This window comes from Vibrio sp. MED222, from assembly GCF_000153005.1.
Lineage (GTDB): Bacteria > Pseudomonadota > Gammaproteobacteria > Enterobacterales > Vibrionaceae > Vibrio > Vibrio tasmaniensis_A.
On record NZ_CH902609.1, the window covers coordinates 535,631 to 577,265 of the forward strand.

At 45.0% G+C, this 41,635-nt stretch carries 37 protein-coding genes, 1 tRNA gene and 2 rRNA genes; 28 read left to right on the plus strand and 12 right to left on the minus strand.

Going from position 1 to position 41,635, the window contains the following annotated elements; translation table 11 throughout:
* Positions 1 to 209: 209 nt before the first annotated feature.
* From MED222_RS04695 to MED222_RS04685, 3 genes are all read left to right on the plus strand, one after another.
* Positions 210 to 3,103, plus strand: a 23S ribosomal RNA gene (locus tag MED222_RS04695).
* Positions 3,104 to 3,235: 132 nt separating this feature from the next.
* Positions 3,236 to 3,351 (plus strand): 5S ribosomal RNA (gene rrf / locus MED222_RS04690).
* Positions 3,352 to 3,394: 43 nt separating this feature from the next.
* Positions 3,395 to 3,471: transfer RNA gene (locus tag MED222_RS04685), tRNA-Asp, on the plus strand.
* 883 nt (positions 3,472 to 4,354) lie between these two features.
* Here the strand turns inward: MED222_RS04685 and MED222_RS04680 are convergent.
* The 4 genes from MED222_RS04680 to hemC are packed head-to-tail and all read right to left on the minus strand — an operon-like array spanning position 4,355 to position 8,450.
* Complete coding sequence (locus tag MED222_RS04680; RefSeq protein ID WP_009848202.1) at positions 4,355 to 5,536, minus strand: heme biosynthesis protein HemY; 1,182 nt, start codon at positions 5,534 to 5,536, stop codon at positions 4,355 to 4,357.
* Positions 5,536 to 6,762: a uroporphyrinogen-III C-methyltransferase gene (locus tag MED222_RS04675; RefSeq protein WP_009848203.1), complete on the minus strand. Its 1,227-nt coding sequence runs from the start codon at positions 6,760 to 6,762 to the stop codon at positions 5,536 to 5,538. The genes MED222_RS04680 and MED222_RS04675 overlap by 1 nt, the downstream gene beginning before the upstream one ends.
* Before the next feature lie 18 nt (positions 6,763 to 6,780).
* Complete coding sequence (locus MED222_RS04670) at positions 6,781 to 7,509, minus strand: uroporphyrinogen-III synthase (RefSeq protein WP_009848204.1); 729 nt, start codon at positions 7,507 to 7,509, stop codon at positions 6,781 to 6,783.
* Between the two features lie 2 nt (positions 7,510 to 7,511).
* Positions 7,512 to 8,450, minus strand: coding sequence for a hydroxymethylbilane synthase (gene hemC, locus MED222_RS04665; RefSeq protein WP_009848205.1), 939 nt, complete (start codon positions 8,448 to 8,450; stop codon positions 7,512 to 7,514).
* A 344-nt stretch (positions 8,451 to 8,794) separates the two neighbouring features.
* Between hemC and MED222_RS04660 the strand changes: the two genes are divergently transcribed.
* The gene (locus tag MED222_RS04660; protein WP_009848206.1) at positions 8,795 to 11,323 is read left to right on the plus strand and encodes a class I adenylate cyclase; all 2,529 of its coding nucleotides are present in this window, start codon (positions 8,795 to 8,797) and stop codon (positions 11,321 to 11,323) included.
* A 71-nt stretch (positions 11,324 to 11,394) separates the two neighbouring features.
* Here the strand turns inward: MED222_RS04660 and cyaY are convergent, their stop codons facing one another.
* Positions 11,395 to 11,709 carry an iron donor protein CyaY gene (gene cyaY / locus MED222_RS04655; protein WP_009848207.1) on the minus strand — a complete coding sequence of 105 codons (315 nt, stop codon included), beginning with the start codon at positions 11,707 to 11,709 and terminating at the stop codon, positions 11,395 to 11,397.
* Positions 11,710 to 11,784: 75 nt separating this feature from the next.
* Between cyaY and lptM the strand changes: the two genes are divergently transcribed.
* The 8 genes from lptM to MED222_RS04615 all read left to right on the plus strand — a co-directional run bounded on the left by lptM (position 11,785) and on the right by MED222_RS04615 (position 21,749).
* Positions 11,785 to 11,901: an LPS translocon maturation chaperone LptM gene (lptM, locus tag MED222_RS22850; protein WP_407829960.1), complete on the plus strand. Its 117-nt coding sequence runs from the start codon at positions 11,785 to 11,787 to the stop codon at positions 11,899 to 11,901.
* Between the two features lie 41 nt (positions 11,902 to 11,942).
* The gene (gene lysA, locus MED222_RS04645; RefSeq protein WP_009848209.1) at positions 11,943 to 13,196 is read left to right on the plus strand and encodes a diaminopimelate decarboxylase; all 1,254 of its coding nucleotides are present in this window, start codon (positions 11,943 to 11,945) and stop codon (positions 13,194 to 13,196) included.
* A gap of 11 nt (positions 13,197 to 13,207) precedes the next feature.
* Positions 13,208 to 14,038, plus strand: coding sequence for a diaminopimelate epimerase (dapF, locus tag MED222_RS04640; RefSeq protein WP_009848210.1), 831 nt, complete (start codon positions 13,208 to 13,210; stop codon positions 14,036 to 14,038).
* Between the two features lie 43 nt (positions 14,039 to 14,081).
* Positions 14,082 to 14,780, plus strand: a complete 699-nt coding sequence (locus MED222_RS04635; RefSeq protein ID WP_009848211.1) for a DUF484 family protein — start codon at positions 14,082 to 14,084, stop codon at positions 14,778 to 14,780.
* Positions 14,749 to 15,681, plus strand: coding sequence for a tyrosine recombinase XerC (gene xerC / locus MED222_RS04630; RefSeq protein ID WP_009848212.1), 933 nt, complete (start codon positions 14,749 to 14,751; stop codon positions 15,679 to 15,681). The genes MED222_RS04635 and xerC overlap by 32 nt, the downstream gene beginning before the upstream one ends.
* A gap of 15 nt (positions 15,682 to 15,696) precedes the next feature.
* Entirely contained in the window at positions 15,697 to 16,413 is a 717-nt protein-coding gene (yigB, locus tag MED222_RS04625) for a 5-amino-6-(5-phospho-D-ribitylamino)uracil phosphatase YigB (RefSeq protein WP_009848213.1), read from the plus strand.
* A 165-nt stretch (positions 16,414 to 16,578) separates the two neighbouring features.
* Entirely contained in the window at positions 16,579 to 19,077 is a 2,499-nt protein-coding gene (locus MED222_RS04620) for a bifunctional diguanylate cyclase/phosphodiesterase (RefSeq protein WP_009848214.1), read from the plus strand.
* Between the two features lie 191 nt (positions 19,078 to 19,268).
* Positions 19,269 to 21,749 carry a bifunctional diguanylate cyclase/phosphodiesterase gene (locus tag MED222_RS04615; RefSeq protein WP_009848215.1) on the plus strand — a complete coding sequence of 827 codons (2,481 nt, stop codon included), beginning with the start codon at positions 19,269 to 19,271 and terminating at the stop codon, positions 21,747 to 21,749.
* A gap of 180 nt (positions 21,750 to 21,929) precedes the next feature.
* On the opposite strand, the gene MED222_RS04610 is transcribed toward MED222_RS04615, so the two are convergent.
* Both MED222_RS04610 and MED222_RS04605 read right to left on the minus strand, forming a co-directional pair.
* Positions 21,930 to 22,526 (minus strand): tRNA-uridine aminocarboxypropyltransferase, encoded by a 597-nt coding sequence (locus tag MED222_RS04610; RefSeq protein WP_009848216.1) that lies wholly within the window; start codon positions 22,524 to 22,526, stop codon positions 21,930 to 21,932.
* 2 nt (positions 22,527 to 22,528) lie between these two features.
* Positions 22,529 to 24,073 carry a COG3650 family protein gene (locus MED222_RS04605; RefSeq protein WP_009848217.1) on the minus strand — a complete coding sequence of 515 codons (1,545 nt, stop codon included), beginning with the start codon at positions 24,071 to 24,073 and terminating at the stop codon, positions 22,529 to 22,531.
* Positions 24,074 to 24,112: 39 nt separating this feature from the next.
* Between MED222_RS04605 and MED222_RS04600 the strand changes: the two genes are divergently transcribed.
* Complete coding sequence (locus tag MED222_RS04600; RefSeq protein ID WP_009848218.1) at positions 24,113 to 24,580, plus strand: EVE domain-containing protein; 468 nt, start codon at positions 24,113 to 24,115, stop codon at positions 24,578 to 24,580.
* Positions 24,581 to 24,668: 88 nt separating this feature from the next.
* On the opposite strand, the gene MED222_RS04595 is transcribed toward MED222_RS04600, so the two are convergent.
* Together MED222_RS04595 and MED222_RS04590 are read right to left on the minus strand one after the other, a co-directional pair.
* A complete protein-coding gene (locus MED222_RS04595; RefSeq protein ID WP_009848219.1) occupies positions 24,669 to 25,496 on the minus strand; it encodes a Cof-type HAD-IIB family hydrolase in 828 nt (275 codons plus the stop codon).
* A gap of 190 nt (positions 25,497 to 25,686) precedes the next feature.
* Positions 25,687 to 26,667 carry an alpha/beta fold hydrolase gene (locus tag MED222_RS04590; protein WP_009848220.1) on the minus strand — a complete coding sequence of 327 codons (981 nt, stop codon included), beginning with the start codon at positions 26,665 to 26,667 and terminating at the stop codon, positions 25,687 to 25,689.
* Positions 26,668 to 26,748: 81 nt separating this feature from the next.
* Here MED222_RS04590 and rhtB point away from each other — a divergent pair, with 81 nt between their 5' ends.
* The 7 genes from rhtB to MED222_RS04555 all read left to right on the plus strand — a co-directional run bounded on the left by rhtB (position 26,749) and on the right by MED222_RS04555 (position 33,321).
* Positions 26,749 to 27,366 (plus strand): homoserine/homoserine lactone efflux protein, encoded by a 618-nt coding sequence (gene rhtB, locus MED222_RS04585; protein WP_009848221.1) that lies wholly within the window; start codon positions 26,749 to 26,751, stop codon positions 27,364 to 27,366.
* Positions 27,367 to 27,411: 45 nt separating this feature from the next.
* Positions 27,412 to 28,632: an EAL and HDOD domain-containing protein gene (locus MED222_RS04580; protein WP_009848222.1), complete on the plus strand. Its 1,221-nt coding sequence runs from the start codon at positions 27,412 to 27,414 to the stop codon at positions 28,630 to 28,632.
* A 98-nt stretch (positions 28,633 to 28,730) separates the two neighbouring features.
* Complete coding sequence (locus MED222_RS04575; RefSeq protein ID WP_009848223.1) at positions 28,731 to 29,072, plus strand: metalloregulator ArsR/SmtB family transcription factor; 342 nt, start codon at positions 28,731 to 28,733, stop codon at positions 29,070 to 29,072.
* Positions 29,073 to 29,173: 101 nt separating this feature from the next.
* Positions 29,174 to 30,175, plus strand: a complete 1,002-nt coding sequence (locus MED222_RS04570) for an ArsJ-associated glyceraldehyde-3-phosphate dehydrogenase (RefSeq protein WP_009848224.1) — start codon at positions 29,174 to 29,176, stop codon at positions 30,173 to 30,175.
* A gap of 26 nt (positions 30,176 to 30,201) precedes the next feature.
* Positions 30,202 to 30,711: a cyclin-dependent kinase inhibitor 3 family protein gene (locus tag MED222_RS04565; protein WP_009848225.1), complete on the plus strand. Its 510-nt coding sequence runs from the start codon at positions 30,202 to 30,204 to the stop codon at positions 30,709 to 30,711.
* 221 nt (positions 30,712 to 30,932) lie between these two features.
* Positions 30,933 to 32,153: an organoarsenical effux MFS transporter ArsJ gene (gene arsJ, locus MED222_RS04560; RefSeq protein WP_009848226.1), complete on the plus strand. Its 1,221-nt coding sequence runs from the start codon at positions 30,933 to 30,935 to the stop codon at positions 32,151 to 32,153.
* 154 nt (positions 32,154 to 32,307) lie between these two features.
* Positions 32,308 to 33,321 carry an acyltransferase gene (locus MED222_RS04555; RefSeq protein ID WP_009848227.1) on the plus strand — a complete coding sequence of 338 codons (1,014 nt, stop codon included), beginning with the start codon at positions 32,308 to 32,310 and terminating at the stop codon, positions 33,319 to 33,321.
* Positions 33,322 to 33,381: 60 nt separating this feature from the next.
* On the opposite strand, the gene MED222_RS04550 is transcribed toward MED222_RS04555, so the two are convergent.
* A complete protein-coding gene (locus tag MED222_RS04550) occupies positions 33,382 to 33,711 on the minus strand; it encodes a DUF2500 domain-containing protein (protein WP_009848228.1) in 330 nt (109 codons plus the stop codon).
* A gap of 244 nt (positions 33,712 to 33,955) precedes the next feature.
* Here MED222_RS04550 and MED222_RS04545 point away from each other — a divergent pair, with 244 nt between their 5' ends.
* The 4 genes from MED222_RS04545 (at position 33,956) to MED222_RS04530 (ending at position 37,003) form a co-directional block, all read left to right on the plus strand.
* The gene (locus MED222_RS04545; protein WP_009848229.1) at positions 33,956 to 34,330 is read left to right on the plus strand and encodes a hypothetical protein; all 375 of its coding nucleotides are present in this window, start codon (positions 33,956 to 33,958) and stop codon (positions 34,328 to 34,330) included.
* Positions 34,331 to 35,258: 928 nt separating this feature from the next.
* Entirely contained in the window at positions 35,259 to 35,879 is a 621-nt protein-coding gene (locus MED222_RS04540; RefSeq protein WP_009848230.1) for a lysoplasmalogenase, read from the plus strand.
* Between the two features lie 90 nt (positions 35,880 to 35,969).
* Positions 35,970 to 36,206: a YecH family metal-binding protein gene (locus MED222_RS04535; RefSeq protein ID WP_009848231.1), complete on the plus strand. Its 237-nt coding sequence runs from the start codon at positions 35,970 to 35,972 to the stop codon at positions 36,204 to 36,206.
* Between the two features lie 212 nt (positions 36,207 to 36,418).
* On the plus strand, positions 36,419 to 37,003 hold the full coding sequence (locus tag MED222_RS04530) for a YhgN family NAAT transporter (protein WP_009848232.1): 585 nt from the start codon (positions 36,419 to 36,421) through the stop codon (positions 37,001 to 37,003).
* 117 nt (positions 37,004 to 37,120) lie between these two features.
* Here MED222_RS04530 and MED222_RS04525 read toward each other — a convergent pair whose 3' ends face one another.
* Positions 37,121 to 37,387, minus strand: coding sequence for a DUF1145 domain-containing protein (locus MED222_RS04525; RefSeq protein ID WP_009848233.1), 267 nt, complete (start codon positions 37,385 to 37,387; stop codon positions 37,121 to 37,123).
* A gap of 10 nt (positions 37,388 to 37,397) precedes the next feature.
* Positions 37,398 to 38,000, minus strand: a complete 603-nt coding sequence (gene rsmD / locus MED222_RS04520) for a 16S rRNA (guanine(966)-N(2))-methyltransferase RsmD (protein ID WP_009848234.1) — start codon at positions 37,998 to 38,000, stop codon at positions 37,398 to 37,400.
* Between the two features lie 230 nt (positions 38,001 to 38,230).
* On the opposite strand from rsmD, the gene ftsY reads away from it, so the two are divergent.
* The 4 genes from ftsY to MED222_RS04500 all read left to right on the plus strand — a co-directional run.
* Positions 38,231 to 39,499, plus strand: a complete 1,269-nt coding sequence (ftsY, locus tag MED222_RS04515) for a signal recognition particle-docking protein FtsY (RefSeq protein WP_009848235.1) — start codon at positions 38,231 to 38,233, stop codon at positions 39,497 to 39,499.
* A gap of 77 nt (positions 39,500 to 39,576) precedes the next feature.
* Positions 39,577 to 40,254: a cell division ATP-binding protein FtsE gene (gene ftsE / locus MED222_RS04510; RefSeq protein ID WP_009848236.1), complete on the plus strand. Its 678-nt coding sequence runs from the start codon at positions 39,577 to 39,579 to the stop codon at positions 40,252 to 40,254.
* Positions 40,241 to 41,209, plus strand: a complete 969-nt coding sequence (gene ftsX / locus MED222_RS04505) for a permease-like cell division protein FtsX (protein ID WP_009848238.1) — start codon at positions 40,241 to 40,243, stop codon at positions 41,207 to 41,209. Before ftsE ends, ftsX begins: the two co-directional genes overlap by 14 nt.
* Before the next feature lie 177 nt (positions 41,210 to 41,386).
* Positions 41,387 to 41,635, plus strand: a 249-nt coding sequence (locus tag MED222_RS04500) for a sigma-70 factor domain-containing protein (protein ID WP_009848239.1), incomplete at its 3' end; no start/stop codon positions are given.

The window sequence follows — 41,635 nt, forward strand, 5'->3', positions numbered from 1 at the left end:
TGTTTATCTTATCATTAGATAAACACAACAAACACATTCAAGTGTCTTGTATTCGAATCAAACTTAGTTTGATTCACAATTGAGTCCGGCAAACAGTTATCAAGAATTAACCCTTCTTGATGACAACCAAAAACCTTGGTTAGTTGCCATACACTTATTTGTCTTCACTTTTTAAAGTGAAAGCAAATAGAAACCCTTTCGGGTTGTATGGTTAAGTGACTAAGCGTACACGGTGGATGCCTTGGCAGTCAGAGGCGATGAAAGGCGTAATAACTTGCGATAAGCCCAGATTAGGTAGTAATAACCTTTTGAGTCTGGGATTCCTGAATGGGGAAACCCACGTGCATAAGCACGTATCCTGTTGTGAATACATAGCAACAGGAGGCAAACCGGGGGAACTGAAACATCTAAGTACCCCGAGGAAGAGAAATCAACCGAGATTCCGAAAGTAGCGGCGAGCGAAATTGGATTAGCCCTTAAGCTTTTAATGAGACAGATGAAGGTTCTGGAAAGTGCCGCAATAAAGGGTGATAGCCCCGTAATCGACATCTCATAATCAGTGAAAACGAGTAGGGCGGGACACGTGATATCCTGTCTGAATATGGGGGGACCATCCTCCAAGGCTAAATACTACTGACTGACCGATAGTGAACCAGTACCGTGAGGGAAAGGCGAAAAGAACCCCTGTGAGGGGAGTGAAATAGAACCTGAAACCGTGTACGTACAAGCAGTAGGAGCACCTTCGTGGTGTGACTGCGTACCTTTTGTATAATGGGTCAGCGACTTAATTTTAGTAGCAAGGTTAACCGTTTAGGGGAGCCGTAGGGAAACCGAGTCTTAACTGGGCGTACAGTTGCTAGGATTAGACCCGAAACCAGGTGATCTAGCCATGGGCAGGTTGAAGGTTGAGTAACATCAACTGGAGGACCGAACCGACTAATGTTGAAAAATTAGCGGATGACTTGTGGCTAGGGGTGAAAGGCCAATCAAACCTGGAGATAGCTGGTTCTCCCCGAAAGCTATTTAGGTAGCGCCTCGGACGAATACTACTGGGGGTAGAGCACTGTTAAGGCTAGGGGGTCATCCCGACTTACCAACCCTTTGCAAACTCCGAATACCAGTAAGTACTATCCGGGAGACACACGGCGGGTGCTAACGTCCGTCGTGGAGAGGGAAACAACCCAGACCGCCAGCTAAGGTCCCAAAGTATAGCTAAGTGGGAAACGATGTGGGAAGGCTCAGACAGCCAGGATGTTGGCTTAGAAGCAGCCATCATTTAAAGAAAGCGTAATAGCTCACTGGTCGAGTCGGCCTGCGCGGAAGATGTAACGGGGCTAAGCTATACACCGAAGCTGCGGCTACGTACCTTAGGGTATGTGGGGTAGGGGAGCGTTCTGTAAGCCGTTGAAGGTGGTCTGTAAGGGCTGCTGGAGGTATCAGAAGTGCGAATGCTGACATGAGTAACGATAAAGGGAGTGAAAAACTCCCTCGCCGGAAGACCAAGGGTTCCTGTCCAACGTTAATCGGGGCAGGGTAAGTCGACTCCTAAGGCGAGGCCGAAAGGCGTAGTCGATGGGAAACGGGTTAATATTCCCGTACTTCTTACAATTGCGATGGGGGGACGGAGAAGGCTAGGTGGGCCTGGCGACGGTTGTCCAGGTTCAAGTACGTAGGCGGAAAGTTTAGGTAAATCCGGACTTTCATTAACGCTGAGATACGATGTCGAGCTACTACGGTAGTGAAGTCATTGATGCCATGCTTCCAGGAAAAGCCTCTAAGCTTCAGATTGTAAGGAATCGTACCCCAAACCGACACAGGTGGTCGGGTAGAGAATACCAAGGCGCTTGAGAGAACTCGGGTGAAGGAACTAGGCAAAATGGTACCGTAACTTCGGGAGAAGGTACGCTCTTATCAGTGAAGTCCCTTGCGGATGGAGCAGACGAGAGTCGCAGATACCAGGTGGCTGCAACTGTTTATTAAAAACACAGCACTGTGCAAAATCGTAAGATGACGTATACGGTGTGACGCCTGCCCGGTGCCGGAAGGTTAATTGATGGGGTTAGACTTCGGTCGAAGCTCTTGATCGAAGCCCCGGTAAACGGCGGCCGTAACTATAACGGTCCTAAGGTAGCGAAATTCCTTGTCGGGTAAGTTCCGACCTGCACGAATGGCGTAATGATGGCCACGCTGTCTCCACCCGAGACTCAGTGAAATTGAAATCGCTGTGAAGATGCAGTGTACCCGCGGCTAGACGGAAAGACCCCGTGAACCTTTACTACAGCTTGGCACTGAACATTGAACCTACATGTGTAGGATAGGTGGGAGACTATGAAATTGCGTCGCTAGATGTGATGGAGTCGTCCTTGAAATACCACCCTTGTAGTTTTGATGTTCTAACGTTGGTCCCTGAATCGGGATTACGGACAGTGCCTGGTGGGTAGTTTGACTGGGGCGGTCTCCTCCCAAAGAGTAACGGAGGAGCACGAAGGTGGGCTAAACACGGTTGGACATCGTGTGGTTAGTGCAATGGCATAAGCCCGCTTGACTGCGAGAATGACAATTCGAGCAGGTGCGAAAGCAGGTCATAGTGATCCGGTGGTTCTGAATGGAAGGGCCATCGCTCAACGGATAAAAGGTACTCCGGGGATAACAGGCTGATACCGCCCAAGAGTTCATATCGACGGCGGTGTTTGGCACCTCGATGTCGGCTCATCACATCCTGGGGCTGAAGTCGGTCCCAAGGGTATGGCTGTTCGCCATTTAAAGTGGTACGCGAGCTGGGTTTAGAACGTCGTGAGACAGTTCGGTCCCTATCTGCCGTGGGCGTTGGAAAATTGAAAGGGGCTGCTCCTAGTACGAGAGGACCGGAGTGGACGAACCTCTGGTGTTCGGGTTGTCATGCCAATGGCATTGCCCGGTAGCTAAGTTCGGAATCGATAACCGCTGAAAGCATCTAAGCGGGAAGCGAGCCTTGAGATGAGTTTTCCCTGACGCTATAAGCGTCCTAAAGGGTTGTCGTAGACTACGACGTTGATAGGCAGGGTGTGTAAGTGCTGCGAGGCATTGAGCTAACCTGTACTAATTGCCCGTGAGGCTTAACCATACAACACCCAAGGGGTTTTGTGGACTCAAAGAAATACCAAACGCTTGAATGAGTTTGAAGAGACTTTTAAATCAGTTTTCCAGATTATTTTGCCTTCAGTTTTTTAAAAACTGAAAGTAAAAGCAAAATTTGCTTGGCGACCATAGCATTGTGGACCCACCTGATTCCATGCCGAACTCAGAAGTGAAACACAATAGCGCCGATGGTAGTGTGGGGTTTCCCCATGTGAGAGTAGGACATCGCCAGGCTTTAAATTTGAACACTTGTCAGCGACGACAAGTATTCCACTGCGGAGTGGTAGTTCAGTTGGTTAGAATACCGGCCTGTCACGCCGGGGGTCGCGGGTTCGAGTCCCGTCCACTCCGCCACTTATTAGAAAAGCCCTGCTAGAAATAGCGGGGCTTTTTTACATTTGGAGAAAAGTGTTTTGCTGTTAGGTTGTATGAGTGCTGTAAAGCTATCTCGCCCCTGCACTTCACGCTATATCCGGCACATATTAGAAAGCCTAGTCTGACGACTAGGCTTTCGTCGTTTCCGGCATCTGAGTTTATTATTCGTCTCCGACTTTTGTTGAAGCGTTTCTCGTTGCTCACGAACTCTGATATTCCAACACTAATTATAAAAGTCCTGCTCTTTCTAGAAGCGCTTGATTACGTTAGTTGATATTTGTGGCTATCGATTCAATGATTAACCTTTAGAGAATGTCTTAGTGAGGTTTACTTCTTACTAATTTGAAATGGTTGATAAAGATGTCTCGTCTTTAGTCACAAGGTTTTTCTGGTTCGGCAACTCTTGCTATATCTCTACTGCTTAATAGATGAACCTATTAAGCAGTTGCGTGAAACCCCGGCTTTAGCGTTTTATAGTTGGAATATTGATGGCCATTTAATTGCTAATTCAGCGTGATTTAACGTGGCTTTCGGTCTGTTGGTGAATATCTTTAAATGTGTTCTCTCAAAGTGAGCTCCTTTTACTCTTCAGCTTACAGGCGTCATACCTCTCGAGCCTCTTCTAAGAGCTTGTATATAAAAATCGTAAAACTACATATAGACACAATTAGTGTCGTTCTTCGTTTGTTTGGGAGGCTTTATTACGCTATTTCATAGTTACTTTTGTGCACTAGGTTTGGTGGCGTTGGACGGGTAGGGTTCGATGAGTTTGGTTTATAGGTGTTGTAGAAGTTATCTAGGGGCAAATAACAGATACAAAAAAGCCGATGCTAGACATCGGCTTAGTTTGAGTCGTTTTGAATTACGCTGGTTGAACGAGAGCGAGTGCTTTACGAGAAACCTCGTGAGCTGCTTTCGTTAAGTTTTGCTTCTCTAGGGCATCAGATAGGTATCCGTAATCTGAAACATTTGAGCGAAGTGCTAGTGCTTTTTCAAAGTGACTTTGTGCTTCTGCCCACTTCTGTTCTCTTAGGTAGAATTGAGCCAATGCGCTGTGTGCTTCGGCATTGCCACCATCTTTACTGATAGCACGCTCTAGCATCACAACTACTGGGTGGTGATCGGCAAGATTTAGCTCAGGAAGCAACATATAGAGCTCATTTGAACCACTCTTCGCAATGTTTTCTTTAATCACTGTGAAGGCTTCTGAATCAGCTTTACGAGCGATCAGTTGCTTCACAAAACAAGAAACAAGGTGAGAGCTTTGTTTTTGCTTTCTTGAAAGCTTATTCCAATGACTGATTAAACCTTCGCTACCTTGCTGCTGTGCCACATCGTGAAGCAAACCACATTGAGCTTTCTGTTCCAGCTCAACTTGTTCATCAGGTGTAAGAAGCTTGTTCTTAGCCAGCTTAGGCGTTAGCTCTAACAGTGGCTGCCACAGCTTAAGCTGCATGTAAGTGGCTTTTAGCAGGCCAAGTACGGCGGTGTTATTCGGGTACGAACCTTTCAATGTTGAAAGTGTATCGAATGCGGCTTCGTAGTTCGACTCACTGATCTGTTGTTTTGCTTTCGTTAGCTCAACGGCCAATAGAGAGTCCTCTTGTTGGCTAGCAAGCTCAATGTACTTATCACGCTCACTTGTATTGCCTTGTTCGTGAGCAGCTTGAGAAGCGACTAAATAACAAAGTAGCGGCATGTCGTGGTGGTTAGCCCAACGAGTTACCTTCTTCTCTGCGCCTTTCCAGTCACCTTCAAGAAGCTTGATGATGCCTTCATTGGTATAACGACGAGAGCGCTTTAGTTTACGAACACTGAACCAGTTCCAAGTTGTCGAGCTTGCGTACATAAGCTTTTTAAATAGGTACTCTAAGCCGAATAGAGCCGCTAGAAGAGCAATGACAAAGATAACCAGTGTTGTCACGCTCATCTCAATGGTTTTATTCGCAATTGAGATCAGAACGTAGCCTTGTTGACCAGAGAACTGAGTACCAACAATTAACCCAGCACCTAGAACGAGAAGAAGAAAAATCCAACGAATCATTATTTTTCCTCCGTGGTCATAACGGTGACTTCACGACGTAGGCGTTCACGTATCACGTCTGATAACTCATTTTGAGACTCAAGTTTCACAGGGTATTTCACAGAAATATTCTGCTCGCTCAGCTGCTTAATTGCCTTCTCAAACTCAATCACTGAGTTGTTATCTTGGTTTAGGTACGACTTCGACCACTCGTTAGCTGTTTGTAGTGCAGCACTGTAGACATCACCTTGTTCTTTGTAGATAGCGCGAATTGCGGTCTCTAGTTTGCCCTTGATATTCTCACGCAGGTAAAAGTGTTGCTCAGGAGAGAGTAGAGGAATAACTTCACCATCACGACTGCGGAATGTGATGAAGTTTTCTGAAAAGTCTTTCATCGACGTCATCAGGTTGTTCTGCCAGTCATTAATATCTTGAGATACGGCTTTTTTCTCAACAACGGCAGCCTCAGGCAGGATTGCATTGGCAAGCGGCAGCGTATCGACTTGTTGTTGTAGGCTTGTGATGCGTAGAACTAAGCCATCACGGTCGATAAGAGGAATAGTGCGAAGCTTAGTAATGTCATTGGTCATTGATTGACGAAGAGAGACCAAGCTTGGGTCATTCAGTGCGGCGATACGTTGATCGGCGCTTTCCATTAGTTTGGTTGCACTAACGGCATCATGCTCTAGGAACAGTTTACGTCCTGCTAGTTTCACAAGGTAATCAGCTTCAGCAAGCAACCAGTCATTTGGACGGCGACCTTTAACATCAGCAACCGCTAGCTGTAGGCTTTGAATGCTCTTCTGTTGCTGAGATTGCACGACTTGAGTTTTCTCCACCGCATGTGATGCTTCTTGGATAGTCTCTTGCTTGATGGTTTGTAGATCTTTATTTACCGCAGATTGGGTATTTTGCAGTTGTGCTTGAAGAGCAGCGATTTGAGCCGAGTATTCAGCGCTCTTTTGCTGCATTTGAAATGCGATACCGCCACTGAAGATAATTGAAATCGCGATCGCAATAGCGCCTAGTTTTACACCGCGCTTACCTTGCTTTTCTGCTCTCTCTATTTGCTCTTTATGCTCAGCTTGAGGCTGTTCATTTTGAGCGGTATTTGACGCAGAGGCATCAAGTTTTTGTTCAGGCTGTTTTGTCTCTGTAGAGTCAGCTTTTTCGTTTTCAACAACTACTGGCTGAGTGTCTTGTTTCTTTTCAGGTTCAATATGCTCATTATTTTTTTTGCTTGTCATGCTTATTTCCTGTTCTAGCTAGGGCCGGAGAGCAGCCAGTAATATTTGGTTCGTAGCACTGTGAGTATTGGTCACGTTTGAGAAGCCGAGTTGTTGTGCTCGTTCTACAATGCGCTGGCTTGGGACAAATAAATGTCTTGTTGAAAGCCAAGCCAAATACTCATCAGGGGTAATTGAGCAGAGATACTCCAATTGTTCCTGACTAGTGATGACAACTTTGGACGTTTTTTTGTTTATCCATGTTTGATAGGTATTGTGGTCGCTAATAGGAATATATTCTCTACGGTAGGTCTCACAATAAGAGACTTTTGCACCTCGATTGAGTAGAGAATCTCTAATGAGCTCACGCCCACCATTTCCACGCAGTATCAAAATGGATTTATTATCTACGCCATTAAGTTCAGTAAGTTTGAGAAGATGTTCACTATCACTCACTTTGGGATAGTTTACTTTTTGTTTACTAACTTTGCTTAAAACGTGCGCAGTTTTTTGACCAACGCCAAGATAAAGCGGCGAAGTTGGCCAAATAGATGAAGTTTTCGAAAGGATGTTTTGGGCAGCGGTCACGGCGTGGTGACTGACTGCAATAATGATATCGCTGTTATTAAGCTGGGTGCTTAAATCCGATGAGTGTGGATTATCAACGATACGAATAAGCGGATGATGGATTGCTTGAATCCCTTCATCCGCTAGTTGTTGGCAAAGCGATTGTCCCTCTGAACCGGGACGAGTCACCAACACTGTCATAGTTATTCTTGGTCTGCGTATAGCTTGGTTAAGATTTCTCTCGCGCCATCATCCAGCAATTGATTTGCCAGAGTAACGCCAAGTGCTTCTGCATCTTTGCGAAGGCCAGAGATCTCACCACGAACCATTTTAGAACCATCTGGTTCGCCTACTAATGCACGTAGCCAGATATTATCGCCATCTAATAATGAGTAGCTACCGATAGGAACCTGACAACCACCTTCTAGAGTTAGGTTCATTGCACGTTCGCATAGCACACGATCGGCTGTGTCTTTGTGGTTCAGTGGCTCAAGAAGCTTGATTAGACGTTCATCATCTAGACGACACTCAATACCAACAGCGCCTTGCCCTACAGCAGGTAGAGACTGTTCAGGTTCGATAAAGCTACGGATACGCTCTTCTAGCTCTAATCGCTTAAGGCCAGCTGCTGCCAGCACGATAGCATCGTATTGACCATCATCGAGTTTACCTAGACGAGTACCAACGTTGCCACGCAGCTCTTTAATGATGAGATCTGGGCGATATTCTAGCAACTGACATTGACGACGCAGGCTGCATGTACCTACGACAGCACCTTGTGGTAACTCATCGATGTTGTTGTAAGTATTTGATACGAAAGCATCACGAGGATCTTCGCGCTCACAAATAGTTACTAGACCTAGACCTTCAGGGAAGTCGACCGGTACGTCTTTCATTGAGTGAACTGCGAGGTCAGCACGACCTTCTAGCATTGCTACTTCAAGTTCTTTAACGAATAGCCCTTTACCGCCTACCTTAGCAAGTGGCGTGTCTAGGATGATGTCACCTTTGGTCACCATAGTTACCAACTCAACCTCTAAACCAGGGTGAGCAGCTTGCAGTGCATCCCTTACAAAGTATGCCTGCCAAAGGGCAAGAGGGCTTTTTCTGGTCGCGATACGAATTGGTGCTGAATTTGTCATGGTGTTTCCGATATAGGTTCTGTAATAGGCTAATCCTACCATTGTGAGGCGAAAATTCTTACTGTTTGATCATTCGATACTTTGATAGCAGAGGGAATTTCATGAGTTCACCAAAATAGTGTGATTGGTATCTCATTTGAAACATGGGCTATTATTAGAAATAGTCAATAAAGAGGACACTACGGCGCCGCGAGTTTTACTTTCAGTCATCAAGGGATTCGTAAGTATGACGGCGTCCTTTGCTTTACCGATAAGGGTAAAAGTGTTAAATTGATCACGTTTTGTTGCTGCTTTCGTTCAGTAACTAAACAGAAGTACACTTAATCTCAAACCAAGGACTTACCTTGCAGGCTTACACTCAAACTTTGATTCAACGATTAGACAATCTAAATCAGCAGCGCATTGATCGTGCGTTGGCGTTGATGAATGTCCAGGGCCAGCGAGTTTTTAACCTTATCCCCGCGCTGCTTCACTTCAATCATCCGATGATGCCTGGTTATTATGACCAACAAGTTCCTTTTGGAATTCGTAGCTTCACGCTTAATGAATTCCAAAAGCAATTTGTCTCTGATACTGAATTAACTCTGGGCGGAAAACTTACCGAGGCCGCTGAACCAGCAATCTTGGGTTTGTACACCATGGGCAGCACTTCGTCTATTGGTCAAAGTACCTCAAGTGATCTTGATATCTGGGTGTGTGTATCTCCAGATATGGATGGCGCATCTCGCGATAGCCTGACCAATAAATGTCTGCTTATTACTGATTGGGCTGAAACCTTAGGGGTTGAAGCGAACTTCTTTTTGATGGATGAAGAGCGTTTCCGCTCGAATCATTCTGAAGAGATGACCGGTGATAACTGTGGTTCTTCACAGCACTTACTACTGCTTGATGAGTTCTACCGCTCAGCCGTTCGTTTGGCTGGCCAGCGTTTGTTGTGGCAAATCATCCCGCCAGAAATGGAGGAGTGCTACGACGAGTATGTCCAAGGTTTATGTAACGATGGTTATCTTGATTGCTCGCAGTGGATCGATTTCGGCAAGCTGAACAGTATTCCTGCTGAAGAGTACTTTGGTTCAAACCTATGGCAGCTCTATAAGAGTATCGACTCACCGTATAAATCGGTGTTGAAGGCGATCCTGCTAGAAGCTTATTCATGGGAATACCCAAACACCCAGCTTCTTAGTATTGACACCAAGCGTCGTTTCTTCGCAGATGAACCTGATCTGTATGGCATGGATAGCTACTATCTGATGCTTGAGAAGGTAACTCGCTACCTAGAACGTATCAACGACCATACTCGATTGGATTTGGTGAGACGCTGCTTCTATCTTAAAACCCACGAGAAGTTGTCACGAGATGCGGGTATTGGTTCTGTCGCATGGCGTCGTGAAGCCTTAACCGAGATGACTAAATCTTGGAACTGGGGACATGAAACCATTGCTGAGCTCGACAACCGCCGTAACTGGAAGGTTGAGCAGGTTAAAGTGGTGCACCATGCGCTGCTTGATGCATTGATGCTTAGCTATCGTAACCTGATTCAATTTGCACGTCGTAACGACATCACTTCAGCTATCAGCCCGCAAGATATCAGTATCTTGGCACGTAAACTTTACGCTGCGTTTGAGGTGTTACCAGGCAAAGTGACGCTACTGAATCCACAAATATCCCCGGATCTCCATGAGCCTGATTTGAGCTTTATCGAAGTTCGTCAGGGTCAGTCAAATAAAGCGGGTTGGTACTTGTACAAACAGCCTTTGATTGCACATCGCATTCTCGGTCAGCCTTCACTTGAGCACCATGAGTACTTGAGTAAGTTGGTTGCTTGGTCATTCTTTAATGGTTTGATTACGGAGTCGACGCGTTTGCACTCTGTGGTTCGTGACGCCCACATTGATATCGATAAGTTCTATCAAATGGTGAGCGATCTACGTAATACCTTCTCTTTGCGTAAGCGTCGTCCGAGTATGCAGGCACTGGCGAGCCCGTGTGAGATAAGCCAACTGGCGATGTTCATCAACTTTGAAAATGACCCGACGTCTGAATTAAGTGGTCGCGCATTAAAAGTGGATCTTAAGAATGCCGATATTTTCAGTTTTGGTGAAGAAGGTAAGAGCTTAGTCGGTAGTGTCGATCTGGTTTATCGGAACTCTTGGCATGAAGTTCGTACACTTCATTTCCAAGGCGAAACCGCGATGTTGGACGCGCTGAAGACGGTACTGGGTAAAATGCACCAGGATGCGTTGCCGCCAGAGTCGGTCGATGTGTTCTGTTACAGCAAAAACTTACGCGGTGTGATGCGTAATATGGTGTATCAACTGCTTGCCGAGTGTATCGACTTGCGATTAAAACCAATTGAGCCAGAGAAGCGCCGCCGATTTAAAGCTATTCGCCTGGCAAACAAAATGTTTGGTCTGTTCTTTGAACGTCGTGGCGTTTCGGTGCAGATGCTGGAAAACTCGGTCGATTTCTATCGTAGTATCTCGACGAATAAGCTGAAGGGCTCACCTTTACTGATGCTCGATAAAGAGCAAGAGTATCAGCTACCAGAAGTGGTTGATGGTTTTGCGAGTGAAGGTTTAATTCAATTTTTCTTTGAGGATACCGACAAAGGTTTCAATATTTATGTATTGGACGAGTCGAATCAGGTTGAGGTGTATCACCAGTACAGCGGTGAAAAAGATGAGATGATCGCAAGCGTGAATTCTTTCTACACTTCAGTAAAAGATGAGTCAAAGGTGTCGTCTAAGTTGATTAACTTTAACCTACCTCAGTACTACCAAATTGTTCACCCTGAAGAAGGTAACTCTTATGTGGTGCCATATCGTAACGATGCGACTTTAGCTTCTCGGAGCTCAAAGATAGTCAATATCTAGTCTTACCAAGACTGATTGATATTAAAAAAGGAGTGATTGATTCACTCCTTTTTAGTTTTGCTTACAAATGATTAGACCCAATTAATCTCTTCATCTGCGTGCTTTTCGCACTCTTCTTTGACCATCTCAAACAACGCCATGCCCGTCTTTGAACATGTCCACTTGTCGTCAACTAGCTTGAAGTGAAAGCCGCCAGATTTAGACGCTAACCAGATCTCACGCATTGGTTCTTGGCGATTGATGATAATTTGGCTGCGGTTTTCAAACTCCAACGTCATTACGTTACCAGTCACTTCATAATCAATATCTGCCTCTGATTCATCGATCGCTTCTTCGATGTTTTGCATCTGTATATCGACCAGCTTATGAAATTCAGTCTCGTTCATCCTTTCTATCCTATTGCTTTTCCTGAGTGTGGTGCGATTATAGGGGGCATTGAGTTAATAATCACGATGTGCAAAATGAAAAAACTAATTACAGCTCTGTTTATGGTGTCCGTTATTGGACTTTCTGGTTGTGGTCAAACGGGTCCTTTGTATGATCCTGATGAAGTTCAACAGACTGAACAATCACAATAAGTGAAAAACGCAGAAATCGTTATTTATAAGGGATAAGAACTTTGGATTACTTCAACTATCAGGAAGATGGCCAGCTTTGGGCTGAGGACGTCGCACTTTCACAACTAGCAGAGCAATATGGTACACCGCTGTATGTATATTCTCGTGCCACATTAGAACGTCACTGGAACGCATTTGACTCATCGGTAGGTGAGCACCCGCATTTGGTGTGTTACGCCGTTAAAGCTAACTCGAATCTAGGCGTGTTGAATACCTTAGCTCGTTTGGGTTCTGGTTTTGACATCGTTTCTGGTGGTGAGCTAGAGCGTGTGGTTGCTGCAGGTGGCGATCCGGCGAAAGTTGTTTTCTCTGGTGTCGGCAAAACAGCCGCAGAAATGAAGCGAGCGCTTGAGTTGAACATTAAATGTTTCAACGTAGAGTCTGAGCCAGAACTGGAGCGACTGAATAAAGTGGCCGGTGAACTTGGAGTTAAAGCGCCGATTTCACTGAGAATCAACCCTGATGTTGATGCCAATACTCACCCTTATATCTCTACGGGTCTGCGTGATAACAAGTTTGGTATCGCCTTCGATCGTGCTCCTGCTGTTTATGCGTTTGCTAAAACACTCGATAACTTGTCTATCCATGGTATTGATTGCCACATCGGCTCTCAGTTAACCGATATCGAACCTTTCATCGATGCCACTGATCGCTTGCTTGCGTTGATCGACCAACTACGAGCTAACGATATCAACATCAAGCATCTTGATGTTGGCGGTGGTTTGGGGGTGGTTTATCGTGATGAATTACCACCACAGCCTTCTGACTACGCGAAAGCCTTGTTGGCTCGCCTAGACAATCATTCTGATCTAGAGCTGATTTTCGAGCCTGGAAGAGCGATTGCGGCTAACGCTGGTGTATTATTAACAAAAGTCGAGTTCCTTAAGCCAACAGAGCATAAGAACTTTGCCATTATCGATGCGGCAATGAACGACCTGATGCGCCCTGCACTTTACCAAGCTTGGCAAGATATTGTTCCAGTTAGCCCGCGTCAGGGTGAAGCTGTGACTTACGATTTAGTTGGCCCTATATGTGAAACGGGTGACTTCCTAGGTAAAGATCGTGACCTTGTTCTTGAAGAGGGCGATTTATTGGCTGTTCGTTCAGCAGGTGCTTATGGCTTCGCTATGTCATCTAACTACAACACTCGTTCGCGTGCGGCAGAAGTGATGGTTGATGGCGATAAAACTCATTTGGTTCGTCAGCGTGAAGAGCTTACGAGTCTGTGGGAACTTGAAAACATTCTTCCGGAGTAATTTTAAGCGTTATGCACTTCCACTTTTCTAAAATGCATGGTTTGGGCAATGATTTCATGGTCGTGGACTGCATTACTCAAAATATTTTCTTTTCTCCAGATTTGATCCGTCGTTTGGCGGATCGTCACACTGGTGTGGGTTTTGACCAGCTACTTGTAGTTGAAGCTCCCTATGATCCTGAAACTGACTTCCATTATCGCATATTTAATGCAGATGGCAGTGAAGTTGAGCAGTGTGGCAATGGTGCACGTTGTTTTGCTCGATTCGTTCGCATGAAAGGCTTAACGAATAAGTACAGCATCAACGTGAGCACCAAGAAAGGGAAAATGGTTCTTAAGATTGAAGACAATGATTTAATCACTGTCAACATGGGTATTCCTGAGTTCGAACCGGGCAAGATTCCATTTAAGGCGAAGCAGCCAGAAAAGACGTATATCCTAAGAACGGATGTACACACCTTGTTCTGTGGTGCTGTTAGCATGGGTAACCCACATGTGGTTACCGTAGTTGATGACGTCGATACAGCAGATGTGGATACCTTAGGTCCGCTGCTTGAATCTCACGAACGTTTTCCTGAGCGTGTTAATGCTGGCTTTATGCAAGTGGTTAACCGTGAAGAGGTTCGCTTGCGCGTCTACGAACGTGGTGCGGGTGAAACTCAGGCGTGTGGCAGTGGCGCATGTGGTGCAGTTGCTGTTGGTATAACACAAGGCTTACTGGCTGAGAATGTGAAGGTTCGTCTACCTGGTGGTGACTTACACATTAGCTGGCAAGGCCCTGGGAAACCTCTGTTGATGACTGGCCCAGCAACGCATGTGTTTGATGGTCAGCTTTCTTGCTAATAACGATATAACAAATAGATTTATAAAAAATAAAGGATAGGTTTTGTCTTACGTTGAAGGCGACACTCTGACTGCAGAGGTGGTTGCGGAATATTTACGTGATAACCCAGATTTCTTTCAAAACAGGAAAGATTTGGTTGATCGCCTTGCTATTAATAATGTTGAGCAGGGCGCTGTTTCTCTGGTTGAGATTCAGCTTAAACGTCAGCGTCATAGAATCGAAGAGCTGGAAGAAGAGATCACTGGCCTGATGTCACTAGCGGCGAATAACGATAAAACTTTCTATGAATTCATGGATCTGCAAACTCAAGTGTTGAAATGCAGTGACTTCATTCAGGTTATCAAGGCTGTTGAACAAAAAGCGTTGGAACTAGGGCTTAAGGCTCATGTACGAGTTCTCTCACAATTAGGTTTTTATCAGCTGAATGAAGAGCGTTACTCGAAATTTTCACTTAACCATTTCAATGGCAAAGATGCTTATCTAGGGCGATTGAGAAAGGCAGACAGACACGATTTGTTTGGTGATTATCCAGTTCCAGAGCTAGGCTCTTATGTAGTGCTACCCCTTGCTAAGCGAACTCCACTGGGTGTACTCGCTTTTTCTAGTGAAGATGGCGGACACTTCCAGCCTCATATGGACACGCTCTTTTTACGCCATTTAGCACTTGTTGTCGCTCATTTGGCGGACACCTTACCTTGGCAGATAAATAATGAGCCTAGAGCCCAAAATACCTCTTCCTAATAGCCTTCAAAAGCCGCTTTCTCGCTTCTATGAATATCTTAGAAGTGAGAAGGGACTCAGCTTACACACCCAACGTAACTACAAACAACAACTTGAAACCATGGCCGCTCATTTAGTCACTCTTGGACTAAAGGATTGGTCTCAAGTCGATGCGGCGTGGGTAAGACAACTTGCAAGTAAAGGCATGCGCGAAGGAATGAAAGCGAGCAGTATTGCGACTCGCTTATCGTCACTGCGCAGCTTCTTTGATTTCCTTGTCTTGCGTGGCGAAATGACCGCCAATCCAGCCAAAGGGGTTTCAGCACCTCGTAAACAACGTCCTTTGCCTAAAAACCTCGATGTTGATGAAGTCGGTCAGTTGCTTGATGTGAATGAGGACGACCCACTGTCAATTCGCGACCGAGCGATGATGGAAGTGATGTATGGTGCTGGATTACGTTTGGCTGAGCTGGTCGGTATCAATCTTAAAGATGTATTGGGTCGACAAGGCGAAATCCGAGTGATTGGTAAAGGCGACAAAGAACGCAAAGCGCCTTTTTCTGGTTTAGCGAAAGAGTGGGTTGAGAAATGGCTCAAAGTTCGTGGTGAACTAGCTTCGCCGGGTGAGCCAGCACTGTTTGTCTCGAAGTTAGGGACTCGTATCTCTCATCGCAGCGTGCAAAAGCGCATGGAAGAGTGGGGCAAGAAGCAATCTGTCGCGAGTCACATCAGCCCGCATAAACTGCGCCACTCCTTTGCAACGCATGTACTGGAGTCGAGCCAAAACCTTCGTGCGGTTCAAGAGTTGCTCGGGCATGAAAACATCTCGACAACCCAAGTGTACACTCACTTAGATTTCCAACATTTAGCACAAGCTTATGACCAAGCTCATCCAAGAGCTCGTAAGAAGAATAAAGATTAGATTAAAGGTTTAACTATGCGAATTTATCGAGGGTTAAAGCCCATCAAAGCCATGACCTTTGATTTGGATGATACCTTGTACGACAACTGGCCTGTGATCATGAAGGTTGAGAAAGAGATGGCGCAGTGGCTTTATCAAAAGCATCCTGTGTCTGCTTCTCTTTCGTTAGAAGAGTGGCAAGGTATCAAACAGCAAGTCGCCTCTGAAAACCCAGCGTTAAAGCATGATGTCACCGTGTGGCGAGAAACACAGATTAAGCGTGGTTTGTTACAACTGGGGTATTCTCAGCAGCAAGCAGAACAAGCGGCTCGTGAAGGCATAGAACACGCCTTGTGGCTGCGAAATCAGGTGGATGTGCCACAAGAAACGCATCGAGTGATGGCTGAGCTGAGCCAACGTATTCCTTTAGTTGCGATTACTAATGGCAATGTCGACCCACATAAAATTGGCTTGGGGCAGTACTTCCAATTAATCCTTAAAGCCGGTCCTGACGGCAGAGCAAAACCCTACCCAGATATGTTTGATAGAGCTCAGCAATACCTAAATTGTGACGCTGAGAATATTCTCCATGTTGGTGACCATCTTAGAACCGATGTCTGTGGAGCGAAGACAAATGGTTTCCAAGCATGCTGGTTTAATGATACTGGTTCCAATTTATATGATTCCCCTAAGGCAACAGTGCTGCCTGATGTTGAAATAGAGCAACTTAGTGATCTTATGCGATTAACTTAATGGCCGTAGTAAGCTTAATGTGTCGCATTTATGATATTGAATTGTTACATTAGTCACAATTAAATGCCTGTTTAGGCTAGGATAATTGGCGACTACTTTTGATCGGAATTTTTGATTCATAGTAGTACGGGTTCTCATTTCACTCGATTTCGAACAAGGGTTGGCATGCAAACATTTACATTTCTCGCAAATACTGAGGAGTTATTTAAGTCTCAATTTGATCAGCGAGAGTGGTGTGACAGCAAACAGTACCTTATTCAAATTTTCTCTGCTCAGTCCTCTGATATCGCTCGTCGAATTGCCAATGCAGCCCTCAATCGCATAGGGCATGCGACGTTAATCGGTCAGAGCGCCCGTTATGTTATCTGTGATAACAGCCTGAAGCATGAATGTACCTTAGTCGTCGTCAGTGAATTTAACGATACCCATTTAACGTCTACAGTTCAGACGTTTACCGGAAACCCAAATCAAGACAGCCAAGATCTCGCTTCTCAATTAAACCTTACAGAAGAAACCAAAACGGTTATCAGCTTGTGCGATCAGGTTGAAGGGCGTGACTATCCTATTTATAGCGCCTTTGAGAGTTTACCTTACGCATTACCAGTTGCTGGTGGGCTGTGCCACGAGAATGGATATGGCCGTTGGGTTATGCATAATGAGCAAACCTACCAACATGCTTGTGTTGCGGTTGCATTGACTAACCCTAGCTTAAAGATTTGGTCGGACGCGTATTCTGAGTGGAATCCTATTGGGATGAAATTGCGAGTGACACACGCAGTTGGAAATCGTTTATATGCGTTGAATGACAAGCCGGCTATCGAGGTGTTCAAACATTACCTTGCTGATGGTAAAGATCTCCCTTTTAGTCAGTTGATGAGCTTCCCCCTGTATCGAGAGCTCGGCAGAAAGAAGTGCATCTCGACGCCTCTACGTATTAATGATGATGGTAGTATTGAGTTTGATAGCCCTTGGCATGTCGGCGAAGAGGCCCAGTTTTGTTATAACCATCCTTCTTTGACCGCAGAAAAAGTGCGTCACGGCGCTGAGATGCTTGCCGTGCATCAGCCTGAATCTGTGATCATCTATAACTGTGTATCTCGACTAGAATTTATCGACAGTAAACTTGAGCTCAAACCATTTGAAGGGATAGTAAACGCGTGTGGTGCATACTGCATGGGCGAACTATATCGCAACGACGATCGCCAAGAGATACTGCATCACAGCCTTACCTATATTGCGATGAGAGAGTCGGACGAGATTAATGAGTTTCGTTGCGAAGATTTTAAGCGAGACTCAACGGTATCGCCACTACTCAACTTAGTCAGAAATGCGGTCGCAGATCTTGACAGTATGAATACTCAGATGGAGAACAAACTCCATCAACAAGCACGTCGCTTAACTGAAAGCTACCGTATTGACTCTCGCACTGGGCTACCTAACCGTATTGTATTAAAAGAACGCCTCAATACGATTTTATTCAATGAACATCTGTTGACGCTGAAGCTGACTAATTTTCATCAAGTTAACGAAAAATACGGTTATCAAGTGGGTGACCAATTACTGCTTGATCTGTCGAATCATTTTGTCAACCGATTGCACCTTAGTGTGGCTACGGAATCCAAGGTAAAGGTTGAACTGTTCAGTATTGGTGTCGGTGAGTGGGCAATTATCTTTAACGCGAGTGTCGATAGCGTGAAGATAGAGCAACGTTTCGTCGAGTTTGCTGATGGTATTGAGCATATTAATTTTGAGCCATATGGATTAACCGACATAGACTACCTTTCGGTTTCTCTGTGTGGTGGTTTCGCTAGTCGCTGTGATTTCTTAGCTGATAGCGGTGATGAGATCTTGTTGAAAGCGATTGAAGCTCGACGCTACGGGGTGCGGAACAATACTCACATCACTAATGCCAAAAACATTCAGGTGAGTGAGGAAGATCGTAAAGAACAACTAGGCTGGCTGAGCTGTGTAAGCCGCGCAATCTTAGATCAGAACATTATCACCTACTCACAGCCGATTGTGGCGTCTGGTACTCACGAAATGATTGGCCAAGAGTGTTTGGTCAGAATCATGGAGTCGGACGGTACCATTGTACTCCCTGGTAAGTTCTTACCCATTATTGCTGACACGCATCTCTATACTCGCCTTAGCCGGCACATGATTCGAAACACCATTGGCTACATGGCAAATAAGCAGAGTTCTTTTTCAATCAACCTATCCCCACAAGACTTACTGAGCGATAAGACGCTTGAGGTTCTCGAGTCAGCGATTAGTGGTATGAACGACCCTACTCGACTTGGTCTAGAGGTTCTCGAGTCTGAACAGATCAAAGATTATGGCCGCATGATAGAAGTGTGTGATCACTTCCGTGCTCTTGGGGCGAGAATCATTGTTGATGACTTTGGTTCTGGTTATTCCAATATTGATGAGATCATTAAACTTGAGCCGCAGATCATAAAGCTCGACGGTAGCTTGATTCGCAATATCGACAAAGACCCAAAGCAAAGGAATATCGCCTCTCAATTAGTACGCTTGTGTCAGGTGTTTAACGCCAAAACAGTTGCCGAATTTGTCCATAACCAACAGGTTTGTGAAATTGCAGAGCAAATGGGTGTCGATTATCTGCAAGGTTATTACTTTGGTGAGCCTAAGCGACTGTTTTAGTTATTAAAGCCCTCAGACCTTAACGTCACTTGCTTTTAAAGTGCTTCACTGGCACTGATGATGGCTCTTTAGTAGAATGAATGATGTCTAACTAGCGTCACATTATTTATCAGACGATTGTAAGTATTCCGTGCAAGCTTTATCTATAATAAGCACAATAACAAATCATTAACGTAACGATTAATGTGAATATGCAATCGACCTCTTTCCAGATACAAGACATTAAGTACACCCAGCGTGAATTGCAAAAGATAGATTTTCATCCACATGACAATCTACTGATTCAGGTGTTTTCTTCTTTCGAGAAAGATTCGGTGTTGGCTGCCTGCCAAGTAATCCAGTCGACTTTCCCCAACGCCAAATTGATTGGTTGTAGTGCTAATCACTACATCAGCCAAGGTGTAATCCTGCATAAAGGTCTCTATGTTATTGTTACTCGCTTTGAAGCGACGTCTTACACTTGTGGGGTTGTCGAATATAGCGAGCAGCCTCGACGGGATAGCCAAGCGATGTGGCAGCAGCTTGAATGTAATGCTGATACTCAAAGCATTATCTGTTTCGCCGATCGCTTGCAGATAAATAACCAAGATCTATTTTCAGCGTTTGAGCAGTCGATATATTCATTACCTGTTTGTGGCGGTGCATCGACCATTACAGAGCATGGACGATGGGTGATGCTCGATGGTATTTGCTATGAAAATGCCTATGTCATGTTAGCACTGCACAGTGTTGAACTCTCAATTACTAAGGGGTATTACTGCGAATGGAACCCCATTGGTCGTACCTTCCGAGTGACTGATGCTCAAGATAATCGGCTAGCTGAATTGGACGGTATACCTGTCCGAGAAGTCTATAATCGTTACCTCGCTGACGGTCTCGAAATCCCTTTTGAGCAACTGTATAACTTCCCCTTGATGGTCGGTGAACCCAAAGACCAGAACACTCACTTACCGCTCAAGGTGACAGAGGGCGGAGAGATCGAATTCAGTGGGTCGTTTCAGGTTGGTGATGAGGTGCGGTTTTGTTATGACCATCCTTCATTGACCCTAGAGCAAATCCGATTGGGCGTTCAACAGATTGCTTCCCATAAGCCAGAACAGTTTTTTATCTACAACTGTACCTCTCGCATTGATTTCATTGATGGCAACCAAGAGGTTGAGGTTTTCCAAGCATTAGCGGACACCTATGGCGTTTACTGCATGGGAGAGCTCTATCAAGATAATGGCCAGCAACGAATTTTGCATCATAGCCTCACTTATCTTGCGCTTAGGGAAGGTGAGGGCAAGGCGGTATTGCCATTAGAGACACAACCCGCGACCAATATTTCCCCTCTGTTTTCATTGATACGAAATGCTCTGCTTGATGTCGATGACATGAACAACAGCATGGCGAGTAAGATTCAACAGCAAGCGACCGCATTGACCGCGAGCTACCGAATTGATCGCCGTACAGGCTTACCTAACCGAAGCGTATTGCGTGAAAAGCTGTCAAAAATGAGTACCGATAGTCATTTGTTGGCTTTGAAAGTCACGACATTTGGCCAAATCAATGAGAAGTATGGCTATCGAGTCGGTGACAAGCTTCTGCATGATTTAAGCGAGTATTTTCAAAAGGCGCTGTGGCAGTTCTTTGATGAGGGGTGTCAGCTCTATAGCATTGGTATCGGTGAGTGGGCGGTGGTGTTTGATAGCTGGGTGGGGCAAGAACATATTCATCAGCGTTTTTCTGAATTTGCAGACCAAACGGAACATGTGAATTTTGAACCAACGGGGTTGCCTGATATTGATTACCTGTCGGTATCCATCTGTGCGGGTATAGCCAGCCGTCGAGATTTTCCTACGACCTCGATTGATGATTTGTTGTTGAAGGCGATTGATGCTAGGCGCAGCGCCGTGAGTCAGAACAAGCATCTAGTGAGCGCCAAGACGCTCATTCAATTGGAGAAGCATCGCCAAGAGCAGCTTGGCTGGCTGTCGTGTGTCAGTCGCGCGGTGCTTAATCAGAATATTGTGGCGTGTTCCCAACCTATTGTCTCGGCACACAGCCATCAGGTAGAAAGCTATGAGTGCTTGGTCCGAATTGAAGAGGACGGTCAGTTGATTGCACCGGGTAAGTTCTTGCCAATCATAGAAGGAACGCATCTCTATACGCGCCTGAGTCGCCAGATGATAACGCGTACCTTTGATTTTATGAGTCAGCGAACCGATTCGTTCTCAATTAACTTGGCGCCACAAGATTTTAGCAATGAGAAAACCATTCTTCACCTTGAGCAAGCCATCAAGAAAATCAGTCACCCACAGCGTATTGGCTTAGAGGTGTTAGAAACGGAACAAATTCAGGATTACGGTCGCTTGATCGAGGTGTGTAATCACTTCCGCGACCTTGGTGTGAATATTATTGTTGATGACTTTGGTTCCGGCTATTCGAACATTGATGAGATATTGAAGTTAGAACCACAAGTCATAAAGCTTGATGGCAGTTTGATTCGCAATATCGATAAAGATAAGAAACAGCGCAAGATCGCTCAGCAACTGGTGAGTTTATGTCAGATTCTGAATGCTAAGACGGTGGCTGAATTTGTTCATAACGAACAAGTGTGCCGTATTGCGGAAGACATGGGTATCGATTACCTGCAAGGTTACTACTTTGGTCAGCCTCAACGCTTATTCTGATAGGGAGAGTAGAATCTCTTTTCAAGGAACAGCTAGAGTGTGCGTTTCACGTGAAACACTAAATGGTTCAATAGATTAAAGTACGATGTAAAAAGGGTGAGCTCATGGCTCACCCTTTTTGTTTTCAGTATCTGTCCCGCCCTAAAATGTGCTTATTGCCTTCCCGTGCTCTTGCTTGATCTATTTGAGAGCATGGCCACATTTGTCGGCGTGGAATACTTTTAGATACTGTTGGTAGTAGTCATCAATGAGCTTGGCAGGTTCGCTTTCACCTAAAGATTTGAGCAACTCAATGCCCACTTCGCAAGTACACAAATGGCCACTGTCTTGATTGCGGCGCAAGGTGTAAGAGGATTCACTGGTGATGTCGAGATGAACTTGTGGGACTGCTTGTAACCACGAGCTCTTGTTAAGCATCTTCTTCGCTTCTTGCCATGTGCCATCCAAGATGATGAATAGCGGTTTACGATTCTGGGCTTGGGTCATCACAGCTTGCTGACACTCGATGCTTTGATCACTTGGGAATAACAGAAACGGTTGTCGTGTTTCATCTTCAAGCAGTGCCATTAGCTCCGCTGGTGGTGTTTTCCTTTGCCATACCAAGGACTGACACTGCTCAAGAGATTGCTGAAGCAGCTTTCCGGTGTTGGTGTCTCGCGACAGCTCATTCTCATGAGTCAATAGTACAAGATCAGTTTGGCTTTCAACCGTCGGTATTAGATGACAAACGCACTGGTGAGTGAAGCCACAACCGGGGCAAGCTTGTTGGTTACTCATGTTTACAGCTTTACTCCACTTTGTGCGGGTGAGATACCATCAGCAAACAAAACCACGTCGCTGATATCAGCATCATCTGCAACTGGAGCGACACTTGGGTTTAGCGGGTAGCTGACACCTGAGTATGACAGGGTGTGTTTTGCAGGTGTAGCACCGCCGCCACTGACATTGAAGATCAGATCCTGCCAGCCGTGGTTTTGCGATTTACCTAAGCGTATGTCGCCCTTAACCAGTGTCACTCGGCTATTGAAGCGCCAGTTATCTTGATGGTTTTCGAAAATTAGCAATGTACAGCCACCAGAGCCACACCAATCGAGCTGGGCAAGCAGTTCTTCCTTACCATCGCCATTTAAGTCGTAGGTTAACCAGCGGTACTTGGTATCGTCAGGTGAGCTGTTGTTGATCTTAAAATACTCACGGATCGCTTGGTCGACTTTTAGATCAAGTTGATCACTGGAGTTCACCTGCTTTGCGGTTAGATCAACGTTAGCGGTGGTGTTTACTTGCGCTTGTGCATTCTTAGCTTCGAATAGCACCAGACCGCCATTGGCAATCGGGTAGACAACGTTGCCCACTTTCTCTTTTTCAGCGACGAGCTTACCGTTATCGAGCGTGAAGATGCGCTCAGAGATCAAATACTGTTGCTGGTGGCGAGTCATAACCACTTGTACCTGATTTTGATTCAGTTGCTGCCAGAAGCCCTGTTCAACAATAGAAGGGTCTCCATTGCTGTATGAATAAGTCGTGATAGCACTGTGGTCATCGTTGAGTTCAAGGTTGATAGAGAATCCAGTGTTCTGCGTTGAGCTCGCGAAGTAGAGCCCACTCCAGTCCAGTGTTGAGTCTTGGTTAGAGACCGTTGCACAGCCATTATAGTTACTGTCATTGAGGTTAAGCTTGGCATGCCATCCATAGATAGAATCACTCATACCGTCGCTACAGCTCTCCTTCGTAAGGTTGAGTTTGCCTTGTGCTGTTTTACCCTCTAATTGGTAATCACGACTGCTTGGTGTGGTGCGGCTCGATTCAATATCAAGGAGCTGTGGCTGTTCGCCCATCTTGGTGTATTTGAGCTGGTCTTTATCGAAGGTTGCTGACCAAAAGGGTTCGTTACCGAATACTCGTGTTGAACGCAGTGGTTGGTCACAACGATTAGGGTTTTCTGCGGTTAGGATATTCACTTGATCAACCACGAAACGTGCCGTGAAATCTGCGTTATACCCGGTTTGGCTCGGTACGGTTAGGTGACCAATCAGCTCGCCATATAAAGCTTGGTAAGGTCTCGTTGAGAGCCCTTGTGCTTCTAGCGCTAACTCTGGAGATAAGTTTAACCAGTATTGTTGTTGGCTACCGCAAGGGGTGAAGGTTCGGCTTTCATGGCCAACCACAACCTGACCACGCATGATGAAGGTTTGCGGTTGAATGCTCAGTGGCTCATCCAAGGTTGCTGGTGGTAGTTCTGGCTTTTGGGGAGCATCTGGCGCTGTGACACAGCCTTGTAGAGTGAATGCGACTAGCCATGTCACTGGGTTTTTCATTACCTTCATGTTATATCTTCCTCGGAGCAACCGTTAATTGGATTTATTATGGCATATTGGTTATTTAAAACAGAACCCGACACCTTTTCTATTCAGACTCTGAGAGTACAAAAAACCTCTTGTTGGGAGGGTGTACGCAACTATCAGGCTCGAAACATGATGCGTGATGACGTCAAGCTTGGAGACTTGGTGATGATATACCATTCATCATGTAAAAAAGTTGGCGTGGCGGGGATCGCGAAAGTAACCAGAGAAGCCTACCCAGACCACTTTCAGTTCGACCCAGAGAGTGATTACTACGACCCTAAGTCTTCGCCCGATAATCCACGCTGGATAATGGTTGATGTTGAGTTTGTGCGAGTGACTGAACGCTTGGTTCCTTTGGCAACACTTAAAGCCATGCCTGAACTGTCAGAAATGCCACTGGTTAAACGGGGCAACCGATTATCGATCATGCCGGTTACCGAACAAGAGTGGCAGGCAATATTAAGCAAAGAAATACAGGGTTCTCGATAGCGTTAGAGAGAGCTTTTTACGTAAGGTTCAAAAAAGGCAGCTAGTTGGCTGCCTTTTTATTTATTCAGATCTCTTCGACGAGACGAGATTAGAGCAGGTGCTTTTCTAGATAGTGAGCAACGGCGTCGTCTGCGTTGCTGCCAATCACTTCATTGTCTGGTAGAGCTTTCATCACTTTTTCATGTGATGTGCCCATGATTAGACCTTTACCCGCCATCGCCAGCATCTCTGCGTCATTCATGCCATCACCAAAGGCAACACAGTTATCCAGTGTTAGGTTCAATGATTTCGCAACAGCGTCTAAGGCGTGGCCTTTAGATACTTCAGCGGCCATCACTTCTAAACACCAAGGTGTTGAGAAGGCGATGTTCAGTTTGTCTCCAAACGCATCTTTTAGCTTTTGCTCAAACGTGACCAGATATTCGTGGTCTTGCTCTGGATGTGTGAAGAAGACTTTAGCAATGCCGTCGCTTGGGGCATTATCAGCTTCAAATCGCTTGTAGCTAAAGCCAGACTCACTATGGAACTTAGCGAGCATTTCGTCTTCACGGTCGAGTAGCCAATCTTCATTCTGGTACATATGAATAAAGATATTTGGATCTTGGCGAACAATATCAATAACCGGTTGAACTAATTTCTGAGGGACGTCCTGGCTATACATCAGTTGATCGTTCTGGTCGTGTACGCGAGCACCGTTTGACGTGATCATGTATGCCGGAATCCCTGCAATTTGACGAATCCCTGCTACGTCGACGTGATGGCGACCCGTAGCGAAGATAAAGGTGTAACCTTGCTCGTGTAACTTCTTAAGCGTTAGTTTGGTAAAGTCGCTTAGCTGATGGTTGGGAGCCAAAAGCGTACCATCTAAATCAGAAGCAACAATTTTCACGGAATCTTTAAGTGCAGGAATAGTCATTTAACCCTCATTGCAAAATGCTTAGCAAATATCAATACTAGCCAACGCTAGCATCGTTTTAACCACAATATCTCTAGGTGGAAATTGTATGCCAATTTCATGCAAGAAAAGAGGGCAAAGCTCACTTACTTCTCTTCCTCTTTAGCGCTTATCTTCTTGGTCGGTTACTTAGCCTATTAGCTTATTCGATCTAGGCAAAAAACTGATTGATAGCATCCAGTGTGTGATTACGGTATTCATCTTGCTCAAACAGTACCTCATGCCTAGAACCCTCAATCACCTTAAACTGGCAATCAGAGTTGGTTTTTTTCAGCTTATTGATGAACTTCACTTGAGCATCGTTACTCACAATCTTCTCTTCCCCTGCCTGAATCAATAGCAGTGGGATCTTGATTTGACGAGTTTGTTGTATTGCCTGCTTGGCGGCCATTAACCCTTGCCATACCCAGCGAGTACTTGGTCCGCCAACCTGCAAAGAAGGGGAACCGTCATATAAGCAACGGAACCACTGATAGCGCACCTTACTGTGGCTTAATAAGTTATTTTCGAAGGGCTTAGAGTAATACGCCTGTTGCCCGGGGGCATAAGTCGGCTTGGCATAGAAAGCGGTGAGAGCTTGCCCAACAAGCATTGCGATAGGCTTGAAGTACCATTCAGTATTTATCCCAAACATCGGAGCGCACAGAGTGACTTTGTCAAACGGGTGGTTGGGATGAGTTTGCAAGTAGCGAGTGGCGATTGTACTGCCCATCGAATGTGCGAGCAGGTAGCGATTGGAATACTTGCTAAGATCAAAACTGGCAATAATGTCAGACATATCTGATACGTAATCATCAAACTCGTGAATGTGACCAATGTCAGAGTCTGTTACCATACGTTCCGACTGACCTTGACCTTGGTGGTCAAATGAATAAACGTCATAACCTTGCTGATAGAAATCATAAAAGAGCTCTTGGTATTTTAAGCAGCACTCGATGCGACCATTTGAAATAACAATAGCTTTGGTGTGTGTCGGAGAAGTTAAGCTACACCAGTACAACCTTTTTTTACCAGATGATGTGACATAACCATCCTTTCGTTGTTGCCAAAGGGTGGAGATCGGGTGTTTAATCGCTTGCTCGAACTCAGGTTCTTGCGTGTATGAAAACAGGGTGGCACTGTGGTTTTCCATGGGAAATTACCTGAACTGATGCATGTGAGAGCGTCATCGCTACTAATGTTGTTAGATTAAAGAACTAGTAAGGAAATGCAAATGGATACTCATGTTTGGCTTGCTTATGTCGTCACGGCGATTTTGTTTAGTTTGGCACCGGGCTCAGGTACCGTTAACTCAATCAGCAATGGGCTCAGCTATGGCACCAAGAAGTCACTTGCGTCGATCGTAGGCTTACAGCTCGGTCTTGCATTTCATATTATGCTGGTGGGAGCGGGTATTGGTGCACTAGTGGCAAAGTCCGCCTTGGCATTTACCATCATCAAATGGGTAGGCGTGGTTTATCTTCTATGGTTAGGCATTCAAAAGTGGCGTGATAAGTCTAGCTTGGTGGCTTCAGAAGAAAAATCAACGCTATCGAGTGGCAAGCTGCTCAGAAATGCAGTGCTTATCAATTTGACTAACCCAAAATCTATCGTGTTCTTAGTTGCTCTGTTTCCGCAATTTATCGATCCGACACAACCGCAAGCACCGCAGTTGTTGGTGCTTGGAGTGACCACTGTATTTATTGATAGCGTGGTTATGTTGGGTTACACCTCATTAGCTTCACAAATGGGACGTTTTATTCGCTCAGATCGCATAATGGGTAAGATAAATAAAATATTTGGTGGTATGTTCATGGGTTGCGGCGCTTTGCTGGCTGCTGCCAAAGCTTAATGAAAGTAATAGAGTTATAGTTAAATCAATTAGAGTTATCAATAAATGACCGCTACGTACGTTGCTCGACAACCTATCTTAAACCGTAACAAGAACACGCTTGGTTATGAGCTGCTGTTTCGTGACGGTGATAGGAATGCCTACCCCGCGCATATTGAATCTAATCGAGCAACGTATCGCCTGATCGTTGAAAACTTCTTGTCCGTTGGGCTTAACCCTTCGATCCCATCTTCACGCTGCTTTATTAATTTTCCGTATCAGAGCTTGATTCGCCGTCTTCCAATGAGCTTACCGAAAGATAAGGTCGTAGTTGAGATTCTTGAAACCTGCCAACCGACCGATGAGCTATTAGAGGTAATCAAAGAGCTTTATCAAGCAGGGTATATGATTGCCCTAGATGACTTTACTTCGACACCTGAGTGGGAACGTTTCCTTCAATATACGCATATTGTTAAGCTTGATATCATGCAGATGGGGTTGGATGCGGCGTGTGAGTTAGTCAAAAAGCACGAAGGGAAGAAGTATAGTTTTCTTGCTGAGCGGGTTGAAACGGAACAAGAGTTCCAACAAGCGAAAGAAGCAGGGTTTAAGTTTTTCCAAGGCTATTTCTTTAGTAAGCCAGAAATCATAAAGACTAAGTATATTAGCCCAGAGCAAGTGATAGCGATGGAGCTATTCCAAGAGGTCTGTAAGCCGGATGTCGACTTCCAACGTGTTGAAAGCATCGTCGCGAAAGATATTGCCTTATCCTATAAGCTTCTGCGCTTTGTGAATACTATGTCACCCCGCCTTGAGGTCACCATCTCTTCATTTCGTCAGGCCTTGGTTTATTTAGGGCAAGAGAAATTGAAAATGTTTGTCTCGCTAGCAGTAGCGTCTTATGTCTCTGATAAAAAGCCCAAAGAGCTGTATGGCCTGTCTTTGCAGCGTGCGCAGTTTTGCCAACGGATGTCTCGTTACCAAGTATTTAAAGGGCATACTGAACAAGCCTTTATGATTGGTTTGTTCTCATTACTTGATGCGTTGCTCGATCTGTCGTTAGAGAACTTAATTGAACAATTACCGTTATGCACAAGTATTAAGGTCGCCTTGCTGCGCAGAGAAGGTCCATATGGCGCATTATTAGCACTTGAAGAAAGTTTCGAACATGCTGATTGGCAAAAGATTGATGATCACTGTGCTGATCTAGGGTTGAACGTGGAACAAGTGAAAACAGAACTCACTGAAGCTCGACGTTGGAGCCATATTGTTACCAACAAGCTCTGATATTCTTCGTTAAACTTTTATGACAATGAAAACGCACGCCTTGACGTGCGTTTTTTTACAACTAATATATATGCACATCCATATATGAGTATGTAGTTATGCTTCCTCACCAATTTTTTAAATTACTGTCTGATGAAACGCGAGTGCGTTGCTTAATGTTGATTGTGCGCCAAGAGTGCCTATCTGTTGGTGAGTTGACTCAGGCATTACAAGAAAGTCAGCCAAAGATTTCCCGCCATCTTGCGCAGTTGCGTTCAAACGGAATTTTAACTGACGTTCGCCAAGGGCAGTGGGTGTTCTACCGTCTGTCACAAGATTTACCGGGTTGGATGCTAAAGTTAATTGATGACCTTATCGCATCGAACTGTTTGAAAACTGAATACCAACAGGATATTGAGCGCCTAGAAGCCATGACTTCACGCCCTCAATGTTGCGTTTAAATACATTTAAATTTATTGCCAAAATCGTTGAGATTGCAGTTAGGCATAGTCAACAACACTGCGGCTTCAAACATGAAGGCAATTAACTGAGAGAAAAGAGTATGACAGTCAAAGTAGGTATTAATGGTTTTGGCCGTATCGGCCGTTTAGCACTTCGCGCAGCGTTTGATTGGGCGGAAATTGAGTTCGTACAGATTAACGATGTGGCTGGCGACACCGCGACATTGGCGCATCTTCTTGAGTTCGATTCGGTTCAAGGTCGCTGGAACCACGAAGTCATGGTTGAAGGCGATGAGATGATCATCAACGGTCAACGCATTAGAACTACGCAAGAGCGCGATATCGATGCGATCGATTGGTCTGGTTGCGATGTTGTCCTTGAAGCGACCGGTGTTCACCGTAAGGCATCTTTCCTAAACAAATACCTTGAGCAAGGTGTGAAGCGTGTTGTGGTATCGGCGCCAGTGAAAGAAGAAGGCATTGCAAACATCGTTGTCGGTGTGAATGACGCTATCTTCGATCCAGCGGTACATAAGATTGTGACTGCGGCATCTTGTACGACTAACTGTCTTGCGCCTGTTGTGAAGGTGATTAACGAGAAGTTAGGCATCGAGAACGCAGCCTTTACCACTATTCACGATCTCACCAATACGCAAACTATTCTTGATGCGCCCCATAAAGACTTACGCCGTGCACGTGCATGTGGCATGAGTCTTATCCCGACAACAACGGGCAGTGCAAAAGCGATTGTTGAGATTTTCCCGGAGCTTGAAAATCGTATTAATGGCCACGCGGTTCGTGTACCACTAGCGAACGCTTCTCTGACCGACATCATCTTCGAAGTGAAGCAAGACACCACAGCTGAAGAAGTCAACGCGATGCTGAAAGAAGCGTCTGAGAATGAACTGAAAGGCATTCTTGGCTTTGAAGAGCGTCCCCTGGTTTCTATCGATTACAAAGGCGACCAACGCTCAACTATCGTAGATGCGCTATCAACCATGCTAGTTGGTAAGCGCATGGTTAAGATCTACGCTTGGTACGACAACGAGATGGGCTACGCAACACGTACTGCTGAGCTAGTTCGTACCGTTGGTCTGGCTTAATTTATAAGATTTTTAAGAGATAGATGATGATGATGACAAACTCTCAAGTACACCCAACATGGCAACTAGATCTAGAAACTGGTGCGTTAGTGCTTACTCCGTGCCCAGGCACTAAAGACGCTGACCTAGATGCATCGTTAACGCAACTGAAAGCACAAGGCGTTGAAGCTATCGTGACAGCACTTGATGACCATGAGCTTGCAAGCAAAGACGTTGCGGCACTTGGTGAGAAGACACGTGCGCTAGGCATGCAATGGTTTCAAATCGAAATCGAAGACGACTGTGCACCGGGTGCCGATTTTGCTGCGAAATGGCAGGCGGCGAGCCCTGCACTACACCAAGTCGTGGATAACGGCGGCAAGGTAGCAATGCACTGCATGGGCGGCTCTGGCCGTACTGGTTTGCTGGCTGCACACCTGTTGTTAGAGAAGAGCTGGGACATGAATAAGATTGTTCAAGAGGTGCAGGCACTGCGTCCGGGCGCATTCACTAAAGCCATTCAGGTTGAATACATTAATGGCGTAGCTTCTGCGTAGCTCTTCATTCTTGAACCTGCAGCGTTGTTAACTGCGCAAGTTCACCGGATCGCCGGCCGCCCTAATCACATAGAACACCTATGCTCATAGGGCTGAACTTGCTTGTTGCCTAGCTGCAACTCCAATTATTTTGAGTATAAGTTAAGTGGAAAGTAAGAATTAGAGCTTTTGGACACCTATGATCTAAAAGCTCTTTTTGTTTAGATTGCAGAGATAGCGTTATGTTTTCAAATCTAAGTAAGAGCGTTCGCCAATACATGCTGGTGACCTTCAATTACTGGAACTTCACCATTACTGATGGTGCACTTCGTATGCTGGTGGTCTTGTATTTCTATGACCTTGGCTACAGTTCGTTAGAGATCGCCTCACTGTTCCTTTTTTATGAATTCTTTGGTGTGGTGACTAACCTAATCGGTGGTTGGTTAGGGGCGCGTCTTGGCCTCAATAAGACCATGAATATCGGCTTAGGGATGCAAGTTGTCGCCTTGGGCATGCTCGCGGTGCCAACCGTAATGTTGACCATTCCTTGGGTAATGGCGGCGCAGGCCTTGTCTGGTATCGCTAAAGATCTCAATAAGATGAGTGCTAAAAGCTCGATTAAAACCTTAGTCCCAGATGAGCAGCAAGGTGCGCTTTATAAGTGGATTGCGATTCTAACCGGATCTAAGAATGCACTGAAAGGTGCCGGGTTCTTTATCGGTGGCTTACTGCTTTCGACGATTGGTTTCCAATACGCAGTGCTCGCGATGGCTGCTGTGCTGACCTTGGTCTTCATTGGCAGTTTAGTGAGCTTAGAAGCAGACATGGGCAAAGCGAAAACCAAACCGAAGTTTAAACAAATCTTCTCTAAGTCTGAATCCATCAATATCTTGTCGGCTGCGCGTATGTTCCTGTTTGGTGCTCGTGATGTGTGGTTTGTGATTGCTTTGCCGATTTATCTAGGCAGTGTGTTTGGTTGGGACCACTCATGGGTGGGTGGCTTCTTAGCGGCTTGGACCATCGCATACGGTTTTGTGCAGGGCATTGCACCTAAGATTACTGGTAAAGCACAAGGCAAGGTGCCTGATGGACATGCAGCGCTACTATGGGCGGGTGCATTGGCTATTGTGACTGCCGGTATTGCCTATGCGGTGCAAATTGGCTGGCAACCAGAGCTAGTTATCATCGGTGGATTGATGGTATTTGGTGCCATCTTTGCGGTGAACTCATCACTTCACTCATACCTGATTGTGAGTTACGCGAAAGGCGATGGGGTTTCTCTTGATGTTGGTTTCTACTACATGGCAAACGCGATGGGTCGCTTGATTGGCACGATATTGTCGGGCTTGGTATTCCAGATGGCCGGTTTGTCTGCGTGTCTGTGGGTATCCTTCGCATTCTTAGCGATAACGACGGTGATCTCTCTGCGTTTACCTAAAGTGCCTGAAACATCAACTGCATGAGCCTCATTTGTAAGAGTTAAAGTCGCATAACCTAGAGTCGAATGAGCTAAATTCGCGATAAGCATCTCCTTTAACAATAAGCTGACTTGGTATTTATTCCGGTCAGCTTTTTTATTGCTATAGTAGAATGATTGAATATTAATCAGGCATTTACATGAAGCAGCGAATTCTCTTTTTTGATTTAGCACGATGTGTCGCGGCCATAGCTGTTATCGCGATTCATGTTTTGGCGCCTTATCGTAATGAATTAAGCACCATTCCTTTCGGTGAGTGGCTGACTGCCATTACGGTGAATGGTTTCAGCCGATGGGCAGTGCCTGTGTTCATCTTGATTTCTGGTGCATTGATGCTGAGTGATCAGCGCCCGTTTGATGCTAAATACTACCTCAAGCGCCGTCTGGGTAAGGTACTGATCCCATTCATTGTTTGGTCGCTTTTCTATACCTACCTATCAGGTTGGTCGCTAATGGGTTTTGATGCGGGCGTGAGTTGGGAGGTTTTGCTCAATAGTTATCATCACTACACGTACTATCACCTTGGTTTCTTCTATTACTTCATCCCACTCTACTTTGTGATTCCTTTTTTACAGATCATGGTCAGAAAGTACGGTGATAGATCTGTCTATGCCTTTACGGCTGTATGGTTGTTCACAACGCTATTGTTCTTATTGAAAATCGATGGCCCTTGGAGTCACGAGTTGTGGTTGTACACCGGGTACTTACCGTTGGGTTACCTGCTGTATAAGATGGTTCCACTTAACAAGATGACTGTCGGCGTGAGTGTGTTACTTGGTGGATTAGCGTTACTGACCACGGTTTATATGGTGGTTGATGCAAGTTTGGTCGCAGAAGAGTACACGGTAGGGCGTTGGTTATCTTACAAGACGTTGAACACCGTATTAGCGGCGAGCATGGTGTTCATGGTGTGCCGTTACTATGGTGAAGGCTTGTCTGAGAAGAGCAATCAAGTGGTTGGTTTTATCAGTAAACACAGCTTAGGTATTTATCTGCTGCACCCGATTTTCTTATGGCCAATGAAAGAGTTCGGTTGGTACCAAGGCCACCCTGCTTGGGTTATTCCATTATGGATCGTGATCAGCGGAGCTGGCGCGTTATGGATGAGCTGGTTGGTCTCTAAGTCAGAGAAAACACGTTGGTTATTGCCTTAGCGGTGGGTGCTAAGGCTTTCTGATGGATTGCTTAGAAGATACAGTTGAAGTACCTAATGTTTAGCGCTTCAATGCAAAGTGTAAGAACTTATCGCCTTGGTAGGTTAAGGTACCTTTGTCGCCAGGGTTCAGGGCGTGGAAGTAGTGGATTCCGACTTGGAACTCTCGTTTTGGACCAACCACACCACGTTGAACGTAAATCCAATACTCTTGATCTTCTTGGCCAGGTTCTGCATCAGGAAGGTCGATGGATTGTTTGTCCAACACAGTGACGTTCACTTTCTTTTCTGGCGCATTTTCACCTTGTGAGTGCTTTCGATAGAAACCAAGAAATACCCAAGCCGCTAGACCGGCGAGTGCAAAGATGGCAAAAAAGAGTGAATTAGGCATGTAACCTCCATGTAGTCGTGATGGTTATTCTAATCTTTCAAGCAATAGGGATATGTGTTTCAAGCCGTTATTCGTGAACTGTTGTAAGCCAAGCTGATTATTTTTCGGCAGACATCACATTTAGAGGCCAGTTTGGGATAAAGCATTGTTATTTATTGTCTCTTTCTCTCGTAAATAACAGTGATTTTGTATAAGAATAGGGAAATGCTCGACTAGAATTATAGTGTGGAGTGGGAGGGCTAATATGACCGATATTGAAAAAGTGGTGACAAGAACTCGTAATATAGAGAAATTATTGAGGCTTCAATATCATGCCGAAGGCGAAGGATTGCATGAGCTTGTGTCAAGCTGTGAAGAAAGGCTACCGCACGATACGGTGAGTAAGCTGCGTTATATCGCAACGTGTCGTAATAAGGTAGTCAATGAGCATGAGGCTAAGTTGGAAGACCAGCATAAGTTCATCATGATGTGTAACGACTGTGAGAAGGAGTTGACTCCACGTAGTGGTCGTTTTATTTGGCGAGTTGCAATCTTACTGATGATGGCAATGACTTTAGCTGCTGCTGGTTTCTATTATGCGAACTGGGATGTGTTAACACTGCATCTGTTTTCGAAATGAAAAAATTGAACAAAAAAAGGGACGCTAATGGCGTCCCTTTTTTTATCTGTAACTTGCTTAGTACATCATCGGTAGTGTCATTAGACCTACAACTACCGCGATCATTACAAGTCCTTGTCTTTGCGAAGATGAAATCATAACACTACTCCTAAATTTGGTTGTCTCTCGCTATGTTTTAAAGAATAGCACTACTTATGGCTTTAGATCAAGAATTACTTTCGAAGCCTTTAAAAGTGATAGAAAACTATTGGGTTTTCTATCACTTTTGCTATGTTTTACTGTGTATTTTGGGGAGCTTTTATTTTGTTCGTTGTGATTTATTTTTGTTCTCATTTGGTTTAAGTTGTTGTTTTGTAATGGTCATTTTGTGTAATTTATATTGTTAAAGGTTGTTAAACTGTATTAATAGGGCTTGGTGGTGTCTAGGTTTGTTTAATTAAGCTTTATAGGTTTTAGGTTTAATTTTTGTGATGGTTTTTTGACAGGAAGCTTAGCGAAACCTGACAAAGTGGTTTTTATAAAGGTAATTTACGCACTTTGTAAGTCTAGGTTTGTATAGTGTTGGAAAGTTCTATGTAAGTCTGTTTTTTGATTTTAAGTGTTTGTTTTTAATATTTTTGTGTATTTGATTTTGAACTTTTAGTTATGTGGTATTTGCAATATATAGCGACATATTGTGGCGTTGGCAGGATAGAAGTGATTGGAATTTAAGTTTGGGTTCTCTAGCGTCAATTTATATGAGTTTTCCGAACAATGAGTCTATTTTAAAAGGAATAATCACTATCGCTGCAGGTATTGTGACGACTTCAATCTAAAGATGCTCTTTTTAGTGGAAGCGTAATCAAGATCCAATTTTGAAGGGCTGAGGCTTTACATCAACATCCGTGTGCCTAGACTGGCGACGATTAAAAGCAATAGGGCAAATGATATGTGGAGTTGGTTGGCGGTTTCCTTGTCTGGTATTGGAGCAATAACAGGAACGAAACATGGGCATATCGGTCAGGCTTTATTGTATAAGGTCTTTACCTTTGTATTATTGGCGATTATTGCTCTAACTCAATCTGTTGTCGTTGATTTTACCTATTGGGTAGTCGCTGGGTTAGCTATATCCGCGATCGCAGATGTGCTTCATACTGTTACTCAAAAACGTCTTCTGCATTTTGTGTGTTTCCTGTTGGCTCAACTTTGTTACAGCAAAGCATTTTGGTTACAGCTATCAGGAGAAATGGTCTGGTGGTTGTTCGCGCTGCTGTTAGCTGCATGTATCGTTGCTTTCTTCCTATTACTCCCTCGCTTAGACAAACTCGTTTTTCCAGTGGTTATCATGGGTATTGTACTCATTCAGCTTGCTTGGGCTTCTGGTGAAGTCTGGTTACTTGAGCCTCAGCTATCACATGCTGTTGGTTTTGTTGGTTGCTGCGTGCTGCTGCTTTCCGCATTGGCGTACGCCCTAAATTTCTATCGCAGCCCAATTAAGGGCGCTTATTTTTGGGTAACGGGCAGTTACTTTCTTGCACACGCTCTCATCGTTGCTTCCCTCACCATTTAGGGTAGAGCTAGCTTAACTCTGAGCTACATCAAGGCAGCTCAGATGAAAGTAGGTACTCTACGTCTACTTCATTTAACATGAGATAGACTTATGACTACCGAAATTCATGCACACAACGTTTTAAACTTACTGAGTGAAAAGCCACTGACTCGTGAAGAGTTGACGCAAGAGCTTGCTCAAACCTATGGCGCTGAAGCTCGCTTTCATACGTGTAAGCTGAACGGTCTGGATTTGGATGGCCTACTGAAGTTTTTCCTGAAAATGGAAAAGGTCGTGATCATTGATGACAAGCTTTGCACTAATCGCGAACGTGTTTGTAATCACTGATCTTGAATGACCATCAGTTCTTGTCGCCGGTGAACAGTGAACTGTGATTAGCGAGTGGATGCGATATTCTCGGCTCCACTCCGACCATTTCTCCCTCGTTTGGCTCTCATAAATACCCTTCCAATAACGTAAATTCCTAAGTTTGTTACTGTGTTCGAAAATCAATCTTGAGGCTGCTATACTCCGCGCACTTACGATTTCGAGACAAACTTATGGAAATTTTATCTGCAGCGACCATGCTGTTTCTTATTATGGATCCGCTTGGCAACTTACCAATCGTGCTTTCTATCCTTAAGCATATTGATCCGAAGCGTCGCCGTATTGTTCTTGTTCGTGAACTCATGTTTGCGCTGATTATCCTGCTGCTGTTCTTGTTTGCTGGTCAAAGCATCATGAACTTCCTGCATGTGCAGCCTGAAACCTTGAGTATCTCTGGCGGTATTATTCTGTTTATCATCGCGATTAAGATGATTTTCCCAAGTGCGGGTAGTATTACTGGCCTCGCGGCGGGTGAAGAACCGTTTATTGTGCCGATGGCGATCCCTATGATTGCTGGCCCTTCAGTGATTGCGGCATTGATTCTGTTGTCGACACAGCACCCTGACAACATGTTAGAGCTTTCAGGCGCAGTGATGCTGGCTTGGGGCGCCACCTTCTTTATTCTGATGTTTAATGGCTTCTTCCTACGAGTACTAGGTGAGAGAGGCCTTAAAGCCATCGAACGCTTGATGGGCCTGTTGTTGGTTATGCTGTCGACGCAAATGTTCCTAGATGGTGTAAAGGGCTACATGGGCTAACATCAGTATCATCGCTGAATAAAAAAACGCCGCTCAAATGAGCGGCGCTTTTGTATCAACTGTTTCTGTCATGATGTTTTCTGTCGCTAAGCGTTTTATATCTAAGCTTAAGCTTTATTACATCATGTGTTTGCGTCGGATATCGAGTAGGGCAAAGACGCCGAAAATCAATATGGACCACTTCTCCCAACGTGACATTTCGATCTTATCGCCAAAAGCACCGATGAAAATCAGCATTTGCAGGCCGTGCATGAAGAATAAGAATGCTGTCATGATATAAAGCGCAATCGCAGCATTACCCGGGAATGGGTAGAAAATATTGGCGATTAAGATAAACCAAACAAAGGCGATGGCTGCTTTTGCTAGTGGAAGCAAGAACTTCATTCAATAACTCCTATTCTTCAGTGATTCGATTGAACAGTCGGTAGCTCGACTGGCCAGTGGTCTTATCGCGGTGTAATTCCCAGTTTTCTGGCATAGCTTCGAGTTTTAGCTCTTTCTCTGTCTCGACGTAAATGATGGCGTTGTCGGCAAGCCAACCGTTGCTCTCAAGCAGTTGTACTGTTTCTGCGAGTAAGCCTTTACGAAATGGAGGATCGAGAAAGACCATATCGTAAGGAGTGCCTGGCTGCTTAAGAAAAGAGATAGCATCAGTGTTGACTACATTGATGTTGTCTGCTTTGAGCTCTTTCGCGTTATCAGAAAGCTGTTTGGCCGCTTTTTGATTCATTTCGAGCAGTGTCACCATTTTTGCTTGGCGAGAAGCGGCTTCAAAACCTAGACCACCAGAACCGGCGAATACATCCAAGCAGGTCGAATGTGGGATATCTTGTGCCACCCAGTTAAAGAGTGTTTCTTTGACTCGGTCAATGGTTGGGCGTAATCCTTCTAAATCATGAACAGGCAGCTTTCTACCTCTCCATGAGCCACTAATAATTCGAACAAAGCCTCCGGATGGCTTTTTTTGTGATGTGTTTTGCTGGCGACGTCTTACCATAGATTTTTTGACCGCTAATAAAGTGATACTATACCGAGCCCAATTTAAGTGGGTTCGAGTATTAAATAAATTTACAATGACAAAGTGTATCAAGCTAAAAGCAAACTTATCACTGCTTTGTCATTTTTCTTTACTATTCGTTTGTACAAGCTTGTATTGTATAACAATAGCAAAGAGTCGACGTGTATTAAGTCAATACAGCTAATTAGTAGATCTAGGAAACTCCTCTGATGACGGAAAAAAAGAAGCGCGGATTATTATCGTGGCTTGGTTTTGGTGAAGAAGAACAAAGCCCAAAAACTCAGAATGAAGCGAACGTAGAAAACGTTGAAGATCAAACTGAAGTTGAATCACAAGTTGAGGCTGAACAGGTCGCACCTGAAGTTGAAGACGCTAAATCAACGGAACCTAAGTCTGTTGAATCTGAACTTGCGGAGTCAGAGCAAACGCTTGAAGAGGCTCAACAAGATCAGCAGCCTGTCGCAGCAGAAGCAGAAGCAGAAGCAGAAGCAGAAGCAGAACAGGAAGAAGTGATTGCTTCTCAATCTAAGGTTGAAGAAGTTCAAGAGAAGCCGACAGAAAGCTTCTTTGCACGACTTAAGCGTAGCCTAAGCCGTACTAAAGCAAACATTGGTGCTGGCTTCTTTGGTTTGTTCAAAGGCAAGCAAATCGATGAAGACCTGTTTGAAGAATTAGAAGAGCAACTTCTGATCGCCGACGTGGGTATGAATACCACCGTGAAGATCATTGAAAACCTAACAGAAAAAGCATCCCGTAATGACCTAAAAGACGGTGAAGCGCTTTATGGTCTGCTTAAAGAAGAGATGTCAGAAATCTTGAGCCAAGTGGAACAGCCACTGGTTGTTGATACCACTAAAACACCTTATGTTATCTTAATGGTGGGTGTGAATGGCGTGGGCAAAACAACCACTATCGGTAAGCTGGCGAAACAATTCCAAAGTGAAGGCAAGAAAGTGATGCTGGCGGCGGGTGATACCTTCCGTGCGGCAGCGGTTGAACAACTTCAGGTTTGGGGGCAGCGTAATGATGTTCCGGTTATCGCTCAGCACACTGGTGCCGATAGCGCGTCTGTTATCTACGATGCGATTGAAGCGGCGAAAGCGCGTGGTGTTGATGTTGTGATTGCAGATACTGCAGGCCGTTTGCAGAACAAGAGCAACTTGATGGAAGAGCTACGCAAGATTGTTCGTGTAATGAAGAAGATCGATGATTCTGCACCGCACGAAATCATGTTAACGCTAGATGCAGGTACCGGTCAGAATGCGATTAGCCAAGCGAAGTTGTTTAGTGACGTGGCACCAGTAACGGGCATTACGCTAACTAAGCTAGATGGTACAGCGAAAGGTGGCGTAATTTTCTCAATTGCTGACCTGTTCCAGATTCCAATCCGCTACATTGGCGTGGGTGAAGGCATTGACGACCTGCGTCCATTTGAGTCGAAAGACTTTATTGAAGCACTATTTAGCCGCGAAGAGTAACGCGTGTAGCAAAGTGGTTTATTCTTAACCTGCTACCGTTTTAAATTTGATATGAGTGATCGTAAGAGGAATTTTCGGTGATCAAATTTCAGCAAGTGAGCAAAGCCTACCGAGGCGGACGACAAGCGCTCCAAAAAGTGGACTTTCATCTCAAACGAGGAGAGATGGCATTTTTAGGCGGGCACTCTGGTGCTGGTAAAAGTACCTTGCTGAAGTTGATCTGCGCGATAGAGCGTCCAACTGACGGACGTGTTTGGTTTAACGATCACGATATTACTCGTATCCCAGCCAAAGACATTCCCTTTTTACGCCGTAACATCGGGATTGTCTTTCAAGATCACCGCCTACTTATGGATCGCTCGATCTTCGATAACGTCGCTCTGCCTATGCGTATAGAATCTATTTCTGAAAACGAAATTAAACGTCGAGTCAGCGCTGCGTTGGACAAAACCGGTTTATTAGATAAAGCCCGTTGTTTGCCAAGCCAGCTCTCTGGGGGTGAACAACAACGGGTCGGTATTGCTCGCGCTGTGGTTAACCGTCCAACTCTGCTTTTAGCGGATGAACCAACTGGTAACCTAGATCCTGAACTATCGAGTCGTGTATTACGCTTGTTTGAAGAGTTCAACCGTGCGGGTGTCACGATCATGCTAGCGACGCACGATATCGGGTTAGTGAACACTCGCCCTCAATATCGACATCTGGAATTAAACCAAGGCTTTTTGAGTGAGGTTGAAGATTATGGCCGCGAATAAGCGCATTAAGAAACCTCAATCCAATCGAGCAGTAAACCGGGCTTCAAGCGACGGTTTCTTTGTTGTTCATTGGAAACAAGCCAAGTCATCGTTCTCGCAAATGTGGCAGCGTCCGTTGGGTAACTTGCTGACGCTTGCGGTGATTTCAATGGCTTTAGCTATGCCCGCTTGTTTGTACCTACTGGGCAAGAACGTTGGTGAAGTGGCGCAAGATGTCACCAGCCCGTCACAAATTAGTGCCTATGTAGAGGATGGTATCCCTGAGCCGAGAGTCATGGTGCTTAAGGATGAAATCGAAAGTTGGGACCAAGTCGATCTGGTTGAGTACATTTCTCCGCAGCAAGGTCTTGAAGATCTTAGCCAGTATTCTGGTTTTGAGGACGCCCTAACTATCCTAGATGATTATTCATTGCCAGGTGTTTTGGTGATTACGCCAAGCGTACACAGCGACACGTTAATTAAAGAACTGGCAGGCAAGGTTAAGAAGCAAAAGTTAGTCACCGATGTTCGTTTAGATGAAGACTGGTTAGCTCGACTGGATGCTATCAAAGCACTTGCAGCCGTCATCGTGATTACCTTAACTGTGCTGATGCTGGGCGCAGTATTTCTGATTATCGGCAACACATTACGATTTAATGTGTTGGCGCATAAAGAAGAGATTCAAACCATGAAGCTGATTGGTGCTACCGACAGCTACATTCTTCGACCATACCTCTATGCTGGAATGTGGTTTGGTGTTTTAGGTTCGATTAGCGCGTGGGTAATGACGGCATTGATTACCGTATTACTGAACAGTGCTGTGGATGACTTGGCTCAGCTGTACGATAGCCACTTCCGCTTAATTGGCCTGAGTTGGGATGAATCTTTACTGCTTTTGATCGTCGGAACCTTGCTTGGTAGTGTAGCTGCGAAGCTTTCTGCACAGCGTCATCTCAAAGAAATTGAACCAGTTTAGGTGAATAGAGTCATATTTATACGAAAAATAGGCAGTTCTTAACCAGTTTTTGCCTTGTATAGACGAATTGATTATGCATAATTACTTCCCCCTCCTTGAAACCTGTTCATTTTAGGTTCAAGATTGTCGGGTTTTAATAGATGTATTACTCCAGATCAGAGATTGATGAGGAACCGAATGGCAAACCAAGCGTATCAAATGGCTTTAGTCACACAAGATAGTTTAGATAGCTATATCCGCTCAGCGAACAGTTACCCAATGCTGACGCCTGACGAGGAACGTGGACTTGCAGAGCGATTACATTACAAAGGTGAGATCGACGCTGCGAAAGGCTTGATCCTTTCACACCTACGATTCGTGGTGCACGTTGCAAGAGGCTACTCTGGCTACGGGCTGCCAATGGCTGACCTTGTCCAAGAAGGTAAC

What these genes read in the sequence shown, in the direction of transcription:
- MED222_RS04680 (WP_009848202.1), bottom strand. Translation starts at nt 5,536, where the DNA reads ATGATTCGTTGGATTTTTCTTCTTCTCGTTCTAGGTGCTGGGTTAATT.
- MED222_RS04675 (WP_009848203.1), bottom strand. Translation starts at nt 6,762, where the DNA reads ATGACAAGCAAAAAAAATAATGAGCATATTGAACCTGAAAAGAAACAA.
- MED222_RS04670 (WP_009848204.1), bottom strand. Translation starts at nt 7,509, where the DNA reads ATGACAGTGTTGGTGACTCGTCCCGGTTCAGAGGGACAATCGCTTTGC.
- hemC (WP_009848205.1), bottom strand. Translation starts at nt 8,450, where the DNA reads ATGACAAATTCAGCACCAATTCGTATCGCGACCAGAAAAAGCCCTCTT.
- cyaY (WP_009848207.1), bottom strand. Translation starts at nt 11,709, where the DNA reads ATGAACGAGACTGAATTTCATAAGCTGGTCGATATACAGATGCAAAAC.
- lptM (WP_407829960.1), top strand. Translation starts at nt 11,785, where the DNA reads ATGAAAAAACTAATTACAGCTCTGTTTATGGTGTCCGTTATTGGACTT.
- dapF (WP_009848210.1), top strand. Translation starts at nt 13,208, where the DNA reads ATGCACTTCCACTTTTCTAAAATGCATGGTTTGGGCAATGATTTCATG.
- xerC (WP_009848212.1), top strand. Translation starts at nt 14,749, where the DNA reads ATGAGCCTAGAGCCCAAAATACCTCTTCCTAATAGCCTTCAAAAGCCG.
- yigB (WP_009848213.1), top strand. Translation starts at nt 15,697, where the DNA reads ATGCGAATTTATCGAGGGTTAAAGCCCATCAAAGCCATGACCTTTGAT.
- MED222_RS04620 (WP_009848214.1), top strand. Translation starts at nt 16,579, where the DNA reads ATGCAAACATTTACATTTCTCGCAAATACTGAGGAGTTATTTAAGTCT.
- MED222_RS04615 (WP_009848215.1), top strand. Translation starts at nt 19,269, where the DNA reads ATGCAATCGACCTCTTTCCAGATACAAGACATTAAGTACACCCAGCGT.
- MED222_RS04610 (WP_009848216.1), bottom strand. Translation starts at nt 22,526, where the DNA reads ATGAGTAACCAACAAGCTTGCCCCGGTTGTGGCTTCACTCACCAGTGC.
- MED222_RS04605 (WP_009848217.1), bottom strand. Translation starts at nt 24,073, where the DNA reads ATGAAGGTAATGAAAAACCCAGTGACATGGCTAGTCGCATTCACTCTA.
- MED222_RS04600 (WP_009848218.1), top strand. Translation starts at nt 24,113, where the DNA reads ATGGCATATTGGTTATTTAAAACAGAACCCGACACCTTTTCTATTCAG.
- MED222_RS04595 (WP_009848219.1), bottom strand. Translation starts at nt 25,496, where the DNA reads ATGACTATTCCTGCACTTAAAGATTCCGTGAAAATTGTTGCTTCTGAT.
- MED222_RS04590 (WP_009848220.1), bottom strand. Translation starts at nt 26,667, where the DNA reads ATGGAAAACCACAGTGCCACCCTGTTTTCATACACGCAAGAACCTGAG.
- rhtB (WP_009848221.1), top strand. Translation starts at nt 26,749, where the DNA reads ATGGATACTCATGTTTGGCTTGCTTATGTCGTCACGGCGATTTTGTTT.
- MED222_RS04580 (WP_009848222.1), top strand. Translation starts at nt 27,412, where the DNA reads ATGACCGCTACGTACGTTGCTCGACAACCTATCTTAAACCGTAACAAG.
- MED222_RS04575 (WP_009848223.1), top strand. Translation starts at nt 28,731, where the DNA reads ATGCTTCCTCACCAATTTTTTAAATTACTGTCTGATGAAACGCGAGTG.
- MED222_RS04570 (WP_009848224.1), top strand. Translation starts at nt 29,174, where the DNA reads ATGACAGTCAAAGTAGGTATTAATGGTTTTGGCCGTATCGGCCGTTTA.
- MED222_RS04565 (WP_009848225.1), top strand. Translation starts at nt 30,202, where the DNA reads ATGATGATGACAAACTCTCAAGTACACCCAACATGGCAACTAGATCTA.
- arsJ (WP_009848226.1), top strand. Translation starts at nt 30,933, where the DNA reads ATGTTTTCAAATCTAAGTAAGAGCGTTCGCCAATACATGCTGGTGACC.
- MED222_RS04555 (WP_009848227.1), top strand. Translation starts at nt 32,308, where the DNA reads ATGAAGCAGCGAATTCTCTTTTTTGATTTAGCACGATGTGTCGCGGCC.
- MED222_RS04550 (WP_009848228.1), bottom strand. Translation starts at nt 33,711, where the DNA reads ATGCCTAATTCACTCTTTTTTGCCATCTTTGCACTCGCCGGTCTAGCG.
- MED222_RS04545 (WP_009848229.1), top strand. Translation starts at nt 33,956, where the DNA reads ATGACCGATATTGAAAAAGTGGTGACAAGAACTCGTAATATAGAGAAA.
- MED222_RS04540 (WP_009848230.1), top strand. Translation starts at nt 35,259, where the DNA reads ATGTGGAGTTGGTTGGCGGTTTCCTTGTCTGGTATTGGAGCAATAACA.
- MED222_RS04535 (WP_009848231.1), top strand. Translation starts at nt 35,970, where the DNA reads ATGACTACCGAAATTCATGCACACAACGTTTTAAACTTACTGAGTGAA.
- MED222_RS04530 (WP_009848232.1), top strand. Translation starts at nt 36,419, where the DNA reads ATGGAAATTTTATCTGCAGCGACCATGCTGTTTCTTATTATGGATCCG.
- MED222_RS04525 (WP_009848233.1), bottom strand. Translation starts at nt 37,387, where the DNA reads ATGAAGTTCTTGCTTCCACTAGCAAAAGCAGCCATCGCCTTTGTTTGG.
- rsmD (WP_009848234.1), bottom strand. Translation starts at nt 38,000, where the DNA reads ATGGTAAGACGTCGCCAGCAAAACACATCACAAAAAAAGCCATCCGGA.
- ftsY (WP_009848235.1), top strand. Translation starts at nt 38,231, where the DNA reads ATGACGGAAAAAAAGAAGCGCGGATTATTATCGTGGCTTGGTTTTGGT.
- ftsX (WP_009848238.1), top strand. Translation starts at nt 40,241, where the DNA reads ATGGCCGCGAATAAGCGCATTAAGAAACCTCAATCCAATCGAGCAGTA.